A 50,281-nucleotide genomic window follows, 5' to 3' on the forward strand; every position below is an offset into this window, starting at 1 on the left:
GCGCATTACGTACCCATCTGAGATCCACCATTCCCTTTGTGCCAGGCATGCTTCTGTTCAGGAATAGCCGTACGCTCCTCGGGTGCCTGCGCTCTCCGCTTGAGAACTGTGAGCCTGTCGTTTACATCGCGCATATCCTTGTCGCGTCTCTGCTGCTGTTGCCGAACCTTCTTCTGGGCCTCGGTCGGCCCATACGGCTACGGAGATGTTTTTTCGCGAGCTCTCGGACATTGGATACGACATGCTTCGCCCAGATACGCTGGAAGCTATCAGCTTTGTAGGACTGCGCATGATCCACAATGAAGTCTGCGATGACATTGCCTGTGCGGCGTAGCACCATACTCAGCATCGTCGCATACGCCTAAGGCCGCAATGCACAGTCTTGACGTTCTCGCACAGCTTCCTCTCATCCTTGCTGACCTTGTTGGCGTCGGCCAATGCCTCCTCGGCTTTGTCAGCGGTCACGTTGTAGTTCTCGACAGCCCGCTGCTGCATTGGAGTTGGAATTCATAGTGGAACAATACAAAAAACAGGACAAACGAAAATAACGTTCGCCCTGCTCAGAGTTCTGGTCGGGTGGACTGGATTCGAACCAGCGACCCCTTGACCCCCAGTCAAGTGCGCTACCAAGCTGCGCCACCACCCGTTCGCTCACCTTGCCGGTGCGCGAGTACGTAATGTAACACTCCCCTCACCCCAAGGCAAGCATGAAACCAAGCATGAAACGCGATTGGCCCTACGTGCCCTTGGAGACCACCGTATACTCGCCTGAATGCGGGTTGATAACGAACGAGACGAACTCGCCTGCGAAGGGATCCCCCAAAAAGCCGGGGTCGCTCTCTCCCAGCGCGCCGTTCAGATAGTCCTTGAGACTCTCGGGCCTCACCCATACCACGCCATACATACGCACTCCTCTGTTTCGGAACCAAGACCTGGCTATCCTATGGTTGAAGGGTTGCCACCCACGTCGTATTTGCGACGAACAGGAAACTGATATGCTGAGACTCGATTCAAAGTGTACATTCGATGCGCCTGGCCCTGCAAAAGCCCAGTTGATATTTTTCTCATGTGCTTTAAATGTACACTTTGACGAGAGAACGCTCCCACGGCAAAGGAGGCCGTCATGTCCGTGAGCACGCGCACGGGCTTTTTCCAGAGGGCCTATGGCATCGTTCGCCAGATCCCTGCAGGGCGCGTCGCCACGTACGGGCAGATCGCTGCCATGCTGGGAGAGCCCCGCAAGGCACGCTTCGTGGGCTTCGCCATGCACTCCAGTCCTGGCGTGGCCGGGGGCGTCCCCTGCCACCGCGTGGTCTTCAAGGACGGTGCGCTGGCGCCGGGCTTTGCCTTTGGCGGACCCGAGGCGCAGCGCGCGCTCCTTGAGGACGAGGGCGTGGGCTTCCTTCCCGATGGCCGTGTCGACATGCACGCCTTCCAGTGGGAGGCGTAGCCGGGGCGCGCGCGTAGGGACAGGACGCTACCGGGCGAACTGGCTCTCGTAGAGGTCGGCATAGAAGCCACCCCTAGCCAGCAGCTCATCGTGCGTGCCCGTCTCGATCACCCGACCGTCGCGCATGACCACGATGCAGTCCGCCCCCTTGATGGTCGAGAGGCGGTGCGCCACCACGAGCGAGGTGCGCCCCTCCATCATGCGGTCGAAGGCATCCTGCACCTGCAGTTCCGTGCGCGTGTCGATGGAGCTCGTCGCCTCGTCGAGCAGCAGCACCGTGGGATCCTGCAGCATCACGCGGGCGATGCACAGCAGCTGCCGCTGACCTGCGGAGAGCAGGGCGCCCGACTCCCCCACCACGGTGTCATAGCCCTGGGGAAGCTGCTCTATGAACTTGTGGGCATGCGCGCGCTTGGCAGCGGCGACCACCATCCCATCCGTGGCATCCAGCATGCCATAGGCGATGTTCTCGCGGATGGTGCCCTCAAAGAGCCAGGTGTCCTGCAGCACCATGCCAAAGGACTTCCTGAGCGCCCTGCGCGTGTAGCCACGCACGTCCGTGCCGTCCAGGCTCACGTCTCCCCTGTCCACGTCATAGAAGCGCAGCAACAGGTTGATGAGGGTCGTCTTGCCACAGCCCGTGGGACCCACGAGGGCGAAGCGCCTGCCGGGGGCGATGTGGACGTCGATGTCGCGCAGGAGCTCGCGCCCCTTGTCGTAGGAGAACCACACGTGGTCGAGGTCGAGCCTGCCCGAGGTCGCCGGAACCGTCAGCGCGTCTGGAGCATCGGGCCCCTCCACCTCGGCGTCGATGAGGGCAAAGAGGCGTCGTGCGGAGGCAAAGGCCGCCTGCACCTGCGTGACCACGGTCGATATCTCGTTGAAGGGCCTCATGTACTGGGTGGTGTACGAGAGGAAGCTCTGCACCTGCCCCACGGTGAGCACGGAGGGACGCCCGGTGATGACACAGAGGCAGCCCACGACGGCCACGGTGGCATAGGTGATGTTGTTGACCACACGGGTGGAGGGATTCGTGAGCGAGCTAATGAACTGCGCCCGCTCCCCTGCCACGTAGAGGCGCTCGTTGATCCGTTGGAACTCGTCCGTCGCCTGCGCGCCGTGTGCGAAGGCCGAGACGAGCGACTGGTTGGCCATCATCTCCTCGGTGAGACCGGTCAGCTCGCCCTGGATGGCCTGCTGTTCCATAAAACTCCTGGAGGAATGCCGGGCGATCTGGCCTGCGACCACGATGGAGAGCGGCGTGAGCACCAGGACCACCACGGCCACGCTCGCCGAGAGCGAGAGCATGAAACAGATGGTGACGACGATGGTCATGATGCCGTTGAAGAGCTGGTTGAAGCCCTGGAGCATGCCCTGGCCCACGGCATCCACGTCGTTGATCACGCGTGAGAGCACGTCGCCATGCGAGTGGGAGTCCACGAACGAGAGCGGGAGCGCACCCAGGCGCTCGTAGGCATCGTTGCGCAGGTCACGCGAGGCCTCATAGGCCAGGCGGTTCGTGCAGGAGAGCGAGACCCACTGCGTCACCGCGGCGAGGATGACGATCACGGCAAGGCGCCGCAGCAGGGGTGCGAGCCCCACGAGGTCGACCGATCCGGTGCCCAGCATGAGGTCGATGCCCTGGCCGACGAGGATGGGCACGTAGAGCTGCAGAATGACCGAGGTCGCCGCCATGACGAAGGACATGACGAGGGACGCCAGGTGTGGCCTCACGTACCGCATGAGACGTATGATGACGCCCCCCGAGGAGAGGTCGCTGGGCTCGAGGATCCGGTTGGTGGTGCCGGCACCATCCTCGCCCTTGACGGTCGCGAGCACGGAGGTGGGCGCGCCACCCCCCGCATACGGATTGGCCATCAGCCCCCCACCTCCTCTTTCGAGAGCTGCGAGAGGCAGATCTCGCGATAGAGCCCACAGCCCCCCAGGAGCGCACGGTGCGTGCCCAGGCCAGCGACGTGGCCGTGGTCCAGCACGAGGATCTGGTCGGCCCGCATGACCGCGGAGACGCGCTGCGAGACGATGACCGACGTCACGCCACCCGCGAGGTCGTGCAGGGCATGGCGCAGACGTGCATCGGTCTTGAAGTCGAGGGCGGAGGCGGAGTCGTCCAACACCACGATCGAGGGAGCGCCCACAAGCGCGCGGGCGATGGTGAGGCGCTGGCGCTGGCCGCCGGAGAAGTTCTTGCCTCCCGCCTCGACGCGCCCGTCGAGGCCTTGGGGCATCTGGCGCACGAAGTCGGACGCCTGGGCCGCCTCGAGGACCTGCCAGAGCTCGTCGTCCGTGGCATCCGCCTTGCGCCAGGTGAGGTTCGAGCGGATGGTGCCCGAGACGAGCGAGGCCCTCTGAGGCACCACGGAGACGAGGTGGCGCAGCTGCGCAAGCGGATAGGAGCGCACGTCGTGGCCCAGCACACCCACGGAGCCGTGGGTTGCATCGTACAGGCGTGGCAGCAGGTTGACCAGCGTGGACTTGCCGGAACCAGTGCCCCCAATGACGCCCAGGGTCTCCCCGCGCCTCAGCGTGAGGGTGACCTCCGAGAGCGAGGGGAGAGGGGCTCCCGCATAGGAGAAGCTGACGTGCCGCAGGGCAAGCGCCGGTGCGTCTGCCGCGACCGTCCGCTCGCTCGTGCCAGCGTCCGTGACGGAGATGGCGACGTCGAGCACCTCCATGACGCGCTGGGCACTGGCCGACCCACGGTTGAAGAGCACGACCAGGTTAGCCACGTAGATGATGGCGATGAGCGTCTGGCCCATGTAGTTGACGAAGGCCATGACCTGCCCCTGCGTCAGCGCGCCCACCTGGATCTGCAGGGCCCCCGTCCACAGTATCGCCACGACGCCCAGGTTCATCACGAGGAGCGTGGACGGGCTCAGGACGGCCGAGAGCCTGCCCACGGCGATGGCCACCTGCGTCTGTTCCTCGGAGGCGGCGCGAAAGCGCCTGGTCTCGTGCTCCTCCTGGCCAAAGGCCCGGATGACGCGCACGCCGGAGAGGGCCTCGCGCGTGATGCGCGAGATCTGGTCGAGCCTCTCCTGCATGAGGCGGAAGAACGGCACCGACTTGGCCATGACCAGCGCAAAGACGACGGAGATGGCGGGCACGCACAGCAGGAAGACGAGGCCGAGCCTGAGGTCGATGAGCAGCGCCGCGACAACGGAGCCCATGCCCAGGATGGGAAAGCGCATGAGTTGGCGGATGCCCATGGCCACGGCCAGCTGCACCTGGTTGACGTCATTGATGGTACGCGTCACCAGGGAGTTCGACCCAAAGCGGTCCACCTCCGCCTGCGAGAGTCCCATGGACTTCTCCATGAGGTCGTGCCTCAGGTCCGTGCCCATGCCCTGTGCGACGAGGGCGGCCATCTTCTGGCAGACGAGGGTCGACCCATAGCCCACGAGGGCGAAGCAGGCCAGCAGCGCCCCATAGCGTAGGACGACACCCACGTCATGGGCGCCAACACCCTCATCGACCATGCGGGCGATGACCAGGGGCGTGATGAGGTCGAAGACGACCTCGATCACCTTGGCGAGCATACCCGTGATGGCACGGGCGCGATAGGGCCCGAGGTACCGTCTCAACAGCTCGAACATGGCCTTGCTATCCCTCCAGACGTTCCGAGAGCCCCAGCCACTCGTCCTCAAGGCCGGCGATCTCGCGCTCCACGGACCCAAGCTCCGCCTGCTTGTCCATGAGCGCCTGGTAGTTGGCGGGGTCGACCTCCATCAGCTCGCTCCGCAGACGACCGGGCTCCTCACGGAGCTTGGCCAGGCGGCGCTCCACGGCATCGAGGCGCCGCTTGAGCTCACGCCGCTCCCTGTTGGGGAGGGTAGGTGCCCGGTGCGTCCGCGCGACGTCCAGGCCGCCGTCAGCGGCGACGTCGCCACGGGCGGGAACCGAGCGACCCCCCTGCATGGACTCCTTCAGGAGGGAGAGGTACTCGTCCACGCCGCCCGGCACGTGCCTGACGGTGCCATCCAGGATGGCAAACTGGTCGTCCGTCACGCGCTCCATGAGATAGCGGTCGTGCGTGACGAGGATGAGGGTGCCCGGCCAGCCATCCAACAGGTCCTCCAGCACGGCGAGCATGTCGGTGTCGAGGTCGTTGCCGGGCTCGTCGAGCACGAGCACGTTGGGCTCGTCCAAAAGCACGCACATGATGGCGAGGCGGCGCAGCTGGCCACCCGAGAGGTCGCGTACGAGGGTGGGCCACTCGCGCCGCTCGAAGCCCAGACGCTCCAGCAGCTGCTCACAGCTCACCTCCTTGCCATCGATGACCACATAGTGCCGGTAGCCGGCCACGACCTCGCTCATGCGCCAGTCGTCCTTGGCGTGCAGCGCGTCCAGATTCTGCGAGAGGATGCCAAAGCGCACCGTCCTGCCGATCTTGACGAGGCCGGTGAGGGGCAGGAGCCGACCAGTCATGAGCGAGAGGAGCGTCGACTTGCCCGCACCGTTCTCGCCGAGGATGCCGATGCGATCCCCGGGGCCGATGAGCCAGTCGACGTCGTGCAGGACCACGTCGTCCCCATAGCCGGCGCTCACGTTCCTCATCTCGATTACCTGCTTGCCCAAGCGGCTGACGGCCAAGTGCCTGAGCTCTATCTCGTTGCGCAGCGGTGGGTCGTCCGCAAGGAGCGCACGGGCCGCCTCCACGCGAAAGCGCGGCTTGGAGCTGCGGGCACGGGCGCCGTGCGCAAGCCAGTTGAGCTCCTTGCGCAGCACGTTCTGGCGGCGCTCCTCCATGGCGGCCGCCTGGCGGGCGCGCTCCACGCGCTGTTGGATGTAGGCGGAGTAGCCGCCCTCGAAGGGGTCTATGGCGCCATCGTGCACCTCCCACATGTGCTCGCAGACCTCATCGAGGAACCAGCGGTCGTGCGTGACCACCAGGAGCGCTCCCTCACCCGCGCGCCAGCGGCCCTTGAGGTGGGCGGCCAGCCAGGCGATGACCCGCACGTCCAGATGATTCGTGGGCTCGTCCATGAGGATGACGTCCCAGGTGCCCACGAGCACGCGTGCGAGGTCGCAGCGGCGACGCTGCCCACCGGAGAGCCTGCCTATGCGGGCGTCCAGGTCAAGATCGCCCACGAGCTCGTCCATGACGGAGCGGATCCGGGCATCCGATGCCCACTCGTAGGCGGGAGCGTCGCCCACGATGGCGTGGCGTACGGTCTCGCCATCCGAGAGGGCATCCGTCTGGCCCAGGAAGCCCACGTGGATGCCGTTGCGATAGGTGACGGTGCCGCCATCCGGCTCGACGGTGCGGGCGATGATGTCCAGGAGCGTCGACTTGCCGTCGCCATTGCGCCCCACGACGCCGATGCGCTCGCCCTCGTTGACGGCGATCGTCTGGTCCTTGAGAACCTGTTTGCCTGGCCACTCATGCGAGACGTGCTCGCAGCCGATGAGAATGCCCATGCGCTAGCCCCTCTCATCCGCAAGGCCTCTGAGCAGCGCGATCTCTCGCGCATAGCCCGAAGGCTCGTTGGGGGTCTCCAGAATCATGGGAAGGTTGCGGAGCCGCTCATCCGTGACGATGCGCTCGAAGCACGCGACACCCAGGTGCCCCTCCCCTATCCTCTCGTGTCGGTCCTTGCGGGCACCGACGGGATGCTTGGAGTCGTTGAGGTGAAGGGCCTTGAGGCGCCCGAGGCCGAGCACGCGGTCGAACTGTGCGAGCACGCCATCGAGGTCGCCCGCGATGTCATACCCGGCATCGCTCACGTGGCAGGTATCCAGGCAGATGCCCAAAAGCTCATCGTGGCGCACCCCATCGACGATGCGTGCGAGCTCCTCGAAGCTGCGACCAACCTCGCTGCCCTTGCCGGCCATGGTCTCAAGCAGCACCATCGTACGCTGACCGGGCTCGAGCAGCTCGTTCAGCCCCTCCACGATGAGCTCGATGCCACGGTCCGCCCCCTGCCCCACGTGGCTGCCCGGATGGAGGTTATAGAGGTTGCCGGGCAGGGCCTCCATACGCTCGAGGTCCTCGGCCATGGAGCGACGGGCAAAGGCCCGGACGTCCTCCTTGGCGGAGCAGAGGTTGTACGTGTAGGGCGCATGCGCCACGAGGGGCCCAAAGGCATGCTCGGCCATGATGTCACGCAGGGTGGCGACATCCGACTCCACGAGCTTCCTGACGGTGCCCCCACGGGGATTGCGCGTGAAGAACGCAAAGGTCGTAGCGTCGAGTGCAATGGCGGTTCGCCCCATGGCGGCATACCCCTTGGCCATGGAGAGGTGACAGCCCACGCAGAGCCTAGGCACGAGGCGCGCCCCCATCCCGAGGGGCAAGGCGGCAGGCCAGCTCGTCCACGATGGCACAGGCGACCTCGGGCAGGGGCAGCGTCTCCAGCTGCCGCACGCCCGTGGCGTCCACGAGGGCGATGCGGCTCGTGTCCGCCCCAAAGGTGGAGTCCGCCCGCGAGACGTCGTTGGCCACGATGAGGTCGGCGTGCTTGCGGGCAAGCTTCGCCTGTGCGTTGGCGATGAGGTCGTCCGTCTCGGCGGCAAAGCCCACCACCGTGCGCCCGTGCTTGGTGCGTCCGAGCTCGGCCAGGATGTCGGCGGTCTCCACAAGCTCGATGGCGTCCAGGTGCTCATGGGACTTCTTGAGCTTGTGGTCGGCCGGGTGCGCGGGCGTGTAGTCCGCGACGGCGGCCGTGCAGACGACTGCATCCGCACCTTCGAACGCGGCGAGGGTGGCATCGTGCATCTGGGCGGCGGAGACGACGTCCACACGACGAACGCCCCGTGGCGTGGCCAACGCGCAGGGGCCCGAGACGAGCGTGACGAGGGCGCCACGGGCGGCCAGCTCCCCCGCGATGGCATAGCCCATCTTGCCCGTGGAGGCATTGGCAAGGTAGCGCACGGCATCGATGGCCTCGTGCGTGGGACCGGCCGTGACCACGACCTCCCTGCCGGCGAGCTCCTGGGCTCTTGCAGCAGCCTGTCCAAGCACCTCGAGGGCGGCGGCGGCGATGCCATCTACGGAGGCAAGCTTGCCCTCGCCCACGTCCCCGCACGCGAGAGGTCCGCTCACCGGATCCACGAACAGCACGCCGCGCGAGCGTAGCGTTCGGATGTTGGCCTGCGTGGCGGGATGCCGCCACATGTGCACGTTCATGGCGGGTGCCACGAGCACGGGGCAGTGCAGGGCGAGCAACGTGGTGGAGAGGGCGTCATCCGCGATGCCGCAGGCCATCTTGGCCATGATGTCAGCCGTCGCCGGCACGACCACGCAGAGCTCGGCACCATCCGCAAGGCTTATGTGCGGGATGGGGTCCCCCTCGTTGCCGTAGAGGCTCGTGATGACGGGATGGCCGCTCAGTGCCTCGAAGGTGGGGGTCCCCACAAAGCGCGTCGCGTCCTCGCTCATGACGACGCGCACGTCGCAGCCTGCCCTCTGCAGGCCCCGCAGGACCTCCACGGCCTTGTAGACGGCGATGCCGCCCGTGACGGCAAGCAGTACCCTCCGCCCGCCCACTAGTCTGCAACCTCCTCGGTCACGAGCATGCGATGACAGTAGGGGCACTCGTGGATGGGGCCCCGCCGATGGAGGTCCGCATACTGGCGAGGCTGCAGGGCCACGCGGCAGACGCTGGGCACGTTGCCCTGGAGACGCTCGACGGCGAGGCCCCCAAAGCGCTTGAACGAGCGCTCATAGGTTGCCTTGGTCTCAGCCGTGAGGTTGGCGAGCACGTCCTTGCGCTCGCCCGCCAGCGTGCGCACGCGCGCCATGAGGTCGCCCGAGCCCCTCTCGAGCGCCTCCTGCTCCTGGGCAAGCTGTCCGTCCAACCTCCCCTGCATGGCCTGTGCGTTGCCCTCCGCCTTCTGGAGCTTGTCGAGGCACTCGACAAGCCCCCCATACCGGTACTCGTTCTTCTCGAGCTTCTTGGCGAGGGAGGTGAGCTGCGCCTCGAAGTCGGTAAGCTCGCGATGGTTGGTGGTCTGGGCGGCGCGCTGACGCACCTCGGCCTGCACGGCCAGCAGATGGTCCCGCTCGGCCTCGCTGTCGTCGACGTCCATCTGGGCGTCCTTGCGCTGGCCCATGACCTTGGACGTCTCGGATGCCAGCTTGCTCTTGGCCCTCTCGATGGCAGCGATCCTCTTCCGCTGCGGCATGTCCCGAAGGGCCCTCTTGAGCCGGATGAGCTCCAGGTCGATGTCCTGGAGCCTGAGAAGCGCCTCGTACTCGTTCATGAATCCCCCTTGGGGTGACAGCCGTATGCGGTTCAGCGGGCGGAACGCACGACGCCCACCAGGGCATCGGCAAACCGGACGAGGTCATCCTCGCTCACACGCTCATCAAAGGATACCCTGAGCGAGCCGAGCGCAACGTCGCGGGGGATGCCCATCGCCAAGAGCACATGGCTCGCATCGAGCGAGGTCGATGAGCAGGCCGACGCCGCCGACACCTCAAAGCCCGCCTGATCGAGCTTGAGGACGAGCGTCTCGGAGTCGATTCGACGCGTCATGACGGAGACGATGCCAGGGAGGCGATCGTCCCCCATCGCACCATCCGTGGTGGGCTCTATGCCGCAGTCCGCCTCGGCCAGACGCTGGTGGAGCGCGCGTGCGCGCCCCGAGACGAGCGCGCGAAACTCCTCGAGGTGCTCCGTGCAGTAGCGGGCCGCCGCGGCAAAGGCGAGGGCGGCCCGCACGTCCTGGGTACCCGGGCGCCTCCCCTGCTCCTGCCCGCCGCCAAAGGCCTGGGGGCGGAAGGGGCACCGACCGCGTAGGGCAAGGGCGCCGATGCCCACGGGCCCACCGATCTTGTGGGCGGCGAGGCTCACGGCATCGACGTCAGCGAGGTCGAGCGGGATGCGTCCGAAGGCCTGGGCGGCGTCGGTGTGCACGAGTGCGCCCACCCCGTGAGCCATCCGGGCGGCCTGCCCCAGCGGCTGCACGACGCCCGTCTCGTTGTTGGCGCTCATGAGCGAGACGAGCGCACAGGAGTCGTCCAGGTGCTCCCCGAGCCAGTCGAGGCGCGCCTTGCCGTCACGCCCCACGGGGACGAACCCGACCTCGAAGCCACGCTCGCGCAGGGAGGGAACGACATCCACCTCGGAATCATGCTCGATGGAGAGGACGAGGATGCGCCTCCGCCCGCGCTCGCGCAGGCGGAGGGCCTCCGCCATGCCATGCAGGGCGATGTTGTTGGACTCGGTCCCACCCGAGGTGAAGACGATGTCGGCGGGGCGAAAGCCACCCCCCAGGCACCGCGCGATGTCTGTACGCGCGCCATCCAGCGCCCGGGCGGCACGCCGCCCCAGGGTATGCAGGGAGTTAGGGTTGGCGCCTGCGATCTCGGATGCCTCATAGGCACGCTCCGCCTCGAGCGCGGCGGCGCGCATCGGGGCAGAGGCCGCATAGTCCAGATAGGTGAAGCGCGTACCGCCCATCTACACGCTCCTCGCCAGGCCGCACTGGCCGGCGGCCCGTATGGCCTCGACATTGGCGGCATGGTCCCCAGAGAAGATGGCGGAGCCCGCCACGAGCATCGTGGCACCGGCCCTCACGACATCCTCGGCAGTGCGCACGCCGATGCCGCCGTCGACCTCGATGAGGGGACACACGCCATGGCTCGTGCAGAGCGCCCGGGCCTGACGGACCTTCCGCAGCGAGGACGAGATGAATCCCTGCCCGCCGAGGCCGGGGTTCACGGTCATGATGAGCACGAGGTCGATGTCATCGATGATGGACTCCAGCACGCTCACGGGCGTTGCCGGGTTGAGCGCGATGCCCGCCTTGGCACCCGTCGCATGAATGAGCTGCACGATACGATGGGCGTGGCGCTGCGCCTCCCAATGGAAGGTCACGATGTCGGCTCCCGCCTCAAGGTACCACGGGGCACTCTGCTCGGGACCCTCCACCATGAGGTGCACGTCCACGGGCAGGCTGGTGGCATCCTTGACCTGCCTCAGGATGCCTGGCCCAAAGGAGAGGTTGGGCACGAAGTGTCCATCCATCACGTCGTAGTGGACGTAGTCCGCGGTGCTGATGCTCGAGAGGTCCTCTCCAAGCTTCGTGAAGTCCGCCGAAAGCACGGAGGGGGCGACGAGGATGTCATGCGCACGCATCGGTGGCAGCACCTCCTCCCTGGGGACGGATGCCATAGAACTCCTCGTTGGGCACGCGCTCGAGCAGCATCTGGGCAGCACGACCGATATCCGTGCCCTCGTAGAGCATGGCATGGACGCATGAGGTGATGGGCATCTCTATGTGACGCTCCTGGGCCACCTCATGAAGGCTCCGCGCCGCGCGCGCACCCTCGACCACCATGCCCGTCGCGCGCTCATAGCCCTCGAGCGTGGCGCCGTGTGCCAGGGCCTCGCCAAAGCTGCGGTTGCGTGAGTGATGCGACGTGCAGGTTGCCACGAGGTCACCCATGCCGGCGAGTCCCATGCAGGTGAGCGAGTCGCCCCCACAGGCCACGACGACGCGGCTCATCTCGGCAAGGCCACGCGTCATGAGGACGGCCTGGGCGTTGTCGCCCATGTTCCATCCCGCACAGACGCCACAGGAGATGGCGATCACGTTCTTGCCGGCGGCGCAGACCTCCACGCCCCTGAGGTCGCTCGTGCGGTACGCGCGAAACTCGGGACAGACGAACAGGCCCTGAAACACGCGGGCAAGCTGCCCGTTTGGGGCGGCAACCACGGCCGCGGACACCATGCCGAGACAGATCTCCTCCGCATGGTTGGGGCCCGAGAGGGCAGCGATGCGATCGGTGTGGCCCCACACGTCCGCGACGACCTCCGTCATGAGGAGGTGGGACGTGGGCTCGATGCCCTTGGTGAGCACCAGGACCGGCGTCGTGGACGGCACCCATGCGGCGAAGGCGTCCAACACGCCGCGCAGGTGATTGGAGGGGACGGCCACGACGATGGCGCCGGCACCCTCAAGCGCCCCCGCGGGATCCGTGGTGGAGCAGACGTTGGCGGGGAGGCGATACTCGCGCAGGTGCCGGGGGTTCCGATGGCACTCGTTGATCGAGGTGGCGACCTCCTCGCAGCGCGCCCAGAGCACGACCTGGCGCTCCGAACCGTTGCGGGCGACGAGACCCGCGGCGGCGGTGCCCCAAGAGCCTGAGCCTATGACGCAGACGCGTGACGCCATCGCCATCACCGGTCCCTGTCCGTGTGGTGGATGACAAACGCGCTCTCGGTGCCCTTGCGCAAACGGGCGATGTTACCGCGATGCTTGAGGATGACCGCCAGGCACACGGCCACGACCGGAAGGGAGCGCGCAACCCCAAGGCCCATGGCCAGGGAGCATATGACAAGCGCCACGGCAGCGGCGATGGAGCCCAGCGAGACGTAGCGTGAGGGAAGGGCGAAGAGCAGGAACACCGCAAGGATGGCAAGGCCGGCCGGCCACCACAGGAGCAGCACCGCACCGAAGCCCACCGAGATGCCCTTGCCGCCCCTGAGGCCCAGGTAGGGAGAGAACATGTGGCCGAAGACGCAGGCTGCGAAGAGCAGCGAGGCGGAGAGGCCCAGCTGGCCCATTGCGCTCGTCTCCGACCAGGGAACACGCGCCACCAGCGAGAGCACGAGGCGCCCAAGCACCATGGCAACGGCGCCCTTGCCCACGTCGAGGCCGAAGGTGATGGCCGCAGCCCTGCCGCCGGCGGCGCGCGCCACGTTGGTCATGCCGATGTTGCCCGACCCCACGGTGCGCACGTCCACGCCCGCGAGCCTCTTGGCCACAAGCAGGCCGCACGGGATGCCACACAGCAGGAATGCGACGATCATGCAGATGATGGTGCAGACGAGCACGGTTGGTGTCACTTGGGGTCGTCCCTTCTCCTGAAGCGCAGGTGGATGGGCGTGCCCTCGAGGTCAAAGGTCTCGCGCAGACGACGCTCGAGGAAGCGCTCATAGTTGTCGTCAACGAGGTCGGGGGCGTTGCACCAGAGCGTGAACGCCGGTGGCTTCGTGGCCGTCTGGGTCCCGTAGCGCACCTTGAGGCGACGGTTCTTGCGCGTGACGGTGTATCCGCTCTCGCGGATCCTCGTGATGAGGGCATTGAGCTGACTCGTCTTGACGCGGGAGCCATGTGCGGCGGCCGCCTTGGTCGCGGCGGTCAGCACGCGATCGATCGAGCGACCCGTGAGGGCCGACGTGGTGACGACAGGGGCCCACGCTGCGAAGCCCATGCGCTGGTCGAGGCTCTGGGTCACCTTGTCGCGCTTCTCGGCGGAGTCGACGAGGTCCCACTTGTTGAGCACGGTGACGAGGCCACAGCCACGATCGACGGCCATGCCCACGAGCTTCTGGTCCTGCTCGGTCACGCCCACGGTGGCGTCCACCACCAGGAGGCAGACGTCCGCGCGGTCCATGGCCTCAAGGCCGCGCACGAGGCTGTAGTACTCGACATCCTCGTGCACCTGCGCCTTCTTGCGCATGCCCGCCGTGTCCACGAGACGGAGCCGCTGGCCCTTCCAGCTGATCATGGTGTCCACGGCGTCGCGCGTGGTGCCCGAGAGGTCGGCCACGATGAAGCGGTTGCTCTTGGCCAGACGGTTGGCAAGCGATGACTTGCCCACGTTGGGCCTGCCGATGATGGCCAGCCTGAGCGCGTCGTCCTGCTCGGCGGGGCCCTCGTCCTCGCGCAGCGCGGTCACGACGTCATCGAGGAGGTCTCCCGTGCCATGGCCATGACCGGCGGAGATGGCGCGAGGCTCCCCGACGCCCAGCGAGTAGTAGTTCCACGACTCGAGCTCGGCCTCGGGATCGTCTATCTTGTTGACCACCAGGAAGACGGGCTTCTTGGCCGTGCGCACCACACGGGCCACCTCCTCATCCTCGTCCGTGACGCCCACGGTGCCGTCCACGACGAAGATGATCACGTCTGCCTCGTTGCAGGCCATGACGGCCTGATCGCGGATGCGTGGCGCAAAGGCGTCCTTGCTCTTGGCGGACTCGATGCCACCCGTGTCGACGAGCGTGAACGTGCGGCCGTTCCAGTCGCAGTCGTGGTAGGAACGGTCACGCGTGACGCCCCGAGATTCGTGAACGATGGCCTCGCGGGTCACGGCAAGGCGATTGACCAGCGTGGACTTGCCCACGTTGGGCCTGCCGACAACCGCGACGATTGGCTTGGGCATATCACTCCTTGCTACGGTGCCCCGACAGGAGCAGTCTAGCATGCCCGGCCTGGCGACACCGCAGACGCCGGCCAGGGGATGGGACCTGAACGTGAGTCCGTGCCGCCGCAACGGGACATGAGCCCAGCGCGCGCTATCCGACCCCCACCATATGCCCGATTGCCGAGACGACCTCGTCTATCTGCTCCTGCGGTGTGGAGGCGCCCGCCGTGACGCCGATGTGCTCGGTTGCGGCAAACCAGGAGGCATCAAGCTCCGAGGAGAGCTCGATGTGGTGCGTCTGGGGACAGAAGCCCTCGCAGATGGAGGCGAGCCTGCCCGTGTTGGCGGAGTTGCGCCCCCCTATGACCACCATGACGTCGGAGTCGCGCGCCAGGCGTGCCGCAGCGGCCTGGCGCAGCGTCGTGGCCTCGCAGATGGTGTCGATGATGCGCAGCTCCTCCACCCTTCCGATGAGGGCGGAGGCAAGCTCCCTGAGCGCCGCGCGCGCCTGCGTGGTCTGCACCACCACGCCAACGCGCCTGGCCACCCCCACGCCCTCGAGGTCGGCGGGACTCGAGATGGTGAGGGCCCCGGGGGCGTGGCCGAGCGTGCCCTCGACCTCGGGATGCCCCGCCTCGCCAAAGACGATGACCTGATAGCCCTCCTCGGTCAAGCGCTCGGCCGCCTTGTGCGCGCGCACGACGAAGGGGCAGGTGGCATCGAGCACCACGTCGTGGGCCCTCCGCGCGACCTGCTCCTCTGCGGGCGTCACGCCATGCGTGCGCAGGAGCAGCGTCCCACCAGGCTCATCCGCCGGATCCTCGATGACGCCCACGCCCGATGCCTCCAGCTGCGAGACGACCGTGGGGTTGTGGATGAGGGGCCCCAGCGTGTGGATGGGTTTCACGGAGTCGCGCGCGGCCTCGCGCACCATCCTCAGCGCACGATCCACGCCGTAGCAGGCGCCCGCCTCATCGGCGACGGTGATGGTGGGGATGGTGGCCATGCCCTCACATCTTTCCCGGATGCTCGCGGCGCAGCTCGTCCCTGAGGCCGTACACGCGCTCCATGACGGCCTTCTCCATGGCGTTTGCCTGCTCCTTGCGCCCCTTGACGCCCAGCTCGTCAAAGCTGATGCAGGCGCCCGCCTTGCAGTGCACCTTCACGAAGCGCTTGAAATGGGTGCCCTGGGGCGTAATGTCCCGTGCACCGACGATGGCCACGGGCTGCACGGGCGCCTTGGCGAGGCGCGCGACCAGGGCGAAGCCCTTGTGGAACTCGATGGGCTGGTCATCCGAGCGCACGCGCGTCCCCTCAGGGAAGATGAGGATGCACTCGCCACGCCTGAGGGCCGCCTCGGAGCGGCGCACGAACTGCATGTCGGCCGCGGAACGCTTGACGGGAATGCCGCCGACATGCGAGAAGAACCAGGTGACGATCCGTGTCTTGCCAAACTCGCTCTTGTAGATGGGGCGCACGGTGATGCCGTGCAGGTAGAGTGAGCAGATCACCACGACGGGATCGAGCATGGACTCGTGGTTCATGACGAGCACGCGGCCACGACGGTCCTTCCACAGAAGCTCGCCATCCTCGAAGTGCCAGCGCCAGAGCAGCTTGGAGACACCCGTGACGATGAGCACCACGATGCAGAACGCGATGCGCTGAGGCAGCGGGAAGTCCCTGACGGCATGCGTGAAGTAGTCATCGGGCGTGTTGCGGTGGAAGGCGCGCAGCTTGCCTGCGTCCCGCGCCGTGCCCGCCTGCTTTCCGCCTGCGCCGGCGGTCGTCTCTGCCATGTCGAACCCTCTCCCGTCGCCAACCATGGCGACAGACACGTCTGCCTACGCTAGCCCATGTAGCCTATCACGGTTTCGACGACCTCGTCGAAGCTGAGCCCGGAGGAATCGAGCACGTGCGCGTCGGCCGCCGCCTTGAGCGGGGACTCCGTGCGTGTGACGTCAAGCTCGTCACGACGTCTGAGATCATCGAGGATCTGCCGCTCCTCGGCCACGCTGACCGAGGCGTCGGCCTTGGCGGTGTCGCCACCCTCGCGTTGCACGGCGCGACGGTGGGCTCGGGCCTCGGCATCGGCCGTGAGGAACACCTTGACGTCGGCATGGGGAAAAACGACGGTTCCCACATCGCGCCCCTCGGCGATGACGTCTCCCTGAGCCCCCATCTCGCGCTGCAGCGCCACCATGCGCTCGCGCACACGAGGCTGCGCCGCCACGATGGAGACGCTCTGGTCGATGCGGGCCGTGCGGATGTCCTCCGTCACGTCAGCACCGTCGAGGCGCACGGTCTGGGAGCCGTCAGCCGCCATGCCGAAGGTGATGGCGATGCCGTGGGCGAGGCGTGCCACGGCATCCTCGTCACGCAGGTTGACGCCGCGATCCAGGCAGGCGAGCGTGACGCAGCGGTACATGGCGCCCGTGTCCAAGAACGTGAGGCCACGCCTCCGGGCGACCTCCTTCGAGACGCTCGACTTGCCGGAGCCTGCGGGCCCATCGATGGCAACTATCATCAGATCACTCGCCCCTCTCCATAGTGACGGTCGTATCCATGCCCAACAGCTCGGGGTGCTCGGCCCTGAGCTTCACCTCCTCGGGCGAGAGCCCCAGCGCCGCCAGCGTATAGCGCCCGCCGTCCCAGGAAAGCACCTGGGAGCTCACGTTGGGTAGCCTGAGGTTCCAGAAGGTCTCCAAGGGAATGTGGAGCGCGGCTCCCACGAGCGCTCGCGTGAAGCCTCCGTGCGTGAGGCACGCCGTACGCCCCGAGAGCTGCGAGAGCTCCCCCAGCACGCCCGTCGCGCGACCCATGAGGTCCTCGAACGACTCTGCGCCCGGTGCGGGCAGGGAGTGCCCCTCCTCGTCACGGGACCAGGGGAAGTCATAGCCCTGCGTACGGAGCTGTGCCACGGTCAGGCCCTGGGCGGAGCCAAACTCGATCTCCGCCAGATCATCCATGATGACGCAGGAGATGCCCAGGCGGTCGGCCGCCTCCTCGCCGATGGCCTTGCAGCGCGCAAGGGGCGACGTCAGGATGCGGTCGGGCCGCCATGCCTCGATGGCATCGATGGCCCGGAACATCTGCCGCTCGCCCTCGGGCGTGAGGTCGACGTTCTTCCTGCCCGAGAGAAAGTGCTGGACATTGGCGACGGTCTGCGGATGACGCATGAAGAGGATGCGATTAACCTCTGCCATGGTCTCCTCCCCCTTCAAGAAGTGCCTCGAGACTCGCCTGCTCTGCGAATGAGAGCCTGCGCAGCTGACCAGGAAGCATCCTGCCGAGCTTGAGCGGACCGAACTCGTCCCGGTGCAGGCGGATGACCTCGTGGCCCACGGCCTTGAGCATACGCTTCACCTGATGCTTCTTGCCCTCATGAATGGTAAGCCCCACCACGGAGCAGCCGTACGGCACCCCCTCGCCCACCACGGGAAGGGCACGCCCGTCGTGTGGGCCGATCCTCTCCACCTGGGCGGGACGTGCCTTGTCCGTGCGCATGGACACGCCTTGCTCGAGCCGACGAACGTCCCCTGCGCCCAGCGTGCCACGCACGAGGGCCACGTAGTGCTTCTCCACATGGTTCGAGGGATGCAGCATCCTATTGGCCACCTCGCCATTAGTGGTGAAGAGCAGGAGGCCCGTCGTGTCCGCATCGAGGCGTCCCACGGGGAAGAGGCCGGGATATGTGTGGGTGGGCACGAGCTCGGCCACGCAGCGCCTGCCCTGGGGGTCGCTCATGGTGGTCAGACAGCCTGCGGGCTTGAAGAGCATGAGGTACACATGATCGTCGGTCAGCGTGCAGGGGACGCCATCCACCGTGACCGCGTCCACGGCGAGATCCACCTTGCTGCCGAGCTCGCTCACGACCTCGCCATTCACCCGCACACGTCCGGCGGTCATGAGGTCCTCGGAACCGCGCCTGCTCGCCACGCCCGCACGGGCGAGGAATCGCTGCAGGCGCATGGTGCGCGGGTGCCCTGACGCAGGCTCACTCATCGCTGGCATCCCCACCATCCCACGCGAAGGCGGACTCGTCCTCGTCATCGGAGACACCGCCATCGTCATCCAGAAGGTCACGCTCGTCATCGATGTCCTCGGACGTCTCCTCGAGCGTACTCGAGAGGGTGCGTCCCGAAAGGCGCTCGCGGATGAAGCGCCTGGACTCCTCGTCGGGGGCAAAGTCCTCGAGCCTGGGCAGCTCGGAGAGGGATCTCAGGCCAAACTGCTCGAGGAAGCGCTGGGTGGTGCCAAAGAGCGTCGCCCCGTTGCGCGCCCCCTCGTGACCCGCCACGCGCACGAGGCCCTTCTCCCTGAGCGAGGCGATGACGCCATCGGAGTTGACGCCGCGCACGCCGCGCACGCCCTCGCGCGAGACGGGCTGATGGTAGGCGATGACGGCGAGCGTCTCGAGCGCCGCCTGGCTCAGCTGGCGGGTGTCCCAGCTCAGGACATAGGACTCCACCTCGTCGTGGAAGGCGGGATGCGTGAAGAGCCGCCATCCCCCCGCCACCTCACGCAGCTGGAAACCGCGGTTGGCATCGGCGTACTCTGCCGCGAGCACGGCCAGGGCCTCGGACACCTCACCGGGTGCGGCCCCCAGGGCCCTCGCAAGGTCCACGGCCGGCACGGCATCGCTTGAGACCAGCAGCAGCGCCTCGAGGCGGGACCGCAGGTCACCATCGTCCAGATGCTCAAGATCCTCCATCAGAGGTCCTCCTCACTGCTCGTGAGCTCGGAGTCGTCCAGCTCGAAGGTGGGGGCACCCTCCATGCGACTGACGCCGATCTCACCAAAGGCGTCCGATTGGGAGAGTGTCACCACCCCGCGCTTGGAGAGCTCGAGGATGGCCAGGAAGGTTGCCACCACGGTCTGCGCGCGCAGGTCGCCATCGAGCAACTCGGAGAAGGTCAGGCGCGGCCTGGCGCGCGTCATGCGGTCGACCGAGGCGACCGTGAGGGCGATGGGAAGTCGCTTGGGGGCCACATGCTCCGCCTCCAGCAGGAACCCCTCACGGCGGCTGTCAAGGTCCGCGCAGATGACGGCAAGCGAGCGCAGGGAGATGCCCTCGAGGTAGTCAGGCATGAGCCCCAGGAACTCGGGGTCGGGGCCAGCCGTACGGGGCAGCATGCGGCCCTCCGCCTCCCTGCGCGCACCCAGTGCGGCGGCGGCATTCCTAAACTGCTTATAGGCGATGAGTCGCTGGACGAGCACCTCGCGCGCCGCCTCGGGCGAGAGGCTGGCGAGCCCCTCGTCCTCGGGGTCGCCCTCGTCCTCCTGGGGACGTGAGGCATCGTGCTCGGGCACGAGTGCCTGGGCCTTGATGTCCAGCAGCGTGGAGGCGACCAGAACGAAGTCGCTCGCCACGTCGAGATCGAGGGTTCCCATGCGCTCCACCTCGGTGAGGTACTGGTCGGTGACCTCGGCGATGGAGATGGAGCCGATGGCCACCTTCTGGCGCCCCACCAACTGAAGAAGCAGGTCGAAGGGTCCGCTGAACACCTTTGTCCGCACGGCAAACGACACGCTATCCCGTCATCCCCAAGAGCAGATCCGTGAGGTTGCCCGCCGTCGCGTCGAGATAGAGACCAAGGATGTCGACGTCGAGCACCATGGGCACGACATACAGCACGACGAGGAGGACGACCATGGAGTAGCGCTGCATCCGATAGTACCTGGCGAGGGCGCGATCCGAGAGAAAGAGCGAGATGACCTTGGAGCCATCGAGCGGTGGCAACGGAATGAGGTTGAAGAAGGCGAGCACAAGATTCACCTGGACGAACACGATCAGGAACCACGCCACCCAAGCGAGGACGGACGAGGGCGTCCCCATGAGGGCGATGGGCGCACCTCGCAGCACGAGCGCATAGAGCAGCGCCCCCACCAGGGCCTGCAGTATGTTGCAGCAGGGCCCGGCAAGGGCGACGAGCACCTCCCCCACGCGGTGGTTCCTGAGATTGTAGGGGTTATAGGGAACGGGCTTGGCATAGGCAAAGATGGGGCCGCCCATGAAGGCCATGAGGAGCGGCAGGATGATCGAGCCGAAGGGGTCGAGATGCGCCGCAGGGTTGAGCGTGAGACGTCCGGCGTTCTTGGCCGTGGGGTCGCCCAGCCGATAGGCGACGTACCCATGGGCGCACTCGTGCAGGATGGACGAGAAGATGACGACGACCACGGACATGACCATCAGGACAAGGCGGTAGGTGGACAGAGAGCTCATGGGGATCCTCCCTAGCTAGCGCATGCGCCAGCGACGTGCCAGACGGCAGAGCATCCAGTCGATGACGAACAGTATGATAGCGGTAAGGGCGAAGTCTCCCCGGAAGGCGCCGCCCAGGGGCGTCTCCACCACGAGCACGCCCAGAAGCGGTCGGGGAATCCACCGACCCACGACGTTCATGAGACCGACCAGATAGAGGCGCATCGACCCCGAGAGGCACGCCGCGGCTATCACCAGCACCGAGAGCACGATGGCACAGATGCGGCAGATGACGGCAACGACGTGGGCGACGGTCCCGAGCGCGGATGCACCCGCCCTCGAGGAGGGGTGTGGTGGCCGCGCCCGCCGCTCGTCCTCGTAGGAGTAGTCATACCCCGTGCGCGAGGGGCTGGGAACCGCCTGCCTGGTGAGTGGGGGTTGCTGCTGGTGGGAGGCCGTGCGGGGCATAGGCGCCGTCGCGTGCGGCCGCGCCCCCACACGCGTGGCGTCACCGGCCCGCTGTGGCGTGCCGGCGGTGTCGCCGGGACGGTCGCTCCTGAGGTGGCTAGGCATTGAGTCCCTCCTCGATCCTCTCGGTCAGTTCGAGCCACTCCTCCTCGAGCGGGGGAATCTTCCTCGAGAGGTCGTTGTACTCCTTCAGGGCCCTGTCGAACGCAGCGGCATCGTTGTAGAGGCCCTCGGAGGCCATGAGGTCCATGAGCTCCTTGTAGCGCTTCTGCGCAGGCCTGAGGGCGGCCTCCACCTGCCTGAGGCGGCGGCGCTCCCCCCGCACGGCCCTGCTCGCGGCATTGCGGCGCTCGGCTTCGGCACGGCGCTGCTCGCGCGTCTTCACCTTGCGCCCCGTCGACCTCTCCCCCTCCATGGGTGTGGGCCGAGCGGACGGCGGTGCCGGCGCCGGCACGGGCCCCGGCACCGCCACATCCGCAAGCTCGGCGCGCTTGAAGAGGTAGTAGTCGTAGTCGCCGTCGTAGAGCGTCACCGTGTGGTCGCGCACGTCCACGACCTTGTTGGCAACGGCACGCACGAGATGCTCGTCGTGGCTGATGAGCACGATGGTGCCCGGGAAGCTTCTCAGGGCCTCCTCAAGCACGTCCACGGAGTCGATGTCCAGATGGTTCGTGGGCTCGTCCAGGCAGATGAGCGGATCGGGTGCCACGAGCATGCGTGCGAGCGCCAGGCGCGCCTTCTCGCCACCGGAGAGCACGCCCACCCGCTTGTCCACGTCGTCCCCATGGAAGAGGAAGGCCCCCAGCAGGCGGCGCTCCTCGGAGGTAGTCCAGCCAGGGGCAGCCGCGTCCATCTCCTGCAGCACGGTGTTGCCCTCGGTGAGGGTCTCGAGCTGATGCTGCGCGTAGTAGGACTGCGTCACGTTCTGGCCCAGCTCGATGGTGCCCGCCGTGGGTGGCTCGTGGTTGTTGATGAGCTTCATGAGCGTGGACTTGCCCGCACCGTTGGGACCCACGAGCGCCACGTGGTCGCCCCGATAGAGCTTGAGGTTGACCCCCTCGTATACGAAGGTGTCACCATAGCTTTTCGCGACGTTCTCGAGCGAGACCACCAGGTCGCCCGTGCGCGGCGGGTCCGGGAAGCGGAAGTGCACCCTCTTGGAGGACTCCGGCAGCACCACCAGCTCGTCCTCGATCTTCTCGATGCGGCGTATGCGCTCCTGCACCTGCTTGGCCTTGGTGGGCTTGTAGCGGAACTTCTCCACGAAGACCCTCATGTGGTTGATGTCACGCTCCTGCGCGGCACGCTTGGCGCGCAGCTGCTCGAGGTTGTCCTCGCGCTGACGCAGGTAGCTCGAATAGTTGCCCACATAGGTGGTGAGGCGCTTGTTCTCGAGCGCAGCCACATGGCTCACGCAGGAGTCCATGAACGAGCGGTCGTGACTCACGAGCAGCACGGCGCCGTCATAGCCGGAGAGGAACGACTCCAGCCAGCTCACGCTCTCGAGGTCGAGATGGTTGGTGGGCTCGTCGAGCAGCAGCAGGTCGGGATGGCGGAGCAGCAGCTTGGAGAGGGCGATGCGCATCTGCCAGCCACCGGAGAACTCCGAGGCGGGCTTGTCGAAGTCCTCCACGGGAAAGCCGAGACCACCCAGGATCTGGCGGGCATGTGCCTCGAGCTCGTAGCCACCCAGTCGCTCGAAGCGGTCCTGGGCGGTACCATACTCCTCCAACAGCGCATATTGCTCGTCCCCCTCGGGCATGGTGGAAATCTGGCGCTCCATGTCCTTGATGCGCGTCTCGAGCTGCCGTATCTCCCGGGCAGATTCGACGACCTCGGCCAGGGCGCTCCTGTCGCCGCCGATGTGGGTCTCCTGCTCGAGGTAGCCCACCGTGGCGCCCTTGGCAAGGCTCACCGTGCCCTCGTCGGCAGACTCCTGTCCCATGAGGATCCTGAGCAGCGTGGTCTTGCCGGCACCGTTGGGGCCGACGAGCCCCCACCGCTCGCCGGCGTTGAGCTGCAAGGTAGCGGCCGAGTACAGAACCCGGCCGCCAAAGGACTTTGATAGCTTGTCCGCAAGAACGATCAAACGGCACTCACTCCCTGGTTCGAGCGACAGGTCTGCTCCAGTATATGCGACAGCGCAGCCGCGTTTGGCCATCCCCCGCCAACATACAGAAACCCACCAGCCGCGCTACCGATCGCAGGTGAGGTGGATGGCAAAGCCCGCAATCTGTCGCTTGAAGTAGATGAGGTGAATGGAGCCATCGGGGTTGAGGGACATCGTCTCGGGGTTCACCTCGAAGCCACGCTGCGCAAACCACTCGATGGCAGCGGGAATGTCGTTGACGTAGAAGCCGATGTGGCCCTTCTCGCCACGTGCGGCCTCGGGCAGCATGACCTCCACGAGCGTGCCGGCAAAGACGGAGACGGGTGCCGTCACGCTGCGTCTGAGCCCTATGAGCACAGAGAGGAGGGCCACGATCTCCTCGGCCTCCTCCTTGCTCGCGGCGTTGATGCCCACATGTGAGATATGCATATCGAACAGCTCCACGGGACCGTCCTGCTGCTCCATGGTTCCCTCCCTGAGTCTGGGGACTTCCAAAAAAGTCCTTGACCGGCACCCTGCGTTTGGTAATATACCTCTTGCACCAGCGCGGGGAATTAGCTCAGTTGGGAGAGCGCATGACTGGCAGTCATGAGGTCAGGGGTTCAAATCCCCTATTCTCCACCATGCCATCGAGGGCGGCGGCTTAGGTCGTCGCCTTTTTCTATCCGGGCCTATGGCGCAACGGTTAGCGCAGGGGACTCATAATCCCTGGGTTGGGGGTTCGAATCCCTCTGGGCCCACCACATGACCAGCCCGCCGCCACAACGTTGGCGGCGGGCTTTCCTCGGCCCGACGGGCGCGCCAGCCGCCACTCGCGGAACAGGATCGCCTCAAGCGCATCGCGAACGCATATAGTAGTATGCATGGTTGCGAAGGGGCCTGGCTGGCTCCCAGTCCTCATCAGGAATCATAGTTCACCACGGTGCGCCTTCGCATAGAGGAGGCGACTGTCATGAGCATAGGGTTTCCCATTCCGTCAAAGGAGCATGAGTCGAGGCGGGCGCTCCTCCCCTCCGACCTTGCCGTCATCGAACGCCCCCAGGACCTTGTGTTCGAGCGGGGCTATGGCGACATCCTGGGAATCACCGACGAACGGTACACGCGTACGGGAGCACGGACGGGCTCGCGCACCGAAGTGTTGGCGTGTGCGAGCATCGTCGACCCCAAGGTGGGCGACGCTGACTACCTTGGCAGCCTGGCACCGGGAACCACCATCTTCGGTTGGGTGCATGCGGCCGAGAACCCCGAGGTCGCCGATGCGCTCACGAAGGGCGGCCTCACGGCCTATGCATGGGAGCACCTGTACGAGGACGGACGGCACGTCTTCTGGCGCAACAATCAGCTTGCGGGAGAGGCGGCCGTGCTGCATGCGTTCCTCTGCCAGGGACGGATGCCCCAGGGGCAACGGGTTGCCGTCATCGGCCGAGGAGACACGGCCTTGGGCGCCATCGGGGTGCTGGAGGGGCTCAGTGCCAACGTCACCGTCTATCAGCGCAGGACCGAGGCGCTGCTGCGCAAGGAGCTCCCCTCGTTCGATGTCGTGGTCAACTGCGTCATGTGGGATCTCACGCGCACGGACCACATCCTGTCGCGCGATGACGTGGCGCGCATGAGGCCTGGCTCCCTCATCATCGACGTGAGCTGCGACGAGGCCGGTGCCATAGAGACGAGCCACCCCACCACCATAGATCACCCCACCTACACGGTCGAGGGGATCCTGCACTACGCGGTCGACCACACGCCCTCGCTCGTGTACGGGACCGCCTCGGAGGCCATCTCGGCAGCCGTGGCACGCTACGTCAACGAACTGAGCCGTGGGAGGCATTCCAAGGCGCTTGAGGGTGGTCTCATCGTCCGCGATGGCGTGCCCGTCCGCCGCCGGACGCCACGGAGCGCGGGCAACTGATGCGGCTCGTGCGTGCGCGGCAGAGGGCAGCGCGACAGAAAGGGCCAGGGCCCGCAGGGACCCTGGCCTTGTGCACGCCATGGTGGGCGATGCTGGATTCGAACCAGCGACCCCTTCCGTGTGAAGGAAGTGCTCTACCCCTGAGCCAATCGCCCGTGCGGAAGAGATACTACCAGAACATTTCCCCACAGCCAACGGGAATTTGGCATTGTGGGCAAGGGGGATGTCTGAGCTGGACGTCACCACCCCACAGCCTCGCGGAACGGACGCCCCGCACACGATCCGCGATTCGCTACACTAGGTACATGTGAGATGACATACCGACGCAAGAAGAGGGATGCCCCATGACGCCGGAGAGCAAACGACTCAAGGTTGGCTGTCTGATTGCCATGACCATAGGCCTTGCCGCCATCATCGTTGGCATTGGGCTCTTGCTCACTGGCTCGCGGGGCGTTCCCCTGGTGCTTGCCACCATCTTTGGCGTGCTCTGCCTCTTTGCGGCCGCCCGTGGATCCATGCTGGCCAATGTGCCCGCGAATGCGGGAAGGGTGTTCGTGCTCTCCCTCGTCATCGCCCTGGCCTGCATCCTCATGGGAGTCGCCATGGCCGTCCTCTTTGCCGCAGAGATGGTCGCCAACGTACTGTTTGCGGCGATGACGCTCATCATGCTCGTCGTTGCTGGCCTCGCGCGCGTCATCGTCAACAAGCTGTCTCGCGTGTAGGGCACATGCACGCAAGAGTGGTGCCTCGGGGCATTCGACAAGGGCCGAGTGCCCCGTCTCATGTCGAACGGTGCGCATGGTTGCCTGATATTGCTATATCAGGGGTAACGGCATCTGCATGAGGGATAGGGACGGCAGGGAGTGGCCTATGGTTGCAGCGCTTAAGAGGCTCTTTGGCTCCGTGCACACGGGGCAGCGGGGCGGTCTCGACATACTCAAGTTCATAGGTCCCGGCCTGCTCGTCACCGTGGGCTTCATCGACCCAGGCAACTGGGCAAGCAACATGGCCGCAGGCTCGACCTTTGGCTACGCGCTACTCTGGGTGGTCACACTCTCCACCATCATGCTCATCGTTCTGCAGCACAACGCCGCACACCTGGGCATCGTGAGCGGCCTCTGCATCTCGGAGGCCACGACCAAGTACCTGCCCGGCTGGCTTGGCCGGGGGCTGCTGACAACGGCACTCGCCGCCGTGGTGGCAACGACGATGGCCGAGGTGCTGGGTGGGGCTATCGCCCTCCAGATGCTCTTCGGGCTCGACCTGCGCCTAGGCAGCGTACTGGTGGCCGGCGTCTCCCTCACGCTGCTGCTCACCAACTCCTACCGGCACATCGAGCGCTGGATCATCGGCTTCGTCTCGCTCATCGGACTCTCCTTCCTGGTGGAGGTCCTCATGGTGCATGTGGAGTGGCCCGCGGCCACCCTAGGCTGGGTCTCTCCCAGCTTCCCTGCGGGTTCGATGCCCGTCGTCATGTCCGTGCTCGGTGCCGTCGTGATGCCGCACAACCTCTTCCTTCACTCCGAGATCATCCAGAGCAGGCGCTTCGATGCACAGGGTGATGACGTCATCCGCGAGCGGCTGGACTACGAGTTCGTCGACACGCTCCTCTCCATGGTCATAGGCTGGGCCATCAATTCCGCCATGGTCATCCTGGCGGCGGCCACCTTCTTCCGGCATGGCATCGCCATCGACGACCTCGCTCAGGCCGCAAGCGTCCTCTCCCCCCTCGTGGGGCCGGCCGCAAGCCTCATCTTCGCGGTGGCGCTCCTGCTTGCGGGTCTCAGCTCCTCGGTGACGGCAGGCATGGCCGCAGGCACCATCACGGCAGGCATGGCGGGCGAGCCATACGACATCCACGACCGCCACTCCTCGCTGGGCATCGTGGCCACGTTCGTGCTGGCCGTGGCGACCGTCTTCTTCGTGGGCGACGCCTTCCAGGGGCTCGTGTGGTCACAGGCGCTGCTCTCGCTCCAGCTGCCCTTCACGATATTCCTGCAGATCTACCTCACGTCGTCCAGGCGCGTCATGGGCGCGTATGCCAACGGCCCGGGCCTCAAGGCACTGCTCGTCCTCATCGGCCTCGTCGTGACGGCACTCAACCTGGCGCTGCTGTTCGGCTAGATGTCACTCCATATCCAAAGGGACCTTATGCGTCGGCGGCGGAAAGGCGTCGTCGAGCAGGGCAAGGTCATCGGAAGTCAGCTCAATCGTGCGGCTCTCCCAGTTTGCCAAGATGTGCCTGACGCTCGAGCTGCGTGGAATGGCAATGACATGCTCGTCATGGAGCGCGAAGGCAAGCAGCACCTGCAGGGGCGTAATGCCATGGTGCGCCGCAACCTGCCTCACGGCCTCGTCCTCGACAAGCCCTTGGCGGAGTCTTCCCGCCTGTGCCAAGGGACAGTATGCCATGAGGGGAACGCCATTCCCGTTCATCCAGGGCAGTAGGTCATATTCAATGCCGCGCGAGCCCAGGTGGTAGAGATCCTGGTTTATAAGACAGTGCTCTCCCCCTTCGACATCCATGAGCTCCTCCATGTCATCGAGGTCGAAGTTAGAGACGCCCCAGCCAAGGACCTTGCCGCTCTCGACGAGCTCCTCCATGCATGATACCGTCTCTTCAAGAGGAATCTGGCCGCGCCAATGGAGCAGGTAGAGGTCGAGGTACTCCGTTCCCAAACGGCTCAGCGTGCCGTCAAGCGCGCGAGACATGCTACGTCGACCCGCATGGCATGGATAGACTTTGGAGACGATGAAGAGGCTCTCGCGGTCGCGTCGGCGGATGGCATCGCCCACCAACTCCTCCGTGGCGCCATCTCCGTACATCTCCGCCGTATCGATAAGCCTGACGCCCGCATCGAGCCCAGCCCGCAGTGCCGATAGCTCCATGGGACGTGGGTGCAGCCCCTCCGCCAGATGCCATGTCCCCATACCAAGACGGGGCATCTCCCGACCATCCTTGAGCATGACCGTTTCCCTGTATGTCATGGCCTCACACGCCTCCCTTCGGTCTCTCTGCTACCACGGCATCCTCCAGGCGGATGCCCATGAAGCGCGCCATGCCTTTGACGGCACGACCTGTGAGACACAGATGATGACCGTATCGCACTCGATTCGTTCACACCCATCGGAACGTGCCGTGACAATGCCCTCGCCATCGAGGATGGACGTACGGAAGATGGGTCCACGCTCATTGATGGACTCGATGGGCTTGCCATACCCGCTCTGGGCGCCATCAAGCTGGGGAAGGTCCGCCTCCTCGATGGTGTGAGGTGCCACCTGCGTCCTCCCCCACGGAACGGCCCAAGGACAAGGGAGCGCAGCCCCTTGTCCTTGGCACGCGACATCCGGTGCACTGCAAAGGTGTTCTCAGGCTATCCCTGCAGCTTGAGGTCGTTGACCATCTCGTACCATTCGGCGATGCCGGAATGGTCGTCCTTCTCGTGGCCGTGTGCCTTGAGCGACTGCATGATCTCCATGGCCAGCGAGGTGAAGGGCGCGACGATGTTGACACCATGGGAGGTGTCGAGCGCGTTCTGGAGGTCCTTGATATGCAGCTCGATGCGGAAGCCCGGATCGAAGTTGCCGTCAAAGATCTTCTGGGACTTCTGGTCCATGACCACCGAGCCCGCAAGGCCGCTACGGATGGCCTCGTAGACGCGGGCGGGGTCGACGCCCGCCTTCTTGGCGAGCGAGTAGGCCTCGGAGATGCCCGCGATGTTGATGGCGACGATCATCTGGTTGGCAAGCTTGGTGATGTTGCCGGCACCCACGCCACCCACAAGGGTGACCGTCGAGGCCATGGTCTTGAGCAGGCCCTCGTACTTGTCAAAGACGCTCTGCTCACCGCCAACCATGACGGCGATGGTTCCGTCGATGGCCTTGGGTTCACCACCGGAGACGGGTGCGTCGAGGAAGTCGACGCCCTTCTCGGCGAGATGAGCGGCGAACTCGCGGGACTTGATGGGGTTGATGGAGCTCATGTCGATGACGGCCTTGCCGACGGAGAGACCCTCGAAGACGCCGCCCCCATCGAAGAGCGCGCTCTCGACGTTGGGTGAGTTCTGCATCATCGTGATGACGACGTCAGACTGCTCGCCGACCTCCCTGCCGCTCGCGGCCGACATGCCACCCGCCGCGACGATGGCATCTATGCGGTCCTGGTGATGGTCGTAGGCGACGACGGTATGGCCTGCCTTCTGGACGTTGAGCGCCATAGGCTTGCCCATGATGCCGAGACCGATGAATCCTACCTTCATGCCGTTCCTTTCTCGAACGCTTGCATATTCGCCCTCCTCAAAGGGCATGAAACCCACCCATCCCCGATGCCTACGGCACTGGGATGGGTGTCCTTCCCAAGAGAAATGCCCGCATGGCACTCTCACCTGCCAGGGGTATGCTCACGGCGACCCGTGCCAGACACTCCTCGAGTGTAGCGGGTTCCGTCGTTGTCGGAATGACAAGGCCGATGCCTTCGCGATAGATAGCGCCAAGGTCATCGGCCCTGCTCCCGACGATGGCCACCACAGGGACGCCATGCTGTCTTGCGATGCGTGCCACACCCACCGGTGCCTTACCGTTAGCGGACTGCGAGTCCATACGACCTTCGCCCGTGACGACAAGGTCGCAGTCTCTCATGTCCTCCTCGATCCCAATGGCATCCAGCACGAAGTCGATACCCGAAACCACACGCGCCTCGCAGAGGGCAATGAGAGCAGCCCCGAGGCCTCCTGCGGCACCGGAGCCAGCCACATCGGCGGCATCGGAGCGGACGTCGCGCTTGAGCAGATAGCCATAGTTCTCCATCCATGCATCCACAATCGGAAGATCATCCTTGGCGATGCCCTTTTGCGGACCATAGACATAGACCGCGCCACGCCTGCCTGCCAACGGATTGAACACATCGGTTAGGGCGATGAACTCCGCCTGGCGCACGCGATCATCCACTCCCGTGATGTCGATGGCATGGAGCTCAGAAAGACCGGCCAAACCATCCGTCACCTCACCGCCATCGGCCGCCAGGAAGCGGACGCCCAAGGCCTTGGCCATGCCCATGCCCCCGTCACTTGTGGCACTGCCCCCCAGGCCCACATACATGTGCTCCGCCCCCCTGTCGAGGGCATCGAGTATCACCTCGCCCACGCCGCGCGTCGATGCGCAGAGGGCATTGATGGCGGTCTGCTCGATGAGAGTTATTCCACTGGCCTCCGCCATCTCAATGACCGCAGTCCGTTCCTCCTCAATGAAGCCGTAATGGGCCGTGACATCAGCGCCCAAGGGTCCTGTCACGCGCACCGAGCACACCCGTCCCCCACGTGCCGAGATGAGTGCATCCATGGTACCCTCCCCGCCATCGGCTATGGGGCACCTCGTAACCCGCGCATCTGGAGTGACGCGCAGGATGCCCTCGGCAATGTAGTCGTTGACACGCCTACTGCTCGCCGACCCCTTGAACGAGTCCGAGGCTACGATCACGTTGAGCGAAGCCATGAGCCACCTCCCTTCAGAGCCTCTGGTATCACACTGCCCACCCGGCTACAGGTATCCGCCATCCCTCATGGCCCTCTTCATGCCCTCGAGCGCGGCACCGGCTGTGGGCTCTGTCGGCAGCACGGAAGGCCCGACGTCCATGCCCATGAGGTTGGCCATGTCCTTGGTTGCCGCCGGGAAGCTTGCGACATCCTGGGAGAGACGGATGGGGTTGAGCCTGAACTGGCATGCCCTTGACCCCTCGTAGTCTCCGGCAACATACTTGTCATAGATGCCACACACAAGCTCGGGGAACATGTTGGCGGTCGAGCACACGGCACCATCGGCGCCACAGCACAGGCCAGGGAACACGATGGTGTCCTTGCCTGAGAACACGGTAAAGGTGACATCGGCAGTCTGGCGTATGAGCTCCTGCAGATCGGTGATGTTGCCCGTGGAATCCTTGATACCCCTGACGTTCCTCAGTCTGTGGGCAAGGGACACGATGGTGGCGATGGGAATCGGATAGCCCGCACGGCCGGGGTTGTTGTAGACGAACATCGCCGTATCAGGGACGGCCTGCGCAATGGCCGCATAGTGGTTGTAGAGGGCTTGATCCGTAGGCCTGATGAACATGGGCTGCAAGACGGAGATGGCGTCTATGTCCAACTCGGCAGCACGCTTCGCGAGCGTGATACATGCGCTCGTGCGGATATGGCCTATGCCAAACATCACCGGCACCCTGTCGGAGGTCTCGTCGAGGATCTCACGGGTGGCATCGATCATCTCGTCATCATCGAACATATAGAACTCTGAGTTCGATCCGAAGGCCAAGATGCCGTCCACCCCATGTTCGATGACATAGTCGACCTGCTTGCGAAGCTTCGCCGAATCGATCCTCCCCTCCTCATCCACGGGTGTGAGGATGGGGACGAAAATACCCTTGAAGCGTTCGTCTTTGATAGGTTTGGACATTGTGTGTGCTCCTCGGATGCGTTGGACTAGCGAACCATCGACGGGCGCTTGGGGTCGAACTTCCAGCCCGGGATGAGATACTGCATGCCAATGGCATCATTTCGCGTTCCCAGGTCGTTCTCAAGGAAGAGCCTATTGGCCCTCATGACGGCGTCACGATCGATCTCGAGACCCAAGCCGGGGACGTCGCGTGGAACGGCCACGCGTCCATCTTCGATCCTGGGCGGCCTCTTGGTGAGTGCCTGGCCGTCCTGCCAGATGTAGTGCGTGTCGCAGGCGTTGTAGAAGCCGGGGGCGGCAGCTGCGGTCTGGGCCACCATCGCCAGCGAGATGTCGAAGTGGTTGTTGGAGTGGACGCCCCAGGTGAGGTCGAGGTCATGGCAGAGCTGGGCCACGCGCGTTGCACCCTCCATCGTCCAGAAGTGCGGGTCGGCCAGGGGGATCGTCACGGAGTCGAGCCTGATGGCGGCCTTCATCTCGCGCCAGTCGGTTGCGATCATGTTGGTGGCCGTGGGAAGGCCCGTGAGCCTGTGGAACTCCGCCATGACCTCACGGCCGGAGAATCGGCCCTCGGCACCGCAGGGGTCCTCGACGTAGGTGAGCGTACCAACCATGTCCTTACATAGGTCGACCGCCTCGGCGAGCGACCAGCAGCCATTGGGGTCGAGGTCGATGCGGGCATGGGGATATGCCTGCTTGAGTGCCCTGATGGCCTTGATCTCCTCCTTGCCCGCGAAGACGCCTCCCTTGAGCTTGTAGTCGACGAAGCCGTAGCGCTCCGTTGCAGCCTTGGCCTGCTCGACGATGGCCTCGGGCGTGAGCGCGGGCTCACGGCGGATGCGGCCCCACGCGTCGGAGTCGTCGTCACCATGGATGTAGGGAAGGTCGGTCTTGCGATAGTCGGCAACGTAGAAGAGATAGCAGAGGAAGCGCACGGAATCGCGCTGCTGGCCCTCGCCCAGAAGGGCGGCAACGGGAACCTCGAGATGCTTGCCCAGGATGTCGAGCATGGCGGCCTCGATGGCCGTCTGCACGTGAACGGTGGTGCGCAGGTCGAACGTCTGGGCACCGCGTCCGCCCTGGTCAAGGCTCGCATACTTGTCATGGATGGAGCGCACGACATTCTTCCACTTAAAGACAGGCTTATCAACAACCAGGTCATCAATCTCGTTCAGGACTTCGGTGATCTTGGTCGATCCTGGCACCTCGCTGATCCCTTCGACGCCCTCCGAATCCGTAAGGATCACAATGTTGCGTGTGAAGTACGGGCCATGCGCGCCCGACAGGTTGAGCAGCATGCTGTCATAGCCTGCGACAGGGTAGACTTCCATCTTCTCGATCTTCGGTACCATGCGATCTCCATTCTCTTGAACGTTCCGCCCATCGCCTGTCTTGTACCTTACGAAGCCAGTGGAACCATTTCTATGGCTTCAATAATGAAAAGGGAAACCTAGAGTAAGGACGTGAGATAGTACATGTAACATACGCTATGGACGCACCATCGCTGGGAGGCTGGCATCATACGACCAGCCCGGAATGTAGAACCTCATGCCTCGCGCGTCGTCGCGCGTGCCACAGCCATTGTCCACATAGAGCCTATGCGCGGCGGCAAGCTTGTCGTGGTCGAGATCGATGCCCAGACCAGCACCATCGCGCGGCACCTGGAGACATCCATCCTCGAAATGGGGGGCCACCCTACCCAGGTGCTGGCCATCCTGCCAGATGTAGTGCGTGTCGCAGGCATTGATGACGCCGGGGGCCGCCGCGGCGGCTTGGGCCACCATCGCCAGCGAGATGTCGAAGTGGTTGTTGGAGTGGACGCCCCAGGTGAGGTCGAGGTCATGGCAGAGCTGGGCCACGCGCACGGACCCCTCCATCGTCCAGAAGTGCGGGTCGGCCAGGGGGATCGTCACGGAGTCCAGGCGGATGGCCGCCTTCATCTCGCGCCAGTCCGTGTCAATCATGTTGGTGGCCGTGGGGAGTCCTGTCAATCGATGGAACTCCGCCATGACCTCGCGCCCGGAGAAGCGGCCCTCGGCGCCGCAGGGGTCCTCGACGTAGGTGAGCGTGCCGACCATGTCACGACAAAGCTCGAGCGATTCCCGCAAGGTCCAACAACCGTTGGGGTCGATGGTTATGCGTGCGTCGGGAAAGCGCGCCTTAAGGGCGCGCACGGCCTCCATCTCCTCACTGCCCGCGAAGACGCCGCCCTTGAGCTTGAAATCGTGGAAGCCAAAGCGCTTCTGGGCAGCTTCGGCCTCATGGACGATGGCGTCTGGCGTGAGGGCGGGCTCACGGCGCACGCGCCCCCACTCGTCTGAGGTGTCGTCATCGTGTAGATAAGGCATGTCTGTCTTGCGATAGTCACCGATGTAGAAGAGATAGCCTAGAAAGCGTACGGAATCGCGTACCTGGCCCTCACCGAGCAGCGCCGCGACGGGAACCTCAAGGTGCTTGCCCAGGATGTCGAGCATGGGCGTCTCCACGCCCGTCAGAACGTTGGTCACCTTCTTGAAGATCTGCGCATGGGCCGTTTCCTGCCCACCTGACCCAGACGCCCCCCTCATCTGGTTCTCAAGCATCTTTCGGCAGCTCAGGACGACGTTCTTCCACTGCGCAATGGAGGCGCCCTCCACCAGGGGAATGCAGGACTCAAGCCTCTTGGTGATGACCTCACCGCCCGGGACCTCCCCCACTCCCTCGACTCCCTCGGAATCATGCATGACCACGATGTTGCGTGTGAAGAACGGCTCGTGCGCACCCGCCTGATTGAGCAGCATGCTGTCATAGCCTGCGACGGGAATGACCGCCATCTTCTCTATGGTGGCAACCATATCAACACCCTCCTGATATCTGCCTTGGCAATGCCTGATGGGCACCCTATGGCGTGTGTCCTTGTGACGAGGATAGACCCATCAGATCCTGACAGACATATTCCGTGAAACCGATAACCTGCATCCAGACATCGTTCACGGATGTCCTCTGTAACACTAATGCGCATGTACATAGAATGAGGACGATTCATCGTTAGGGAGAGAGACGCACATGGACCTGGACCCAAAGATCGCCCACAGCATCGTCACGAGCCTCAAGGACGTCATTAACCACGAGATCAACCTCTTCGACACCATGGGCTACGTCATTGCAAGCACGGACGAAAGCCGCGTGGGCACGCGCCATGAGGCGGCTCGCATCGCCGCCATGACGCAGAAGACGGTTCCTGTTGACAACAGCGAGCAGTTCAGGGGCGCGCGGCACGGCATCAACGTACCCGTCCTCTTCAATGAGGCCGTTGTGGCGGTCGTTGGCATAACGGGAAACCGAGAGGATGTGGAATCGTTTGGCACCATCATCGGCAAGATGACCGAAATCCTCATTCGCGAGAACCATGATCAGGTCGTGAGGTTTGACGAGCTCGAACGCTACGCCAACCTCATGAACCTGCTCGTACTCAAACGACATGACCACGGACTCGTCGATTACCTTGCCTCGGTGCTGGGCATCGACCTCACGGTCCCTCGCCGTGCCCTTGTTGGCAGGCGTACGGACAACGGGGCCCTCAATAAGTCGGGAGACGTCTATCCCATCCTGTATGCTCATTTTGCACAGGAGCCGCTGAGCTTCTTTTCGACGAGCGAGAATGAGGTAAGGATATTTACCGAAAAGTCTGGGAACCGACTCTCGAACTTCGCACGTGACATTCAAAGGGACCTGGAAGAACGGTTGAGGACGGACGTCTGCTTTGGTATTGGCAGCGAGGCGCACGGCGAGAACGAATACTGGCGTAGCTATGACCATGCGCGCAGAGCGCTGGATTGGACGATGTTCACCCACGACGGATCCATGCGGCACTTCCAGAGTCTTGATGCGGGCATCGTCTTCACGGCCATTCCAGACGATGAGTCAACGAATCTCGTGCGTCACGTGTTTGGAGACCTTCCCGACAAGGAGATAGATGACTATCAGCTCGTGTTCGATGCCTATACGCGTCATAACGGCAGCATCAAGCACTGCTCTGAGGAGCTCTTCCTGCATAAGAACACCCTCCAGAACCGCCTCAACAAGATCGCGCGTGTCACAGGGTACAATCCGCGCGAACTTGCCGACTATACGGTGCTCTCCATTGCCTTCACCCTGAGGAGCTACCTACGCTCCAAGACAACGAGACCTTAACGCTGGGATTCACACGAACGGGTGCGCCAATGCCCGGTGGCTCCGCCTTGCGGAGCCACCGGGCAAAACATCGCAAGACGTCCGATGTCGTACCTGCGTTATGGCATGAACACGCCCGTCACGATCCCAAAGAGCACGACGATGACGTTGAGCGCCCACAGCTTAAGGAATGAAAACTTGATATGCCCGTCGATCGTGATGCCGGTCAGGTCGGTAGCAATGTAGAGCTGAGGCTGTGCGACAACGGAGATCATGGAGCCGAAGTTCATGTAGAGGGCAACGATAACGACCTCCGCGGGCACGCCATACTGAGCCGAAAACGCGATGACCAATGGCATGAGCGCATAGAACCAGGTGTCATTCGTGAAAAGCAGCATAAGGGGCGTACTGAAGAGTGCAATGACGAGGTAGAGATAGGGGCCAAGCGCAGAAGGTACGATGGCCATGAGCAGTTGAACCATGGCATCCAGCATACCGCTATCCTGCATGACACCCACGACGACGCCAGAGAGAAGCACGGCCGGCAGCACGGGAAAAAGCGATCCCGCATACTTCTTGAGAAGCTTGTTCTGCTGTTTGAGATCGGGATAGTTCACTTGCAGGGCAATAACAAGGCCGAAGGCAAAGACATAGTACTGGGGAATGTCACCAAAGGCGATGAGACAGAAGATCAGAAAGGCGGTGAACATGAGGTTGAATGCAAAGCGATTGTGGCGAGAAAGCTCGGTGTCCTTGAACTGGGCTAGCAGCTCGGCATGAGAGACCTCTCCCGCCTCCTTGCGATTCCTACGCTCCCTGATGCCGAAGAAGATGGCAACACCAACCAGCATCACGAACATGAACACCTGAATGGGAACCAGCTTAAGGAAGAGGGCGGTTCCCGTGATACCTTGATCGCTCACAAGCGAGGCAGCGCGGAGGATCTTCGGGTTCCACGGCGTGTTGCACATGAGAAGGATGGCGACGCAGATGAGGAAAGGCAGAATCTTCTTATCAACCCCAAACTTCTCATACAAGGGAAGCATGAGCGGCACCGTAATAAGGAAGACGGAGGTGATGGAGCCATCAAGCTCGCAGATGCAGGCCACTATCACGGTCAGGATGCAGATGGCGGGTGCTGACACCCTGACATGTTTCATAATCGCCTTGACGATGTCATCGAACATGCCCGTATCCGCAATCATCATGAAATACGGAAGCGAGAAGAGCATCATCAGCGAAATGGATGTGGTCTTGCTAAAGCCATCCTTGAGCCACGTCCCAAAGGTGCCGGGAATGCTCGTGGCGTCTATGGGACCACCGGCCGCAACGAACAGGGCAATGAAGCCGGCGATCAAGGGGAACACCGTAAAGGCGAGCAGCGTGCTCACCTTGTTCTTGAGCAACACGACCGTAATGACAATCATGGTCGCAAAGCCCAGCAATGCCAATCCGAGATTCACTCCGATCCTCCAATCCCATAACGTCACATGTCCGAAGAGACACATGACAGCTGCCCACATGGATGCGGATACGACCACATCTCACAGAGGAATGGTACGTGTGAGACAAACCGATCAAAAGCACCCCGAGGACAGAAGTCAAAAGGATGGGTTCAACCAAAAGTAGTCTCCATACCAACTTGCCACAAAGATAACAGCAGGAAATAGCTTTTAGAACGTCATGCTTCCGCATGCATTACAGAATTTATGTTCCATAGACCCTTACCGCCCTATGACACGCCGCATAAGCTCAAAGGCGTGCGTTCGCCCAAAGGACTCGAAGGAGGATCCGTGAACAAGCCCATCTACTATGCTCCGGTTTCCCATCCTCGCCTGGGGGACGAGCTTGATTGCCCCCGCCGCCATGCCATAGACGTCTATCGGGTTGCTCCCCATGTTTGGAATGTAGGGGGCAACGATGATGTGTGCTGCTACCTGATCGACTCGGGAGATGGCCTCGTCCTCCTCGATACGGGCTATCGTGCCTCTGTCTACCTGCTGATTGACCACATCTGGCAAGCAGGGTTCGATCCCAGAGGCATTAGGAAGGTGTTGCTTTCGCACTGGCATTGGGACCACGTGAATGGCGCCTCATATATTCAAGGACTTTCGGGATGCGAGATCTGGCTCTCCTCCGTGGATGAGAAGCTTCACCAGAAGTGGAAGGACGACGTGAGCGAACTGCCTATGGCCCCCTATGAGATCACCGACACCTATGAGTTCTCAAGGCCCCTGGAGATTGGCCGCCTTTCTATTGAGACAAGGCTTGTTCCAGGGCACACACCAGGAGCCGTCGCCTTTCTCTTCAGCGACACGGACGAGAGCACAGGCAGGACATATCGATGCGCCATGCATGGCGGCTTGGGTGTGCCCATGATGAGGCCCGAGACCAGAGACAAATGGGACATCACCGAGGCTATGGTCAGGCAATTCGTCTCGAACTGTGAGGAGTTGTCCCGATGGCACGTGGATATCATGCTTCCCAGTCACGTGAATATGGGCAATGTCATTCCCAACATCCCAGCGGACAGGAACGACTATCGAACGTGGATCGCCCCCTATGCGTGGGGTGACGTGCTGAGGGATCGTAAGAATGTCGTCTTGGGATATTATCCCAAGGAATTCTTTGAGAGGGGGAGAGCGCATGAGCGGTAAGTTGGTCGTCAGGGTTGACGAGCGCGATAATGTGGCAATTGCTATTCGCGACTTAGCTGCAGGCGAGGAGGTAGCCCCTGGGATCCGCACACGTGAGGCAATACCGCAGGCGCACAAGGTGACCCTTGTCGATATCCCCAAGGGGGGTGAGGTCATTCGCTACGGCATCGTGCTTGGACATGCGCTTGAGGACAAGCCTGCAGGCTCATGGATCAATGAGCATTCGCTGCAGCTACCCGTTCCACCCCCACTCGAGCAGATGGAATGGGGTGTCGAGATCGGCTGGAATCCTCCTGTCCCTCCCATCACAACGTGGGAGGGCTACCGTAGTCCAGATGGGTTCTATGCGGGAACGCGTAACATTCTGGGTATTCAGACGACCGTCCAGTGCGTGACTGGTGTCGTCAACAAGGCAGTCCAGAAGATCAAGCAGGAGATCCTCCCACGGTACCCCCACGTTGATGATGTTGTCGCGATTAATCATGCGTATGGCTGCGGCGTGGCCATCAAAGCGACCGAAGCATACATTCCACAGAGAATCCTGCGCAATATCGCACGACATCCCAATTTTGGCGGGGAATTCATGCTCGTGAGCCTGGGGTGCGAGAAGTTCTCTCCAGAGCTCTTCTGCCAGGACAGGCCAGGGGACAATACCTCCGACAACGTCATCATCCTCCAAAAGTGCCATGGCTATGAGGATCAGATACGACGGATCTGCGAAATGGCCGAGCGCAAACTCGCCAGGCTCAATGAACGTCACCGCGAGGCATTGCCCCTCTCCGATCTCCTACTGGGTGTTCAATGTGGAGGGTCTGACGCCTTCTCCGGTGTTGCCTCCAATCCAGCCATTGGCTATTGTGTCGACCTGCTCGTGGCAGGCGGCGGCACGGCGATGTTCTCCGAGGTCACCGAGGTGCGCGACGGGGTCTATCTCATCGCCCGACGTTGCGTAGACGAGGCTACCGAGAAGAAGCTTGCACATGAGATGCGTTGGTACGACGAGTATCTCGCCAAGGGCGGAGCTGACCGCAGCGCCAACCCAACGCCTGGTAACAAGCGGGGTGGTCTTTCCAACATCGTTGAGAAGGCCATGGGTTCCATCGCAAAGAGCGGTACCTCCCCCATCGTCGAGGTACTCTCTCCTGGCGAACGCCCGACCAAGCATGGCCTCATCTATGCGGCCACACCGGCAAGCGATATCGTATGTGGTCCCTGTCAGCTCGCCAGCGGCATTGGTGCACAGCTCTTCACCACGGGACGTGGCACCCCCTATGGTCTAGCACAGATTCCCGTCCTCAAGATTTGCTCCCGCAGCGAGGTCAAGCGTATGTGGCCGGACCTCATCGACATAGACGCAGGGCCCATCTCGAGCGGAGAGCGCTCCATCCAGGCCATTGGTAGCGAACTCTTCACGCTACTCATCGATGTCGTCAGCGGTAGGAGACGGTCATATGCCGAGGAACACGGACTCGTCAATGATTTGTGCGTCTTCAATCCGGCACCTATCACGTAAGAGTCACGTATGCCAAGTAACCGCAACAGATAGGAGAACTTATGGTACGTTACGCCACCCTCTCTGATCTCACCGTCTCATACGAGCTCATTGGAACGACCATCGCAGGTGGAGACACGCTCAACAAGGGCATGTTTGCGCGAACCTTTGTTGATCAGCTCAACGAGGAGCGTCACAAGCTGGGTGTCTTCGAGACGGAGGATGGGGAGGTCGTCGGCTTCGTCGGCATCAACTGCACCTGGCAACTCCACGATGGCGTGCGTGTAGCTGAAGTCACAGAGCTTACCGTGGCGGAAGGCTATCGTGATGGTGACATTCGCTTCCAGCTCCTCGAATGGGCAACGGAGGTCGCTTGCGAGGCGGGTTGCGAACGGATGATTCTCTCGAGCCGGCTTGGTCACGATGAGAGTCATGGATTCTATGAGACCTATGGGTTCACCAAGACACACTATCGCTTCGACAAGGACATCTGATCATACGCGACGCCCTTTCCTGAGCCAGACGTCCCATCCCGTATTGAGGTGAGCATCCGTGGTCTGACATCAGGAGGGCGGCTACAGGACCATGTCCCGGCACACCTCGGCGACGCCGAGCGCGCCGCACATGCGCATGGCGTCCTCGAGTTCGTCCCTGAGCTGTGTGAGATAGGCCATGACGCCCGCGGCGCCCGCACCATACACGCAGACCACGAACGGGCGGCACACCAACGTGGCACTGGCACCGAGCGCGAGGGCACGGAACACGTCGATACCCGTGCGAATGCCACCATCCACCAGCACGTCGCACGCCCCGCCCACGGCGTCCACCACCGCAGGGAGCACCTCTGCCGTCGCGGGCACGCCATCGAGGACCCGGCCGCCATGGTTGGAGACCACGATCGCATCGGCACCGGCCTCGAGGGCCTTCTCCGCGCCACGGGAGCTCAGGATGCCCTTGAGCACGAACGGCACGCGTGCCTCATGGCATTGGGCGGCAACCTCTTTGAGCTCGGCCACGCTCTTGGGGCCCGCAGGCGGCTCGAAGTCCCTCAGGAAGGGAAGTCCGGCACCGTCGATGTCCATGGCGATCGCACGGGGGTGCGACGAGAGCGAGAGGGCCACCTTCTCGTGGAGCATGCCCATCGGCCACGGCTTGATGGTGATGATGCCCGCACCACCCAGGGAGCCGATGATCTCGGTGGCCTTCTCCACTATCTGGGGGCGTATGCCATCCCCCGTCCAGGCAACGGTGCCCGCCTGGGCCGCCGCCTCGAGCACGCAGGTGTTGTACTCGACATCGGTGAGCTTGTCCCCGTAGTGGCGCTGCACGTCGCCGACCGGGGCGATCATGACGGGAAGGGTCAGCGTGCGTCCGAAGAGCGAGGTCTCTGTGGAGGGTTGGCCGCCCTCGTAGATGGTGTCCATGAGCAGCCGATGGCCTTCCCACGCGACGCGATTGCGCACGGCGACGGTCCCAGAGCCCTTGGCCCCGGGACCCGGCACATGGGCGCCACAGGCCCTGCCATCGCAATCTGGGCAGGCCTTGCACCAAGGCCCCATCGAACCCCGTGCCTCGGCAGCGATATCCGCGTAGCTCATGACCTCTCCCCAACCTGAATCCCGTGCCATGCCCCCTGGCACGATGGCCTACGCGCGCTCCGAGAGCACCCGTGACGTCAGTAGCTTGCAGACGTCCTCGACGGCAACCTCGCTGCGCTCGCCCGTCGCACGCACCTTGAGTTCCACCTTGCCGTCCCGGGCGGAGCGCTTGCCGCATATAACCTGGTATGGGAAGCCCATGAGGTCGGCATCGTTGAACTTGACGCCTGGGCGCTCCTTGCGGTCGTCCAGGACGACCTCGACGCCGGCCTGGGCAAGACCGTCGGCCACGCGCCGGGCAAGGGGCCACACCAGGTCGTCCCTGGTGTCCAGGGGAATGACCTCCACCTCGTAGGGCGCGACGCAGACGGGCCAGGCGATACCCTGCTCGTCATGATGCTGCTCGACGACGGCCGCGAGCGTGCGCGAGACGCCGATGCCATAGCATCCCATGAGGAGGGGGACCTCCTTGCCGCTCTCGTCGGCGAAGGTGGCACCCATGGCCTGTGAGTACTTGGTACCCAGCTGGAACACCTGCCCGCACTCGATGCCGCGGGCGCCCTCGAGCGGCGTGCCGCAGACGGGACAGAGGTCACCCGGCTGGGCGGCAATCACATCGACCCAGGCGTCGTCCGCGATGGAGAAGTCCCGCCCGAGCTTGGCATGAGCGAAGTGGAAGTCCCGCTCGTTGGCACCGACGAGCCACCACTGCGACCGCTGGAGCGAACGGTCGGCGCAGGCGCGCACCCCCTCGGGCAGGCCCACCGGACCCATGAACCCCTTGACGAGACCGTGCTCCTCGAGCTCCTCCCCACTCATCAGGTGATATGCCCCAAAGGCATGCTCCGCCTTGACGTCGTTCATCTCGTGGTCACCAGGGATGAAGGCAACCGTGGGCCTACCATCGCCATCGATGAGGGCCAGCGCCTTGCGCGTGCCGCTCTCGGGGACACCCAGCAGGCGCGACACGTCGGCGATGCTGCCCGCACCGGGCGTGGGAACCTTCTCGAGCGTGCCCTCCTCCCCCTCAAAGAGGGGTGCCACCACCGTCGCGGCCTCCGTGTCCGCCGCAAAGCCGCAGTCGTCGCAGTAGACGAGCTCGGCCTCGCCCTCCTTGGCGAGCGCCATGAACTCGACGGACGTGTCACCGCCAATCTGGCCGGAGTCGGCCACCACCTGCAGGCAGCACAGGGCGCAGCGCTCGAAGATGCGCGCGTAGGCGGCCTTCTCTGCATCGTAGCACTGCTGCAGGCTCTCCTTGGTCGCGCTGAAGGAGTAGGCGTCCTTCATGATGAACTCGCGGCCGCGCATGAGGCCAAAGCGGGGGCGCAACTCGTCGCGGAACTTGTCCTGGATGTGGTAGAGCGTCACGGGCAGCTGCTTGTAGGAGCGCAGCTCTCCCCGCACGAGGTCGGTGTAGGTCTCCTCGTGGGTGGGACCAAGGGCATACTCGTGCCCGTGGCGGTCCCGGATACGCATGAGCTCGGGACCATAGGCATCCCAGCGGCCACTCTGGTGCCACAGCTCGGCGTCCGTGAGGATGGGCGTGAGCATCTCCTGGGCGCCGATGCCCTCCATCTCGTCACGGATGATGGCCTCGATCTTCAGGAGCGAACGCCATGCGAGCGGGAGGTAGCTGTAGAGGCCGGACGCCTCCTTGCGGATCATGCCCGCACGTAGCAGCAGCCTGTGGCTGGCCACCTCCGCGTCGGCGGGATCCTCCTTGAGCGTGGGGGCATAGAGCTTGGACATCCTCATACAGCTTCTCACGAATGGCTCCTCGTGTCGTCGTTCCTGGTTCCGGTGGGGATGGTACACCCCCAGGGCACGTCACACCCGCCTGGCGACCTCCTCCATGAGCGCATCCACAATGCGGTCCTCGGGCACGTTCCGTATCCTGCGGCCGTTCTCGAACAGCACGCCCTGGCCCCTGCCGCACGCGATGCCCAGGTCGGCGTCGCGTGCCTCGCCCGGCCCGTTGACCACACAGCCCATGACCGCCACCGAGAGCGGGGCATCCACCTCGGACAGGCGCCGCTGAACCTCCTGGGCAATGCCTATGAGATCCACCTGGCACCTACCGCAGGTGGGACAGCTCACGAGCTCCGGATGCAGGCGACGCATGCCCAGGGCGCCCAGGAGATCCCAGGCGACGCGCACCTCCTCCACCGGATCCGCCGTGAGCGAGAGCCGCATGGTGTCGCCGATGCCCTCCTCGAGCAGGATGCCCACAGCGGTGGCATTCTTGACCGTCCCCTGGCGGAGGGTCCCCGCCTCGGTGACGCCCACGTGCAGGGGTACCTGCGGGAGCTCGCACGCGAGGCGCCGGTAGGTCTCGAGCGTCACCGGCACGGAGTGCGCCTTGGCGGAGAGCACCACGTCATCGAAGCCGCGCACGTCGAAGTGGGCAACGAACGAGAGCGCCGAGGCGACGAGCTTCTCGGGAAGGGTGAGGTCCTCGCGATCGGCAACCGCGGGATCGAGCGAGCCGGCGTTCACGCCGATGCGAATGGGGATGCCGACCTCCCCGGCCGCCTCGATGATGGCATCCACGCGCTCGAAGGAGCCGACATTACCGGGGTTGATGCGCAGCGCCGCGGCACCACGCCTGGACGCCTCGATGGCAAGCTTGTAATCGAAGTGAATGTCCGCAACCACGGGCAGGGGGCTCTCGGCACAGATGGCCTCGAAGCCGTCCAGCTCGTGGAAGCTGGGGATGGCCACCCGTATGATCTCGCAGCCCTCGCTGGCCAGGCCACGAATCTGCTTGAGCGTCGTTGCCGGATCCGACGTCTTCGTGGTGCACATGGACTGCACCGAGACGGGGGCGCCGCCCCCCACGGGCACCGTCCCCACCTGCAGTCGATGCGTACGGTCGCGCGCCGGCCGCTGCCGTTCACCTGCCTGCATGGCACCGCTCCTATCTGGCAAGCATCCCCAGGATGTCGTTCCTGAGGGCATAGACGAAGATGACCACAAAGAAGGCGAGGCCCACGTAGCTCACATACCGTTGGGCGCGCACGGAGAGGGGTCGCCTGATGACGGCCTGGACGACCTCGATGAGGACCTTCCCACCATCGAGGGGGGGAATGGGCAGGAGGTTCATGAATCCGAGCGACATGGAGACGGCCGCCACGAAGAGGAGCAGCGTGTTGATGCCCTCGGAGGCGGCCTCGCTTGCCATGGCCGAGATGCCTATGACGGACGAGGCGCCCTGCAGTGTCTCCATGGTGTGCTGGGGCATGATGAGACGCACGGCAAAGTCCGCGACCATCTGGCCATACCGGACGGCATAGCCAGCCGATTCCACCAGGCCCAGCTGCCGATGGCCCACGCTGGCGTCGATGCCCAGCTTGTCCCACACCCCATCGGCGGGAACGTCGATGGTGAGGGTCCTCTCGACGCCATCCTGTCCCACGGCCACGACCTCGAAGTCGCGCCCCTGCGACCGTACCGCACCGAGGGCCTCCGTCAGGCTGCTCCAGCTATCGACATCCGTGCCATCAATGCGCCTGATGGTGTCCCCCGCCTTGAGGCCCGCGGCATCGGCGAGGCTCCCGGCCTCCACGCCGCCAAGCGTGTTGGTGTCCAGAATCGTGTCGACGCCCACGGTGGAGAGGCTGACCGTCACGATGAGGAAGGCCACCACGATGTTGACGAGCGGTCCGGCAAGCAGGGTGATCACACGCCTGAGAAAGCCCTTGCCCAGATAGGTCTGGCTGCGCTCATGGGCGAGGAAGGCCTCGGCATCGCCCTCGATGGGGCGCGGCTCCCCCGCCGCCGTGCTGCCCGGACGCGAGAAGTCATGGCCGCGGTCATACTCCGTGAGCAGGCGGTCGTCACGTGCGAGCGTCTCGAAGGCCTCGGGATAGGTCGCCTGCCCCTCGTACTCCCCCTTATCGGGATTATAGTAGGGCCTGATGGACGCCCAATCGGACAGCGTGGCCAGAAGGTCGAGCGCGTCGTCCACGCTCACGTCCAGGGTGGCGGCCACATCGGATGCGCCCACGCGACCACGGCGTTGCACCAGGGCCAGGCAGGCCGCCAGCTTGTCGGACCGTGTGCCCTCCATGCCGCAGATGCGGGTATAGCCGCCCAGGAGGATGGGTGTGACGCCAAAGCGCGTGCCCCTGCCCTTGGACTTCCAGGACACGTTGTGCCTGAAGGGCATGCCCAGAAAGAACTCGGTCACACGCATGCCGCAGGCGCGGGCAGAGAGGTAGTGGCCACCCTCATGCACGAACACGAGCACCGAGAGAACCACGATGCCCCAGAACAAGGCAGCAAGGACGGGGGCGAGCGCACTCATCGCACACACCTCGAGAGGAAGCGGCCTGCCAGCTCACGACTGCGCATATCGATGTCGACGAGCTGGCCGAGGGACTCGACCGGCACGACCTCGCTGCGCTCCATGACGTGGGCGACGCAGGCCTCGATGTCGAGAAAGCCGCAGCGGTTCTCACGGAACGCCCTGTTGGCGACCTCGTTGGCCGCGCTCATCGCACACGGTAGCGTGCCGCCCCTCCTGCCTGCCTCCCGGGCGAGGGCCAGACATCCGAACGTCTCCTCATCCGGCGCCTCGAAGACGAGGTCGGAGACCGTACGCCAGTCCACACGGGGGGCGGGCGGCTCCCAGCGTTCGGGATAGCTGAACGCGTACTGGATGGGCAGGCGCATGTCGGAGGGACCAAGCTGGGCCTTCACGGAACCGTCGGCGAACTCGACCATGGAGTGGATGTGGCTCTGGGGGTGCACGAGCACGGTGACGTCATCGATGCCCACGTCAAAGAGCTGGGAGGCCTCAAGGACCTCGAGCCCCTTGTTCATGAGCGTCGCGGAGTCGATGGTGATCTTGGGACCCATCCGCCAGGTGGGGTGCCGGAGCGCGTCGGCCGCCGTCACCCTGGCGAGCTGCTCGCGCGTCATACCCCTGAACGGACCACCCGAGCAGGTGAGCCAGATGGCATGGGGCGCACGGCGCTGTTCCCCCACCAGACACTGGTAGATGGCACTGTGCTCGGAGTCAACGGGGATGAGGCGCCCCGGCCGCGCCAAGGGCATGAGCAGGTCGCCGCCCACGACGATGGATTCCTTGTTGGCATAGGTCACCACCTTGTCCGCCCTGAGGGCGGCAAAGCCCGCCTCGATGCCGGCAAAGCCCACCACGGCATTGAGCACGCAGTCCACGTCATCCAGACGCACGAGATCCGTGAGCGCCTCATGCCCAAAGCTGCAGCTGCACCCTGTGGGGAGCTCGGAGAGGATGGGGTCGTCCCGATGTGCCCCGTCCGTGACGGCCACATGGGCCACGCCAAACTCGCGGGCCGCCCTCACGAGCATGTCCGTCGAGGCGTGCACCGAGAGCGCCACGACGCTCAGCCTGTCCGCATGCTGGCGGCAGACGTCCAGCGCCTGCGTGCCGATGGACCCCGAGGCGCCCAGCAGGGCCATGCGCAGTGGCCTCCTCCGTTCGGCACGAGGTGCCGTGTCTTCGAAGATCGTCAAAGAATTCCTCCCAGATGGAGCATGAAGAATGCAACGGTACACCCAAAGAGCAGGGAGTCGGAACGGTCGAGCATGCCACCGTGCCCCGGCATGAAGTCACCGGAGTCCTTAAGCCCCACACCGCGTTTGATGCGCGACTCGAACAGGTCTCCCACCACGCCAAACAGGCCAACGGCGAAGCCCGAGGCCACGGCGAGGGGAAGCGACAGCGCAAAGGCGCCTGACGCCCACAGCACCACCCAGATGAGCATGCAGGCGGCCATACCGCCCACAAGACCCTCGATGCTCTTGTTGGGGGAGATCTTGGGGGCAAGCTTGTGCCTGCCGATGCGTGAGCCCACAAAGAATGCCATCGCATCGTTTGCCCAGATGGAGACTATGACGCCGAAGGCAAGCAGCGCGCCCATGATGCTGCCCTTGTCATACATCCTGATGAGGACGATGGGCGAGAACATGAGCGAGGTGTAGAGCGGACCGAACACCGTGGTGCTCACGTCCCCGATGTTCGCGCGCGGCGTGACCACATACCACCCGGCAGCCGCTACCAACAGGAGCAGCACGAGCACGAGCATGGCGAACAGCGACCTCGTGAGAGGCGCCAGGGCAAACAGCGCCGCCATGGACAGGCCCAAAGGCTCGTTTGCCATACGACCGGCGATGCGCGTCATGTGAAAGAACTCGGAACAGCACTGCCAGGCCATCGCCGTCACGAGCAGGGCCGTGGCCCAGCGCCCCAGGAAGAGGCAGGCAATGACCACGAGGGCGTAGATGGCACCAGATGCCACGCGCGTTATGAGCTTCTCCGTCCAGCCGCGCACGCGCTGCCCACGGAGACTGCCCTCACGGCGCGACTGCTCCTTGGCATCGCGCGCACGTTCGAGGCGGGCGATGCCCGCATCAAGACCACGAGGCCTCGCGGATGGCGAAGTCTCGTGGCCGTCCCCCGTCCCCTTGTCGCCATGGGGTCTCACCGAGCCGCGACACCACCAAAGCGACGGCTTCTACCCTGGTAGGAATGGATGGCACGCAGCAGATCCCAGCGGTCGAAGTCCGGCCAGAGGGTATCGGTGACGTAGAGTTCCGTGTAGGCGAGCTGCCACAGTAGGTAGTTGGAGAGCCGCAGCTCACCTGACGTGCGAATGAGCAGGTCGGGATCGGGCAGGCCATGGGTATAGAGGCAGCGGGGCATGAGCTCGGGCGTGATGTCGTCCACCGCAAGCTTGCCGTCGCGCACCCGTTCGGCGATGATGCGTGCGGCGCGGGCGATCTCGGCACGCGCGCCATAGTTGACGGCCAGGGCAAAGGTCATGCCCGTGTTGTCCTTCGTCTCGTCGAGCCCCCGCTGGAACACCTCGAAGGTCTCCCTGGGGAGCGCCGTGAGGTCACCAAAGAAACGCAGCCGCACGTTCTCCTGGTGGAAGAGGGGCAGCTCCTCGATGAGCGTGGTGGCAAACAGGTGCATGAGCAGGTCGACCTCGTGTTGGGGACGCTTCCAGTTCTCCGTGGAGAAGGCATAGGCCGAGAGCACGTCGATGCCCAGGCGCACGCTGGCCGTGACCGTCTCTTTGAGGGAGTCGACGCCTGCGACGTGGCCGCTCGAACGGTCGAGCCCCCGTGCCTGTGCCCAGCGCCCGTTGCCATCCATGATGATGGACACGTGCGCGGGCATGCGCGCAGCGTCAATGGCCCCCAAGCTCACGTCGCCGGGTGCGTCCGCAAAGTACGCGCGTTGTCGTGTGATGTCCGTCTGCACCTAAATCTCCATGACCTCGGCGGTCTTGGTCTTGAGCATGTCATCGATCCTGGCGACATAGGAATCCGTGAGCTTCTGGATGGCCTTCTTCTCCCGCGCGACGTCATCCTCGGAGAGGTCGGCATCCTTCTGGGCGCGCTCGGCCGCATTGTTGGCATCGCGGCGAGCGTTGCGTACGGCCACCTTGGCCTCCTCGGCATACTTGCCGCACTCCTTGACCAGCTCGCGGCGGCGCTCCTCGGTGGGCTTGGGGAAGGGCAGGCGGATGCAGCTGCCATCGTTACCAGGAGTGATGCCCAGGTCGGACATCTCGATGGCCTTCTCGATGGCCCTGAGGGAGCTCTTGTCCCATGGCTCGACGACCAGCATGGAGGCCTCGGGGACCTTGACGGCCGCCAGCTGCGTGATGGGCGTGGGCTGACCATAGTAGTCCACCTTGATGTCCGCAAGCACCTGGGCACTTGCCCTGCCGGTGCGCACCTTGGCAAAGTTGTGTCTGAGGCCCTCGACGCACCTTTCCATGTGCCGCTTGGCGGAATCGGTGTATTGGCTCATGATTGCTCCTATCCTTCCACGACGGTCGTGCCGACCGCCTCTCCCCTGAGGGCACGTTCGAAGACGTTGTCCCCATCGAGGTCGAAGACCATGATGGGCATGTGGTTGTCGTGGCAGAGGGCCGCCGCCGTGGCATCCATCACCTTGAGCCCCTGGGCGAGCACGTCATGATAGGTGATGGTGTCGAAGCGCTGGGCATCGGGATGCGTCACGGGGTCGGCGTCGTAGATGCCGTCCACCTTGGTGGCCTTCATGAGCACCTCGGCCCCGATCTCGCAGGCGCGCAGGGCCGCCGCGGTGTCCGTAGTGAAGTAGGGGTTGCCCGTGCCGGCTGCGAAGATGGTGATGCGCCCCTTCTCCAGGTGGCGTATGGCACGACGACGGATGTAGGTCTCGGACACCTGGTGCATCTCGATGGCGCTCATGACGCGGCACTGCATGCCATTGTGCTCGAAGGTGTCCTGCAGAGCCAGACTGTTGATGACCGTGGCCAGCATGCCCATGTTGTCGCCCTGGGCGCGATCCATGCCAGCCGCCGCCCCGGAGAGGCCACGGAAGATGTTGCCGCCGCCCACGACCACGGCGATCTGGACGCCCCCCTCATAGGCGGGCTTGAGCTTGTCCGCAATCCGCTGGGGGACATCCGGGTCGATGCCAAACTCCTTGGATCCCATGAGCGCCTCGCCCGAAAGCTTGAGCAACACGCGATGATACCTGTATCCAGACACTACCCACCTCCGATGCGCGCAGGGACGTTGCATACGCCCGAACCAATCGCATTGATTCTACCAGAGGTGTCCTATGTGCCCTGCTCCGTTTTACCGGTAGGCAGAGCCTACAAGAACGAGGGGGCCGACATCCGTCGGCCCCCT

48 protein-coding genes and 4 tRNA genes are annotated in these 50,281 nt (G+C 64.3%); 10 read left to right on the plus strand and 42 right to left on the minus strand.

The window, feature by feature from the left end; all coding sequences use genetic code 11:
* Nucleotides 1-569: 569 nt before the first annotated feature.
* Together HMPREF1316_RS00200 and HMPREF1316_RS13905 are read right to left on the minus strand one after the other, a co-directional pair.
* Nucleotides 570-646: transfer RNA gene (locus HMPREF1316_RS00200), tRNA-Pro, on the minus strand.
* A gap of 90 nt (nt 647-736) precedes the next feature.
* On the minus strand, nt 737-904 hold the full coding sequence (locus HMPREF1316_RS13905; protein ID WP_021724902.1) for a hypothetical protein: 168 nt from the start codon (nt 902-904) through the stop codon (nt 737-739).
* Between the two features lie 219 nt (nt 905-1,123).
* Here HMPREF1316_RS13905 and HMPREF1316_RS00205 point away from each other — a divergent pair, with 219 nt between their 5' ends.
* A complete protein-coding gene (locus HMPREF1316_RS00205) occupies nt 1,124-1,450 on the plus strand; it encodes an MGMT family protein (protein WP_021724895.1) in 327 nt (108 codons plus the stop codon).
* Between the two features lie 27 nt (nt 1,451-1,477).
* On the opposite strand, the gene HMPREF1316_RS00210 is transcribed toward HMPREF1316_RS00205, so the two are convergent.
* The 22 genes from HMPREF1316_RS00210 to HMPREF1316_RS00315 form a co-directional block, all read right to left on the minus strand.
* On the minus strand, nt 1,478-3,328 hold the full coding sequence (locus HMPREF1316_RS00210; protein WP_021724915.1) for an ABC transporter ATP-binding protein: 1,851 nt from the start codon (nt 3,326-3,328) through the stop codon (nt 1,478-1,480).
* Nucleotides 3,328-5,064 (minus strand): ABC transporter ATP-binding protein, encoded by a 1,737-nt coding sequence (locus tag HMPREF1316_RS00215; protein ID WP_021724874.1) that lies wholly within the window; start codon nt 5,062-5,064, stop codon nt 3,328-3,330. Before HMPREF1316_RS00215 ends, HMPREF1316_RS00210 begins: the two co-directional genes overlap by 1 nt.
* A 7-nt stretch (nt 5,065-5,071) precedes the next feature.
* Nucleotides 5,072-6,889: an ABC-F family ATP-binding cassette domain-containing protein gene (locus tag HMPREF1316_RS00220; protein WP_021724890.1), complete on the minus strand. Its 1,818-nt coding sequence runs from the start codon at nt 6,887-6,889 to the stop codon at nt 5,072-5,074.
* Nucleotides 6,890-6,892: 3 nt separating this feature from the next.
* The gene (locus tag HMPREF1316_RS00225; protein ID WP_021724879.1) at nt 6,893-7,738 is read right to left on the minus strand and encodes a deoxyribonuclease IV; all 846 of its coding nucleotides are present in this window, start codon (nt 7,736-7,738) and stop codon (nt 6,893-6,895) included.
* The gene (gene coaBC, locus HMPREF1316_RS00230) at nt 7,731-8,957 is read right to left on the minus strand and encodes a bifunctional phosphopantothenoylcysteine decarboxylase/phosphopantothenate--cysteine ligase CoaBC (protein ID WP_021724904.1); all 1,227 of its coding nucleotides are present in this window, start codon (nt 8,955-8,957) and stop codon (nt 7,731-7,733) included. The genes HMPREF1316_RS00225 and coaBC overlap by 8 nt, the downstream gene beginning before the upstream one ends.
* The gene (locus HMPREF1316_RS00235; RefSeq protein WP_021724884.1) at nt 8,957-9,673 is read right to left on the minus strand and encodes a zinc ribbon domain-containing protein; all 717 of its coding nucleotides are present in this window, start codon (nt 9,671-9,673) and stop codon (nt 8,957-8,959) included. Before HMPREF1316_RS00235 ends, coaBC begins: the two co-directional genes overlap by 1 nt.
* A 32-nt stretch (nt 9,674-9,705) precedes the next feature.
* On the minus strand, nt 9,706-10,875 hold the full coding sequence (locus tag HMPREF1316_RS00240; RefSeq protein WP_021724918.1) for a cysteine desulfurase family protein: 1,170 nt from the start codon (nt 10,873-10,875) through the stop codon (nt 9,706-9,708).
* The gene (gene rpe / locus HMPREF1316_RS00245; RefSeq protein WP_021724912.1) at nt 10,876-11,589 is read right to left on the minus strand and encodes a ribulose-phosphate 3-epimerase; all 714 of its coding nucleotides are present in this window, start codon (nt 11,587-11,589) and stop codon (nt 10,876-10,878) included.
* Nucleotides 11,540-12,598: an NAD(P)H-dependent glycerol-3-phosphate dehydrogenase gene (locus HMPREF1316_RS00250; RefSeq protein WP_021724896.1), complete on the minus strand. Its 1,059-nt coding sequence runs from the start codon at nt 12,596-12,598 to the stop codon at nt 11,540-11,542. The genes rpe and HMPREF1316_RS00250 overlap by 50 nt, the downstream gene beginning before the upstream one ends.
* Complete coding sequence (locus HMPREF1316_RS00255; protein WP_156900949.1) at nt 12,598-13,230, minus strand: glycerol-3-phosphate acyltransferase; 633 nt, start codon at nt 13,228-13,230, stop codon at nt 12,598-12,600. The genes HMPREF1316_RS00250 and HMPREF1316_RS00255 overlap by 1 nt, the downstream gene beginning before the upstream one ends.
* A 32-nt stretch (nt 13,231-13,262) precedes the next feature.
* Nucleotides 13,263-14,585 (minus strand): ribosome biogenesis GTPase Der, encoded by a 1,323-nt coding sequence (gene der, locus HMPREF1316_RS00260; RefSeq protein ID WP_021724880.1) that lies wholly within the window; start codon nt 14,583-14,585, stop codon nt 13,263-13,265.
* Between the two features lie 133 nt (nt 14,586-14,718).
* On the minus strand, nt 14,719-15,573 hold the full coding sequence (ispH, locus tag HMPREF1316_RS00265; RefSeq protein WP_021724910.1) for a 4-hydroxy-3-methylbut-2-enyl diphosphate reductase: 855 nt from the start codon (nt 15,571-15,573) through the stop codon (nt 14,719-14,721).
* Between the two features lie 4 nt (nt 15,574-15,577).
* A complete protein-coding gene (locus HMPREF1316_RS13910; protein WP_021724899.1) occupies nt 15,578-16,363 on the minus strand; it encodes a lysophospholipid acyltransferase family protein in 786 nt (261 codons plus the stop codon).
* A 50-nt stretch (nt 16,364-16,413) separates the two neighbouring features.
* Nucleotides 16,414-17,091, minus strand: coding sequence for a (d)CMP kinase (cmk, locus tag HMPREF1316_RS13915; protein ID WP_021724907.1), 678 nt, complete (start codon nt 17,089-17,091; stop codon nt 16,414-16,416).
* Between the two features lie 4 nt (nt 17,092-17,095).
* Nucleotides 17,096-17,770 (minus strand): histidine phosphatase family protein, encoded by a 675-nt coding sequence (locus HMPREF1316_RS00280; RefSeq protein WP_021724878.1) that lies wholly within the window; start codon nt 17,768-17,770, stop codon nt 17,096-17,098.
* On the minus strand, nt 17,757-18,569 hold the full coding sequence (locus tag HMPREF1316_RS00285; protein ID WP_040650645.1) for a pseudouridine synthase: 813 nt from the start codon (nt 18,567-18,569) through the stop codon (nt 17,757-17,759). Before HMPREF1316_RS00285 ends, HMPREF1316_RS00280 begins: the two co-directional genes overlap by 14 nt.
* Nucleotides 18,562-19,278: an SMC-Scp complex subunit ScpB gene (gene scpB, locus HMPREF1316_RS00290; protein WP_021724908.1), complete on the minus strand. Its 717-nt coding sequence runs from the start codon at nt 19,276-19,278 to the stop codon at nt 18,562-18,564. The genes HMPREF1316_RS00285 and scpB overlap by 8 nt, the downstream gene beginning before the upstream one ends.
* Complete coding sequence (locus tag HMPREF1316_RS00295; RefSeq protein WP_021724886.1) at nt 19,278-20,096, minus strand: segregation and condensation protein A; 819 nt, start codon at nt 20,094-20,096, stop codon at nt 19,278-19,280. Before HMPREF1316_RS00295 ends, scpB begins: the two co-directional genes overlap by 1 nt.
* Before the next feature lies 1 nt (nt 20,097).
* A complete protein-coding gene (locus HMPREF1316_RS00300) occupies nt 20,098-20,790 on the minus strand; it encodes a site-2 protease family protein (RefSeq protein ID WP_021724876.1) in 693 nt (230 codons plus the stop codon).
* A 15-nt stretch (nt 20,791-20,805) separates the two neighbouring features.
* Nucleotides 20,806-21,342: a hypothetical protein gene (locus HMPREF1316_RS12920; protein WP_051332848.1), complete on the minus strand. Its 537-nt coding sequence runs from the start codon at nt 21,340-21,342 to the stop codon at nt 20,806-20,808.
* Nucleotides 21,335-23,326, minus strand: a complete 1,992-nt coding sequence (locus HMPREF1316_RS00310; protein ID WP_021724894.1) for an ABC-F family ATP-binding cassette domain-containing protein — start codon at nt 23,324-23,326, stop codon at nt 21,335-21,337. Before HMPREF1316_RS00310 ends, HMPREF1316_RS12920 begins: the two co-directional genes overlap by 8 nt.
* 105 nt (nt 23,327-23,431) lie before the next feature.
* Entirely contained in the window at nt 23,432-23,812 is a 381-nt protein-coding gene (locus tag HMPREF1316_RS00315) for a VOC family protein (RefSeq protein ID WP_021724901.1), read from the minus strand.
* 83 nt (nt 23,813-23,895) lie between these two features.
* On the opposite strand from HMPREF1316_RS00315, the gene HMPREF1316_RS00320 reads away from it, so the two are divergent.
* From HMPREF1316_RS00320 to HMPREF1316_RS00330, 3 genes are all read left to right on the plus strand, one after another.
* Nucleotides 23,896-23,971 (plus strand) — tRNA-Ala (locus HMPREF1316_RS00320).
* 43 nt (nt 23,972-24,014) lie between these two features.
* Nucleotides 24,015-24,090, plus strand: a tRNA-Ile gene (locus HMPREF1316_RS00325).
* A 209-nt stretch (nt 24,091-24,299) separates the two neighbouring features.
* On the plus strand, nt 24,300-25,253 hold the full coding sequence (locus HMPREF1316_RS00330; RefSeq protein WP_021724905.1) for a N(5)-(carboxyethyl)ornithine synthase: 954 nt from the start codon (nt 24,300-24,302) through the stop codon (nt 25,251-25,253).
* A gap of 80 nt (nt 25,254-25,333) precedes the next feature.
* Here HMPREF1316_RS00330 and HMPREF1316_RS00335 read toward each other — a convergent pair.
* Nucleotides 25,334-25,408: transfer RNA gene (locus HMPREF1316_RS00335), tRNA-Val, on the minus strand.
* Between the two features lie 189 nt (nt 25,409-25,597).
* Here HMPREF1316_RS00335 and HMPREF1316_RS00340 point away from each other — a divergent pair.
* A complete protein-coding gene (locus HMPREF1316_RS00340; protein WP_021724883.1) occupies nt 25,598-25,975 on the plus strand; it encodes a hypothetical protein in 378 nt (125 codons plus the stop codon).
* A gap of 148 nt (nt 25,976-26,123) precedes the next feature.
* The gene (locus HMPREF1316_RS00345) at nt 26,124-27,377 is read left to right on the plus strand and encodes an Nramp family divalent metal transporter (protein WP_040650647.1); all 1,254 of its coding nucleotides are present in this window, start codon (nt 26,124-26,126) and stop codon (nt 27,375-27,377) included.
* 3 nt (nt 27,378-27,380) lie between these two features.
* Here the strand turns inward: HMPREF1316_RS00345 and HMPREF1316_RS00350 are convergent, their stop codons facing one another.
* The 7 genes from HMPREF1316_RS00350 to HMPREF1316_RS00380 form a co-directional block, all read right to left on the minus strand.
* The gene (locus HMPREF1316_RS00350) at nt 27,381-28,241 is read right to left on the minus strand and encodes an aldo/keto reductase (protein ID WP_021724889.1); all 861 of its coding nucleotides are present in this window, start codon (nt 28,239-28,241) and stop codon (nt 27,381-27,383) included.
* Nucleotides 28,242-28,271: 30 nt separating this feature from the next.
* Nucleotides 28,272-28,532, minus strand: a complete 261-nt coding sequence (locus HMPREF1316_RS00355) for a hypothetical protein (protein ID WP_021724900.1) — start codon at nt 28,530-28,532, stop codon at nt 28,272-28,274.
* Nucleotides 28,533-28,627: 95 nt separating this feature from the next.
* Nucleotides 28,628-29,560 (minus strand): 2-hydroxy-3-oxopropionate reductase, encoded by a 933-nt coding sequence (gene garR, locus HMPREF1316_RS00360; RefSeq protein WP_021724897.1) that lies wholly within the window; start codon nt 29,558-29,560, stop codon nt 28,628-28,630.
* A gap of 22 nt (nt 29,561-29,582) precedes the next feature.
* Nucleotides 29,583-30,743, minus strand: a complete 1,161-nt coding sequence (locus HMPREF1316_RS00365; RefSeq protein WP_021724882.1) for a glycerate kinase family protein — start codon at nt 30,741-30,743, stop codon at nt 29,583-29,585.
* 45 nt (nt 30,744-30,788) lie between these two features.
* Nucleotides 30,789-31,697 (minus strand): dihydrodipicolinate synthase family protein, encoded by a 909-nt coding sequence (locus HMPREF1316_RS00370; protein ID WP_021724887.1) that lies wholly within the window; start codon nt 31,695-31,697, stop codon nt 30,789-30,791.
* Nucleotides 31,698-31,723: 26 nt separating this feature from the next.
* The gene (locus HMPREF1316_RS00375) at nt 31,724-33,049 is read right to left on the minus strand and encodes an enolase C-terminal domain-like protein (RefSeq protein ID WP_021724891.1); all 1,326 of its coding nucleotides are present in this window, start codon (nt 33,047-33,049) and stop codon (nt 31,724-31,726) included.
* Between the two features lie 135 nt (nt 33,050-33,184).
* The gene (locus HMPREF1316_RS00380) at nt 33,185-34,531 is read right to left on the minus strand and encodes an enolase C-terminal domain-like protein (protein WP_021724898.1); all 1,347 of its coding nucleotides are present in this window, start codon (nt 34,529-34,531) and stop codon (nt 33,185-33,187) included.
* Between the two features lie 211 nt (nt 34,532-34,742).
* On the opposite strand from HMPREF1316_RS00380, the gene HMPREF1316_RS00385 reads away from it, so the two are divergent.
* Nucleotides 34,743-35,870 carry a CdaR family transcriptional regulator gene (locus HMPREF1316_RS00385; RefSeq protein ID WP_021724885.1) on the plus strand — a complete coding sequence of 376 codons (1,128 nt, stop codon included), beginning with the start codon at nt 34,743-34,745 and terminating at the stop codon, nt 35,868-35,870.
* 98 nt (nt 35,871-35,968) lie between these two features.
* Here the strand turns inward: HMPREF1316_RS00385 and HMPREF1316_RS00390 are convergent, their stop codons facing one another.
* Nucleotides 35,969-37,372: an SLC13 family permease gene (locus tag HMPREF1316_RS00390; protein ID WP_332248139.1), complete on the minus strand. Its 1,404-nt coding sequence runs from the start codon at nt 37,370-37,372 to the stop codon at nt 35,969-35,971.
* Between the two features lie 270 nt (nt 37,373-37,642).
* Here HMPREF1316_RS00390 and HMPREF1316_RS00395 point away from each other — a divergent pair, with 270 nt between their 5' ends.
* From HMPREF1316_RS00395 to HMPREF1316_RS00405, 3 genes are read left to right on the plus strand one after another with little or no spacing between them, the layout of a single operon-like run.
* On the plus strand, nt 37,643-38,506 hold the full coding sequence (locus HMPREF1316_RS00395) for an MBL fold metallo-hydrolase (protein ID WP_021724881.1): 864 nt from the start codon (nt 37,643-37,645) through the stop codon (nt 38,504-38,506).
* On the plus strand, nt 38,496-40,019 hold the full coding sequence (locus tag HMPREF1316_RS00400) for a UxaA family hydrolase (protein ID WP_040650651.1): 1,524 nt from the start codon (nt 38,496-38,498) through the stop codon (nt 40,017-40,019). Before HMPREF1316_RS00395 ends, HMPREF1316_RS00400 begins: the two co-directional genes overlap by 11 nt.
* 41 nt (nt 40,020-40,060) lie before the next feature.
* Nucleotides 40,061-40,492 (plus strand): GNAT family N-acetyltransferase, encoded by a 432-nt coding sequence (locus tag HMPREF1316_RS00405; protein WP_021724893.1) that lies wholly within the window; start codon nt 40,061-40,063, stop codon nt 40,490-40,492.
* 81 nt (nt 40,493-40,573) lie between these two features.
* Here the strand turns inward: HMPREF1316_RS00405 and HMPREF1316_RS00410 are convergent, their stop codons facing one another.
* From HMPREF1316_RS00410 to pyrH, 9 genes are read right to left on the minus strand one after another with little or no spacing between them, the layout of a single operon-like run.
* A complete protein-coding gene (locus HMPREF1316_RS00410; protein ID WP_040650653.1) occupies nt 40,574-41,596 on the minus strand; it encodes an alpha-hydroxy-acid oxidizing protein in 1,023 nt (340 codons plus the stop codon).
* A 48-nt stretch (nt 41,597-41,644) separates the two neighbouring features.
* Nucleotides 41,645-43,366 carry a proline--tRNA ligase gene (locus HMPREF1316_RS00415; RefSeq protein WP_021724916.1) on the minus strand — a complete coding sequence of 574 codons (1,722 nt, stop codon included), beginning with the start codon at nt 43,364-43,366 and terminating at the stop codon, nt 41,645-41,647.
* A 60-nt stretch (nt 43,367-43,426) separates the two neighbouring features.
* On the minus strand, nt 43,427-44,506 hold the full coding sequence (gene ispG / locus HMPREF1316_RS00420; RefSeq protein WP_021724877.1) for a flavodoxin-dependent (E)-4-hydroxy-3-methylbut-2-enyl-diphosphate synthase: 1,080 nt from the start codon (nt 44,504-44,506) through the stop codon (nt 43,427-43,429).
* A gap of 10 nt (nt 44,507-44,516) precedes the next feature.
* Complete coding sequence (locus tag HMPREF1316_RS00425; protein ID WP_021724888.1) at nt 44,517-45,905, minus strand: M50 family metallopeptidase; 1,389 nt, start codon at nt 45,903-45,905, stop codon at nt 44,517-44,519.
* The gene (gene dxr, locus HMPREF1316_RS00430) at nt 45,902-47,047 is read right to left on the minus strand and encodes a 1-deoxy-D-xylulose-5-phosphate reductoisomerase (RefSeq protein WP_021724917.1); all 1,146 of its coding nucleotides are present in this window, start codon (nt 47,045-47,047) and stop codon (nt 45,902-45,904) included. The genes HMPREF1316_RS00425 and dxr overlap by 4 nt, the downstream gene beginning before the upstream one ends.
* A gap of 50 nt (nt 47,048-47,097) precedes the next feature.
* Nucleotides 47,098-48,072, minus strand: a complete 975-nt coding sequence (locus HMPREF1316_RS00435; protein WP_021724914.1) for a phosphatidate cytidylyltransferase — start codon at nt 48,070-48,072, stop codon at nt 47,098-47,100.
* Nucleotides 48,069-48,854 (minus strand): isoprenyl transferase, encoded by a 786-nt coding sequence (locus HMPREF1316_RS00440; RefSeq protein WP_021724919.1) that lies wholly within the window; start codon nt 48,852-48,854, stop codon nt 48,069-48,071. The genes HMPREF1316_RS00435 and HMPREF1316_RS00440 overlap by 4 nt, the downstream gene beginning before the upstream one ends.
* Nucleotides 48,855-49,409: a ribosome recycling factor gene (gene frr / locus HMPREF1316_RS00445; protein ID WP_021724909.1), complete on the minus strand. Its 555-nt coding sequence runs from the start codon at nt 49,407-49,409 to the stop codon at nt 48,855-48,857.
* 8 nt (nt 49,410-49,417) lie between these two features.
* The gene (gene pyrH / locus HMPREF1316_RS00450) at nt 49,418-50,137 is read right to left on the minus strand and encodes a UMP kinase (RefSeq protein ID WP_021724913.1); all 720 of its coding nucleotides are present in this window, start codon (nt 50,135-50,137) and stop codon (nt 49,418-49,420) included.
* Between the last annotated feature and the right edge of the window lie 144 nt (nt 50,138-50,281).

The organism is Olsenella profusa F0195 (genome assembly GCF_000468755.1).
In the GTDB taxonomy this organism is placed as follows: Bacteria; Actinomycetota; Coriobacteriia; order Coriobacteriales; family Atopobiaceae; genus Olsenella_F; species Olsenella_F profusa.

Excerpts from the sequence above, each read along its gene's own strand:
- HMPREF1316_RS00375 (WP_021724891.1), bottom strand. The coding sequence starts at position 33,049 with ATGGTACCGAAGATCGAGAAGATGGAAGTCTACCCTGTCGCAGGCTAT.
- HMPREF1316_RS00330 (WP_021724905.1), top strand. The coding sequence starts at position 24,300 with ATGAGCATAGGGTTTCCCATTCCGTCAAAGGAGCATGAGTCGAGGCGG.
- ispG (WP_021724877.1), bottom strand. The coding sequence starts at position 44,506 with ATGCAGGCAGGTGAACGGCAGCGGCCGGCGCGCGACCGTACGCATCGA.
- HMPREF1316_RS00400 (WP_040650651.1), top strand. The coding sequence starts at position 38,496 with ATGAGCGGTAAGTTGGTCGTCAGGGTTGACGAGCGCGATAATGTGGCA.
- HMPREF1316_RS12920 (WP_051332848.1), bottom strand. The coding sequence starts at position 21,342 with ATGCCTAGCCACCTCAGGAGCGACCGTCCCGGCGACACCGCCGGCACG.
- HMPREF1316_RS00350 (WP_021724889.1), bottom strand. The coding sequence starts at position 28,241 with ATGACATACAGGGAAACGGTCATGCTCAAGGATGGTCGGGAGATGCCC.
- der (WP_021724880.1), bottom strand. The coding sequence starts at position 14,585 with ATGCCCAAGCCAATCGTCGCGGTTGTCGGCAGGCCCAACGTGGGCAAG.
- HMPREF1316_RS00405 (WP_021724893.1), top strand. The coding sequence starts at position 40,061 with ATGGTACGTTACGCCACCCTCTCTGATCTCACCGTCTCATACGAGCTC.
- HMPREF1316_RS00205 (WP_021724895.1), top strand. The coding sequence starts at position 1,124 with ATGTCCGTGAGCACGCGCACGGGCTTTTTCCAGAGGGCCTATGGCATC.
- HMPREF1316_RS00220 (WP_021724890.1), bottom strand. The coding sequence starts at position 6,889 with ATGGGCATTCTCATCGGCTGCGAGCACGTCTCGCATGAGTGGCCAGGC.
- HMPREF1316_RS00300 (WP_021724876.1), bottom strand. The coding sequence starts at position 20,790 with ATGAGCTCTCTGTCCACCTACCGCCTTGTCCTGATGGTCATGTCCGTG.
- rpe (WP_021724912.1), bottom strand. The coding sequence starts at position 11,589 with ATGGCATCCGTCCCCAGGGAGGAGGTGCTGCCACCGATGCGTGCGCAT.
- cmk (WP_021724907.1), bottom strand. The coding sequence starts at position 17,091 with ATGATAGTTGCCATCGATGGGCCCGCAGGCTCCGGCAAGTCGAGCGTC.
- HMPREF1316_RS00410 (WP_040650653.1), bottom strand. The coding sequence starts at position 41,596 with ATGAGCTACGCGGATATCGCTGCCGAGGCACGGGGTTCGATGGGGCCT.
- garR (WP_021724897.1), bottom strand. The coding sequence starts at position 29,560 with ATGCCCTTTGAGGAGGGCGAATATGCAAGCGTTCGAGAAAGGAACGGC.
- HMPREF1316_RS00285 (WP_040650645.1), bottom strand. The coding sequence starts at position 18,569 with ATGAGTGAGCCTGCGTCAGGGCACCCGCGCACCATGCGCCTGCAGCGA.
- HMPREF1316_RS00250 (WP_021724896.1), bottom strand. The coding sequence starts at position 12,598 with ATGGCGATGGCGTCACGCGTCTGCGTCATAGGCTCAGGCTCTTGGGGC.
- HMPREF1316_RS00340 (WP_021724883.1), top strand. The coding sequence starts at position 25,598 with ATGACGCCGGAGAGCAAACGACTCAAGGTTGGCTGTCTGATTGCCATG.
- HMPREF1316_RS00215 (WP_021724874.1), bottom strand. The coding sequence starts at position 5,064 with ATGTTCGAGCTGTTGAGACGGTACCTCGGGCCCTATCGCGCCCGTGCC.
- HMPREF1316_RS00380 (WP_021724898.1), bottom strand. The coding sequence starts at position 34,531 with ATGGTTGCCACCATAGAGAAGATGGCGGTCATTCCCGTCGCAGGCTAT.
- HMPREF1316_RS00425 (WP_021724888.1), bottom strand. The coding sequence starts at position 45,905 with ATGAGTGCGCTCGCCCCCGTCCTTGCTGCCTTGTTCTGGGGCATCGTG.
- HMPREF1316_RS00365 (WP_021724882.1), bottom strand. The coding sequence starts at position 30,743 with ATGGCTTCGCTCAACGTGATCGTAGCCTCGGACTCGTTCAAGGGGTCG.
- HMPREF1316_RS00235 (WP_021724884.1), bottom strand. The coding sequence starts at position 9,673 with ATGAACGAGTACGAGGCGCTTCTCAGGCTCCAGGACATCGACCTGGAG.
- ispH (WP_021724910.1), bottom strand. The coding sequence starts at position 15,573 with ATGGCCACCATCCCCACCATCACCGTCGCCGATGAGGCGGGCGCCTGC.
- HMPREF1316_RS00210 (WP_021724915.1), bottom strand. The coding sequence starts at position 3,328 with ATGGCCAATCCGTATGCGGGGGGTGGCGCGCCCACCTCCGTGCTCGCG.
- HMPREF1316_RS00280 (WP_021724878.1), bottom strand. The coding sequence starts at position 17,770 with ATGGCAGAGGTTAATCGCATCCTCTTCATGCGTCATCCGCAGACCGTC.
- frr (WP_021724909.1), bottom strand. The coding sequence starts at position 49,409 with ATGAGCCAATACACCGATTCCGCCAAGCGGCACATGGAAAGGTGCGTC.
- scpB (WP_021724908.1), bottom strand. The coding sequence starts at position 19,278 with ATGGAGGATCTTGAGCATCTGGACGATGGTGACCTGCGGTCCCGCCTC.
- dxr (WP_021724917.1), bottom strand. The coding sequence starts at position 47,047 with ATGGCCCTGCTGGGCGCCTCGGGGTCCATCGGCACGCAGGCGCTGGAC.
- HMPREF1316_RS00370 (WP_021724887.1), bottom strand. The coding sequence starts at position 31,697 with ATGTCCAAACCTATCAAAGACGAACGCTTCAAGGGTATTTTCGTCCCC.
- HMPREF1316_RS00385 (WP_021724885.1), top strand. The coding sequence starts at position 34,743 with ATGGACCTGGACCCAAAGATCGCCCACAGCATCGTCACGAGCCTCAAG.
- HMPREF1316_RS00345 (WP_040650647.1), top strand. The coding sequence starts at position 26,124 with ATGGTTGCAGCGCTTAAGAGGCTCTTTGGCTCCGTGCACACGGGGCAG.
- HMPREF1316_RS00240 (WP_021724918.1), bottom strand. The coding sequence starts at position 10,875 with ATGGGCGGTACGCGCTTCACCTATCTGGACTATGCGGCCTCTGCCCCG.
- HMPREF1316_RS13910 (WP_021724899.1), bottom strand. The coding sequence starts at position 16,363 with ATGGCAGAGACGACCGCCGGCGCAGGCGGAAAGCAGGCGGGCACGGCG.
- HMPREF1316_RS00255 (WP_156900949.1), bottom strand. The coding sequence starts at position 13,230 with ATGATCGTCGCATTCCTGCTGTGTGGCATCCCGTGCGGCCTGCTTGTG.
- HMPREF1316_RS13905 (WP_021724902.1), bottom strand. The coding sequence starts at position 904 with ATGTATGGCGTGGTATGGGTGAGGCCCGAGAGTCTCAAGGACTATCTG.
- HMPREF1316_RS00315 (WP_021724901.1), bottom strand. The coding sequence starts at position 23,812 with ATGGAGCAGCAGGACGGTCCCGTGGAGCTGTTCGATATGCATATCTCA.
- HMPREF1316_RS00390 (WP_332248139.1), bottom strand. The coding sequence starts at position 37,372 with ATGTGGGCAGCTGTCATGTGTCTCTTCGGACATGTGACGTTATGGGAT.